This is a genomic window from Plantactinospora sp. ZYX-F-223, from assembly GCF_039649625.1.
Taxonomy (GTDB): Bacteria; Actinomycetota; Actinomycetes; order Mycobacteriales; family Micromonosporaceae; genus Plantactinospora.
Genome location: NZ_JBDJAV010000018.1, coordinates 57,672 through 115,342, shown reverse-complemented (window position 1 = coordinate 115,342; position 57,671 = coordinate 57,672). Strand labels below are relative to the sequence as shown.

Genomic DNA, 57,671 nt, shown 5'->3' with positions numbered 1-57,671 from the left:
ACGCCACCCGGTACACGTACACCAGGCTGGGCCAGTTGCAGACGATCACCGACCCGGCGGGCAACGTGCGGCGCAACACCTACGACAGCCGGGGGCGGCAGATCAGGGCCGAGGCGCCGACCACCGGCACCGTCGTGCTGGGCTACGACGACGCCGACCGGCTCATCTCCCGCACCGACGCGCGCGGCCGGACCCTGACCTACGGCTACGACGACCTGGACCGGCGCACCGCCCTGCGCGAGGGTGCCAGCACGCTCGCCGAGTGGGCGTACGACACCGCACCGGGCGGCAAGGGGCTGCTCGCGTCATCGACGCGGCACTCCGGCGGCGCGGCGTACGTCTCGGCGGTCACCGGCTACGACGAGCGGGGCCGGCGCAAGGGCACGGCGGTGACCGTCCCGGCGGCCGAGACCGGGCTGGCCGGCACGTACACCACGACGTTCACCTACCACGAGGACGACCAGCCCGCCACGACGACGCTACCGGCGGTCGGTGGCCTGGCGCAGGAGACGCTGACCCACGGCTACGACGCGCTGGGTAACCCGGACACGCTGACCGGGCTCGCAGCCTACGTCGCCGACACGACGTACGACGAACTCGGGGCGTTGGACTCGCGCTCGTCCGGCCCTGCGGGACGGCAGGTTCACCGCAACTACGACTGGGACCAGGCCACCCGCTGGCTGGCGTACCTGTCGGCGTATCGCGACGTGGAGGCCGGGCCGACGCTGGCCGACCGCGCCTATGGCTACGACGCCACGGGCAACGTGACCTCCATCGTCGACAACCTGGACGACACCGCCGACCGGCAGTGCTTCCGCTACGACCAGCTGCAACGGCTCGTGCAGGCATGGACGCCGGCCGGTGAGTGCAGCGGGTCGCCGACGACCGGCAACCTGAGCGGCCCCGCGCCGTACTGGCACGACTACAGCTACGACAAGATCGGCAACCGGCTCGCCGAGGTGTGGCACGCGGCGGCCGGCAACACCACCCGGACCTACGCCTACCAGGCCGCGCAGCCGCATCTGGTGCGGTCGGTGACCACCAACGGGTCCACGACCGCGAGCTACGGCTACGACGCCTCCGGCAACACCACCTCACGGCTGGGGCAGGCCGTCAGCTGGGACGCCGAGGGACGGGTGGCCACCAGCGGAGCCGAATCCACCGTGTACGACGCCGACGGCAACCAGCTCGTCCGGCGCGATTCGGCGGGTACCACCGTCTATCTCGGGCACACCGAGGTGCGCCGGGCCACCTCCGGGTCGGTGACCGCGACGCGCTACTACGGCCAGGCCGACAGCGTTGTCGCGGTACGCACGCCGGCCCGGCTGAGCTGGCTGGTCGACGACCACCAGGGCACGGCCACCGTCGCGGTCGCCGACCAGGCCGGCCAGCCCACCGCCCGCCGTTACCAGTTGCCGTTCGGCGCCACCCGTGGCGCCACGCCCACGTGGTGGGACGGCGAACGGCGGTTCGTCGGCGGCACCGTTGGACCGGCCGGGCTGATTCACCTGGGCGCGCGCGACTACGACCCGGCGATCGGCCGGTTCCTCTCCGCCGACCCGATCGTCGACACCGACGATCCGCAGCAGATGCACGGCTACTCCTACGCCAACGGCAGCCCGGTGACGCTGTCGGACCCGGACGGGCTCAAGGCCAAGAAGTCGTCGCCGCGGTTCCCCGCCAAGAAGGACTCCGACCGGCTGCGCGGAATCGTGATCGACCGCCTTCTGAGCCAGCCGTACGACGACTACTTCGTGTGCGAGGGCTGCGGTTGGGAGTACTACGGCGACACCATCTGGGACATCGGCGGGTACTACGACGACAGCTACGGCTACGACACCTACGACGAGCCGCAGGTCCGGTACACCTACCAGCAGACCGAGTGTGGGGGTTGGGGCGGCCAGTGCGTGACGCCGCGCCCGTACGAGTGGGTGGCCGACTACGATGCGGCGCCGGTCTCGCCGTACTCGCCTGCGGTCCCGCCGTCCTCGTGGACGGGCGGCGGGGGCACTGTCATCGGCTACGATCTGATGCTTCCGTCCTGGTACTCGATATCGCTCCCGGCCTCGGCGCGGTCCTCGTCCTCCTCCGGATCGGGCTGGGGCAGCTTCGGCTCCACCGGCTCACTCGACCGGTGGCCGTCGATGACCTGGGACCCGCCACGGCAGACCGGCCCGTGGACGGGCATCGGATCGGGCGGCGTATGGCTGCCCGGCCTCGGGTCGTCGCTGGTTCGTCACCGGTAGGCGGTGCGCCATGAGACGTGGTGTGCTGACGGCGCTAATGGGTCTGGCCATCTCGGGCACCCTCGCCATCCCTGGATCCGGCGGGACCGTGTCCGCCGAATCCCCTCCGGCCCGCGAATCGGTCGCGGGCCAGGAGGCGGGTCCGGTCGCCGGGCCGGAGCCGGGTCCGGTCGGGGAGGCGGCGGGTCTGGCCGCCGCCCGCCGCACCGGCCGCCCGGTGGAGGTCACCGCGCTGACCACCCCGACCCGGCAGGTCTTCGCCCGCCCCGACGGCACGATGTACGCCGAGGTGAAGTCGAGCCCTGTGCGGGTCAGACGGGGCAACGGCTGGACGCCCATCGACACCACCCTGGTGCGCCAGCCGGGCGGGTTCATCGCACCGAAGGCGTCCACTGCGGACGTACGCTTCTCCACCGGTGGGGACGGGCCGTTCGCCAGCCTCATCGACGGTGGCCGGCGGGTCGAGCTGAGCTGGCCCGGCCGGCTGCCTGAGCCGCACCTGGCCGGGGACTCCGCGACGTACCCGGCCGTGCTGCCCGGTGTCGACCTCGTCGTGACCGCCACGCCCACCGGGTTCACGGAGAAGCTGGTGGTGCACACGCCGGAAGCCGCCCGGCACCCGGCCGTTTCGCGGATCCGGTTCGGGTTGCGTACCGAGAACTGGACGCTGACCGCCGACGGGCTGCCCGCCTTCATGTGGGACTCGTCGTCGCGGGCCCGCAGGCACCCCATGAAGGTGGAGGTCGGCCGGGACAGCCTGACGGTCGTCCCGGATCCGGCGGTGCTGTCCGACCCGAACCTGGTCTACCCGCTGCACCTGGATCCGGAGGTGCAGACGCCCCGGCCGCACTGGGCGATGGTGTGGTCGGCGATGCCCAGTCAGAGCTACTACGACACATCATGGGACGCGCAGGTCGGTATCGACCCGGCCGACCAGCCAGCAGGTGGCCGGTGGCGCTCCTACTTCGAACTCGACACGTCGTTCGCCGCCGGCAGGTACATCATCAGTGCGACCTTCCGAGCCACGCTGGTGTACTCCTACAGTTGCGCAGCCGAACCGGTGTACCTGTGGCACACCGGCACGATCAACTCCGGCACCACCTGGAGCAATGCGCCCGGCAAGATCTCCCAGGTGGGTGCCCCGGTCACCACCATCAAGGCCGGCCATGAGGCGTGCCCCGGTACGCCGGTCGCCGAGTTCGACGCCACCTCCCTGATCACCGATGCCGCCGCGCGGTCGTGGCAGCACGTCACCGTGGCGCTAGTGGCCGACGAGAGTCCCACCGGTGTGGGCGGCAAGCGTTTCGAGAACGACGCCCGGTACGCCCACAGGGTCCCCGGCATCGGGGTGGTGTACAACTCCGCCCCAGGGGCACCCGTCGTGGAGCCGACCACGACCATGCCCGGCTGCGCCGGCTCGCCGGCGATGTGGGTCACCACGTTGACCCCCCAGCTATCGGTGACCGTTGCCGACGCCGACACCAGCGACCGCCACGGCATCGATTTCGAGATCCGGGCGGCCGGCACCGAGCCGGCGCTGCACACCCCGCCCAGGACCGGGCCGGGGACCCACCGGTACGACGTGCCCGAGGGGGTCCTCGCCGACGGCGGCCGGTACGAGTGGCGTGCGCGGGCAAGCGACAGCGTCGACACCAGCCCGTACAGCCCGTGGTGCCCGTTCACCGTGGATGTCACCGCCCCGGCCCGGACCCCGACCATTACCTCGCAGCACTTCCTCCCGGTCAAACCCGGGCAGGCACAGTACGGCCTCCGTGTCGACCAACTCGGCCAGTTCACCTTCGGCGCGGGCGGCGATCCGGACGTCGCCGGGTACGACTACGAGATCCGGGTACCCGATCGGTCACCGGTACGTGGGCGCGTCATGGCGCCTGCTCCGGGTGCGGCCGCCTCGCTGGAGTACCGGCCACTGGTCGGCGGAATACGGCCGATGTACGAGATATGGGTGTGGTGCGTGGACGCCGCGGGCAATCGTGGCCCACGGAACCCGCGTTACCAGTTCCGCGTCAAGGAACTGCGCGCCGTCGTCGACCTGCACTTCGACGAGGGAGCGGGAAACATCGCGGACGACGCCAGCGACGCCGGCGCGAGTGGCACGCTGACGCTCAACCCGGGGGTGTCCTGGGTGGACGGATATGCGGGTTCGGGCGTACGCCTGAACGGGGCGTCCGGGGCCGGTGGCGTGGCCGCGCAGAGCGCGGTCGACACGGCGCAGAGCTTTACGGTGATGGCCTGGGCGCGGCTGCTGTCAGACGACATCGACAACTCTCGGGCCCTGAACATCGTGGGCCACGCCGGCAACGGGTTCGCGCTGCGGTATCAGAAGGTCAACAAGCGCTGGCAGTTCGCCACGCGGCTGAGCGGGGCCGCCGACGCGCCGGAAGCCGTCGCGGCTTCCGACACTCTGGCGCAGGTTGGCGTCTGGACCCACCTCGCGGGCGTGCACGACGCGGCCGCCGGCCAGATTCGGCTGTACGTCAACGGACGGCTCGCCGGCACCGCACCGTTCAGCACGCCGTGGACGGCCGCCGGCCCGCTGCGGATCGGGCCGTTGCAGGACAGTCCGGTGTGGACCGGCGACCTGGACGAGGTCAGCGTCATCGACACGGCCGTGTCCGAGACGATGATCCGCGACGACATGGGCTGGTTGGGCCAGTTCGGCGGTGAAGGGCACTGGCGATTCGACGAGGGCAGCGGCATCGTCGCGCCCGACGACTCCGGAAACCGTCACACCGCGGTGCTGTACTCCCAGGCGTCCTGGACGAGCGCGCGGCACGGTGCCGGGGCGCGGTTCGACGGCGGCTGGGCGCACACCGACTACCCCGTGATCGAGCCCAACGCCAGCTACACGGTCGCCGCCTGGGTCAAGCTCGACCGGCTGCCCGGACAGGACCAGTACATCGCGGTGAGCCAGGACGGTCGCTGGGACAGCCGGTTCAGGCTCGGCGTTTCCCGTGGCATGGGCATGCCCAACGGCTGGATCTTCGCCGTGAACGCCGCCGACACCCCCGACGACGGGGTTGCCGGCAGCCAACCCAGCTGGGTCCAGGGCGACATCCTGGAGCAGGTCGGCGTCTGGACCCACCTGGCCGGAGTGTACGACCAGGCCGCGGGCCAGATCCGGCTCTATGTCAACGGGCGGCTCGCCGGTACCGCACCGTTCGTCAACGCCCCGCCCGCCGTCAGCTCCCTGGTATTCGGGCGTTGGCAGAACGAGGGTTTCCGGGTCGGCGCCTGGCCCGGGACGATCGACGACGTCCGCGTGGCACAGCGCGCCCTGTCCAGCTCGGAGATCGAGGCGTGGATGGACTGGCCCAAGCGGGCGGCCAGCGCCCGCTGGACCTTCGAAGAGGGCAGCGGCACGGTCGCGGTCGACGTGAGCGACAACGACCACACGCTGTCCCTGGTCGACCGCGTGAGCTGGGTCACCGTGCCGACGGGCAAGGCGTTGCGCCTGGACGGGCAGACCATTCCGGACTGGCCGTTCGACGGTGCACACGGTCGGACCGGCGGGCCGATCGTGCCTGCGGAAGGCGGCAGCTTCACCGTCGCGGGCTGGGCGCGGCTGGACAGCCTGAGCGGGTCCGCCGCACTGCTGAGTCAGGACGGGGTCAACGACAGCGGGTTCAGTCTGCGTTTCGACAGCGAGGGAACCAAGGCGTGGTCGTTCCGGATGGCCAAACAGGACAGCCTCGCCAGTGATGAGTACGCCGTGGCCCGGGGCGGCACCCCGCAAGCGGGTGTCTGGACCCACCTGGCCGGAGTGTACGACCATTCGGCCGGAACCCTGAGGCTCTACGTCAACGGGTCGCTGGTGGCGACGACCAGTTATCGAGCGACCTGGTTCGCCAACCGGGCGTTCATCGTCGGCCGCGAGTACGGCAGCGGCTACGGATGGCCGATGTCCTGGTGGAAGGGCGAGGTCGACGACATACACGTGCTGGATCATGCGGCGACCGCCGCCGAGATCGGGCAGATCAAAGGCACTCCGCCGGTGCTGCCACCGACGCCGGTGGTGAGCGCCTCCGGCTACTGCGAAGCGACCGGGTATCCCGGCGGTTGGGGCGTCCGCGTCAGCGGCAGCGTTGCCGACACGACGCTCAACATCAGCAGCGCGTACGTGTCGTACTACGCCGGCGGTGTCGACCCCAAGGGCGCGTCGCCGTCGGGCAGCGTGTCGCTGAGCACGAGCGGACGCTCCTTCAACGGTAACTTCCCGAGCATGTCCGGATGGGAGTTCATCGGCGGCAGCGGGGCCAGCTGGACCGTCACGGTCACGTTGAGCGATGGGAAGTCGTACAGCAGATCCGGCTACACCAGCAGGTGTGGATGAGCGGGGTAGCCGGCCCTCAGAGCGTCAGTTTCATCCCTTCGTGGCTGGCCTGGAAGCCCAGCGAGGCATAGAACCGGTGCGCGTCGGTACGCCGCTTGTCGGTGGTCAACTGGACCAGCCGGCAGCCGCGTTCGCGGGCCTGCTCCACCGCCCAGGTCATCATCCGCCGGCCGATTCCCTCGCCGCGCAGATCGCGGCGGACCCGGACCGCCTCGACCTGCATCCGTTCGGCGCCGCGCCGACTCACCCCGGGGATGAAGGTGAGCTGCATCGTGCCGACCGGTTCGCCGTCGACTTCGGCGACGATCAGCTCGTTGCGCGGGTCGGCGTCGACTGCCTCGAAGCCGGCCCAGTAGGCGGCGTCGACCTCCTCGCCGGTCGGCTCCGCCGGTTCCCGGCTCGCGGTCACCTCGTCGTCGAGCAGCATCGCGACGACCGCCGGTACGTCGTCCCGGCGGGCGGTCCGGAAGATCAGCTCACTCATGCCCTCAGCCTGGCACATCGCCCTGGCCACCCTGGCCACCCTGGTCGGCTCGGCGACCGGCTGCCCGGCTGCGCGCCGGATCGCCGCGCGAGGTGGCCGAGCCAGGGATGGTGGCCGAGCCAGGGATGGTGGCCGAGCCAGGGATGTTCGTTCCGCAGACTGTAGAGCTGCCCCGCTTGTGCACCCTCGGATAGCCGACTCGGTGCGGGCATCGAGCCGAAACTCGGCGAGGAATGCCAAGGCGCGAGGGCCCGAGCCTGGATCCCACTCGGGCGGCGACCCTTGACGTTCATGACCGATCGTCGTTCCCGGCCCTTCCGGACGTCTGCCCCGGCTGTGCACCCAGCTCGACAGTCGGCGACGGAGGTTGTGCCCGGCCGGCGCCGCCGGCCGGGCACAAAGCTTCACCGGGCCGGGCAGGTGGTGCCGGCACTCGGCGGCTTCAGGTCGATCAGGTAGTCGTCGACCGCGTCGCTGATGCAGCGGGTCTGCGGATAGGCGGTGTGCCCCTCGCCCTGCCAGGTCAGCACCACGCCGACGTCGAGCATCTTGGCCAACTTCGGCGTCTGCTCGTAGGGCGTGGCCGGGTCGCCGGTGGTGCCGACGACCACGATCGGCGGGGCACCGGTCGCCGGGCCGGTCGGGTACGGGTCCCGCTGACCGGGCCAGAACTCGCAGCTCAGCATGCCCACCGCCAGCGGGGCGCCGAACAGCGGGTATTTCTGGCGCCACTCCGACTGCAACGACCGGATCCGGTCGAGGCCGACCTTCTTCTCCTCGTCGGCGCAGTTCACCGAGAGGTTGGCGTCGAAGAGGTTCGTGTAGCTGCCGTCCTCGGCCCGCTCGGCGTACGAGTCGGCGAGTTCGAAGACCTCCTTCGGGTCCCCGTCGGCGAGCGAGTCGATCGCGGCGGCCAGCTTCTGCCAGCCGGCCTCGGTGTAGAGCGAGGAGATCACCGCGTAGAAGATCCAGCCGGCGGTCGCCTCCCGGCCGCCCTCGCCGCGTACCGGGGAGACCCGGGCCTTTTCCAACGCGTCCGTCACCGCGCCCCGGGCGTCCGGGGCGATCGGGCAGCGGCCCGGTGTCTCCCGACACCAGGTGGTGAAGTTGGTGAAGGCTCGCTCGAAGCCCTTGGCCTGGCTCTCCGAGCCGGCCACGATGTCCTGCTCCGGGTCGATCGCGCCGTCGAGCACCAGCGCCCGGACGTTACGCGGAAAGAGCTGGGCGTACGTCGCGCCGAGCAGGGTCCCGTAGGAGTAGCCGAGGTAGCTCAGCTTCTCGTCGCCGACGGCGGCCCGGATGGCGTCCATGTCGTGCGCGGCCTGCTCGGTGGAGTAGAGCCGCAGCCGCTCGCCGTACTTGCTGCCGCAGGTGTCACCGATCTTCCGGTTCAGCGCCACCAGCTCGTCGAACTCCGCCTGGCTCGCAGGATCCGGCTCGAAGCCGAAGGTGCTGTCCAGATCGGCGTCGGAGACGCACTTGACGGGGGAGGAGCGGGAGACGCCCCGGGGGTCGAAGCCGATGATGTCGAACCGCCGGGTCACCTCGTCGGGGAGCCCGCCGAAGCTGGCCCCGAACGACAGGTAGACCGCCGAGTCGACGCCGGAACCGCCCGGCCCGCCCGGGTTGATCAGCAGCGAACCGATCCGGTCCTGCTGCTTGGTGGAACGGATTCGCAGCAGCGAGATCTCCAGCTTGTCGCCGCCCGCGCCGGCACCGCCGGCGGTGCTCCAGTCCGCGGGTACGCCGATGGTGGCGCAGTCGTACCGCATGTTGGGCGCGCCCCGGCCGACGAGCTTGCGCGGCACCTCCGGACAGGGTTTCCAGTCCGCGGCGCCGACAGCGTTCGGCGCGGCTGCCGGGCCACCGCGCTCGCGCTCGTCGTCGGGCCGGAAAATCGGGATGGTGCAGCCGGCGACGAGCATCACGACGGCCAGGAGACCGGCCAGGGGCAGCCGGCGAAGATGCGAGCGGGCCAAGAGAAATCCTCCGTGATCGTATCGACCGTCAGGCTACGCGCCGGGGGCGAGCGGGTCGCCGCGGAGCACCTGGTCGACGTCGAACCGGATCGGGCGGTCGAGTTGGTCGTACCCGCAGGAGGCCGGCTCCCGGTCGGGCCGCCAGCGGACGAACTGGGCGGTGTGCCGGAACCTGTCCCCCTCCATCGCGTCGTAGCCGACCTCGGCCACCAGCTCCGGCCGGAGCGGCTCCCACTCCAGGCTCTTGGTGCCGGACCACCGGCTCGGCCCGCCCGGGATGCGCTGCCCGCTGGTGTGGTCGCCGTGCACCCACGGGTGCTCCTCGACGCCCTCGCGGTACGGCGCCAGCTCGTCCAGCAACTCGGCCCGGCGGGCGGCGCTGAACGACGCCGACACGCCGACGTGGTGCAGTGTCCCCGCCTCGTCGTAGAGGCCGAGCAGCAGCGAGCCGACCACCGGGCCGGACTTGTGCCAGCGGAAGCCGGCGACCACCACGTCGGCGGTGCGGGTGTGCTTGACCTTGAACATGAGCCGCTTACCCGGCTCGTACGGGATGTCGGCCGGCTTGGCGACCAGCCCGTCCAGCCCGGCCCCCTCGAAGATCTCGAACCACCGGGCCGCCGTCTCCGGGTCGGTGGTGGTCTGGGTGACGTGCACCGGGGGTACGACGCCGCGCAGCTCCTCGACGAGCCGGGCCCGGCGCCGCTCGTAGGGCTGGTCGAGCAGGGACTCGTCGCCGATGGCGAGCAGGTCGAAGGCGACCAGGTCGGCCGGGGTCGTCTCGGCCAGCATGTTGACCCGGGACGCGGCCGGGTGGATGCGCTGGCTGAGCAGGTCGAAGTCCAGCTTGGGCTCGCCGTCCGGGCCGTCCCGGCGGATCACGATCAGCTCGCCGTCGACCGCGCAGCGGGTCGGCAACTGCGCCCGGGCCTGCGCCACCACCTCGGGGAAGTAGCGGGTCATCGTCTTGCCGCCCCGGCTGGCCAGCTCGACCTCGTCACCGTCGCGGAAGACGATGCACCGGAAGCCGTCCCACTTCGGCTCGTAGCTCATCCCCGGCCCGGTGGGAATCTTCGGCACGCTCTTCGCCAGCATCGGCTCGACCGGCGGGTTGATCGGCAGCTCCACCCGGCCAAGTCAACCAGATGGGCGCCGGGCCGGGGTGCCCCGTGCCCGTACCGGCGGTCCCCGTGGTCACAACCGGCTCACCAGTCCCGCATCGGGCACCGGGAGTGAGGTGTTTTCGCAGGTCAGAGCTATCTTCACCGGATGCGGGGCTGGGTGTGCGTCTGCTGCGGCCGGTGGCAGGTGAGTGTCGAGCGGATCGCCGGGAGATACCTCTACCGGCTGGCGTACCGCTATCGCCCGGACGTCGGCGGGGTGGACGTACTCGGCGAGGTGGGCACGATCGCGGCGCTGGAGCGGTTGCTGCTGGCCCGTACCCCGGTGACCCTGGCCGACCTCCGCGAACGTCCGGCCGGCCGGGCCTCGTGAACCGATCTGCGTCTATCGGGGTCGTCGCGGTACTAGAGCGCCTTCGCGATCTCGACCAGTACGTCGGCCGGGACCTCGACCGCGGTCTCGTGCGCCGGAATGTCGAGCTGGGCCAGTGCCTCCGGGTCGGAGACCCGCCAGCCCTGCACGATGAAGGTGTCACGGTCGGTGCGGTACAGCGACGGGCAGTTGTTGACCTGGGACTGCGCGGTCTTACGAATGAAAGTGAGCTTCACGATCGGGCCTCTCGCTCCTTTTATGCCGCTTTGGGCCGGATGCCCCAGCGGTCTGTGTTGCATTATGCGGCTAATCGGGACGTTCGGGCACGGACCACAGCAACGCAGGGGCGTGAATGTAGGTGAATGGCCGATTCATCTCGCGCCCGGACGCGGGGCTTTTTCTGGTATTAGCCCCGCGACACCACAGCTCAGACGTGGGTCTCGGACGGGGGGGCGCCAGTCCGCGTACCGGGCCACCGAGCGCAGCGCGACCCGGGGTGGGGTGAGGACCGGGATCCGCCCGGCGGCGACGCGGCGGGCAGCTCGGCCCGGCCCCGCCCGCACCGGATCCACCGCCGGAAGGGGCAGTAGGGCCGGGTCAGCGACGGCGACCACGCCGGGACGTCGGAACGGCCCGCCTCCCGGCGAGGATGGCCGCCGCGCAGGTGCCGAGCACGATGCCGGCGAACGGCAGGAGTCTGGCCACGGCTCTCACGATCGGCGCTCCCGCCTGCCGGTGCGGGCCGCCAGCCGTTCCCGTTGCGGCTCCACGGTGTACTTCGGATCCCGGGCCGAGGCCATCCCGGCCTGGAAGATCCCGAACCGGAGGCAGACCGAGCCGGCCAGCATCGCCGCCGCGCCGGCCGCCGTCGCCGCCCGGCCACGCCCGGCGCCGGCCGCCACCGCCAGCGCACCGGCCGCGCTCAGCAGCTTGCCGGCCCGCAGCAACCCGCCGGCCAGGCCCTGCCGCATCGGCTCGGCCACCATGCCGAGCCGGCGTTCCATCCGGTACGCCGCCGCCAGTTCGGTGGCGGCGCCGAGCACTGCGGCGCGGCGGGCCGGTCCCGTCTCCCCACCGGGGGCGGCGAGCAGCCCCAGCGCACCGGCCGAGGCCGCCGCCGACCCCGCGAAGAGCACCGGGAGTTCCCGGTACCCGCCGTGCCAGACCGGCACGGCGGTGTCCGCGAAGAGCGTCGCGGTGTACGAGGCGACGGCTGGCCCGAGCGCGGCGGCGCCGAGCGTACCGAGCCGGCCGAGCCGGGGCAGCCGGCCGGTGACCGCGCTGCCGGCGGCGATCAGCGCCAACGGGCCGTACCCGGCGAGCAGCCAGGAGCCGACGCTCATCGGCGAGGTCACCTTGACCACCCGCAGCATGTGCAGGACCCGCTCCGGGCGGCCGAGGTCGTGCACCAGCGAGTAGAGCGAGCCGGCCAGCGCAACGGCGGCACCGGCCTTGAGCCCCCGGGCCAGTCCCGGCCGGCCGGTGAGTTCGGCGGTGGCGGCCAGGGTGGACGAGGCACCGGCCAGCCCGCCGAGGAAGAGGTAGCCGCCGATGTCCGCCGGCTCCCAGACCGGCGGCTTCAGCACCGGCCGGCCGTAGTACGACCGGAATTCGGCCCTCGGCACCATCAGCCGCTCGCCCCGCTGCCGCCGCCCCGGGCGGCCGGCGGAGCCGATCAGCGCGTCCCGCTCCACCGGCAGGTCGGGTGCGGTGTCGAGCCGTACGTCGGTGTGGGTCATCGGCGGGCTCCCGGAACTGACACGGCGACCAGGGCGGCCAGCAGCCCGGCGGCGACCAGTGCGGTCCGGCGCCACATTGCCGGCAGGTCCCGGGTGGTGACCACCGGGTCGGGCGGCAGCCCGTACACCTCGGGCTCGTCGAGCAGCAGGAAGAACGCGCCGGCTCCGCCGACCCCGTCGTACGGGTCGGCGCCGTAGAGCCGGGCGCTGTCCACCCCGGCGTCGTGCAGGTCCGACACCCGGGCGGCGGCCCTGGCCCGCAGCTCGGAGAGCTCGCCGAACTGGATCGAGTCGGTCGGGCAGCTCTTGGCGCAGGCCGGTTCCTGGCCGACCGAGAGCCGGTCGTAGCAGAGAGTGCACTTCCAGACCCGCCCGTCACCCTCGCGCACGTCGAGCACCCCGAACGGGCAGGCCGGTACGCAGTAGCCGCAGCCGTTGCAGATGTCCTGCTGCACCACCACGGTGCCGAACTCGGTGCGGAACAGCGAGCCGGTCGGGCAGACGTCCAGGCAGGCGGCGTGCGTGCAGTGCTTGCACACGTCGGAGGACATCAGCCAGCGGAAGTCCATCCCGGGTACGGCGTCGACGTGCCCGTCCGGCGGTGCCGAGCCGGGCATGCCGAGCGAGACCGCGGTGCGGCCACCGGCGGCCCGGCGCAGCGCGGCGGGAACCTCGGCCGGGGCGAGCTGGGCCTCCTGCCGGCCGAGCCGGCGCGGCTGCTCGACGAAGGCGACGTGCCGCCAGCTGTTCGCGTCGAGCTGGCCGGTGTTGTCGTACGACATGCCGGTGAAGGCCAGCCCGTCCTCGGGAATGGCGTTCCACTCCTTGCAGGCCACCTCGCACGCCTTGCAGCCGATGCAGACGCTGGTGTCGGTGAAGAAGCCGACCCGGTCCGGCGGTTCGGCGTACCCGCCGGCGGTAGCCGGGTCGCGCCGGTCCCCGGTCGCCTCGCGCAGGTCGGGAGCCATCCGCTCACACCTCCGTTCCGGTCGCGGTGGTGACCCCGGCCCGCCGCTGGTAGTCCCGGACCAGTGCCACCCGCTCCGGCCCGCGTGGCCGCCGCCCGGGGCGGATGTCGGCGGAGAACGCCTTGCTCTCCTGGATGTGCGAGTTCGGGTCCAGTGAGATCGAGGTGAGTTCGTTGGCCGCGTCGCCCCGGCTGTAACCGTTCGGTCCCCAGTGGAACGGCAGGCCGATCTGGTGCACCACCCGCCCGTCGACGCGCAGCGGCGCGACCCGCTCGGTCACCAGCACCCGGGCCTCGATGGCGTTGCGGGCGGTGACGATGGTGGCCCAGCCGCAGTGCACCAACCCGCGTTCGGCGGCCAGCTCGGGGGAGACCTCGCAGAAGAACTCCGGCTGCAACTCCGCCAGGTACGGGGTGTGCCGGCTCATCCCGCCCGCGGTGAAGTGCTCGGTGAGCCGGTAGGTGGTCACCACGTACGGGAAGGTCTGCGCGCCGCGCTGCGACCCGTTCGGGTGGTACTTGTTCTGCTCGTGCGGCCGGAGCAGCCGGGCCGGGTTGCGCTGCTGGCCGTAGAGCGGATTGTCCATGGGGGAGTCCTGCGGCTCGTAGTGGGCGGGCAGCGGGCCGTCCGAGACCCCGGTCGGCGCGAAGAGCCAGCCAAGCCCGTCGGCCTGCATGATGAACGGGTCGGTGCCGCGCAGCGCGGCGACGCCCCGGGCGCCCTCCGGCGGCAGGTAGTCCGGCGGCTTGGTCGGCTCGAAGTCCGGTACGTCGTAGCCGGTCCACCGGCCGGCGTCGGCATCCCACCAGACGTACTTCTTGCGCTCGCTCCACGGCCGCCCGTCCGGCCGGGCCGAGGCCCGGTTGTAGAGCAGCCGCCGGTTCGCCGGCCAGGCCCAGGCCCACTCCGGGGAGACCCAGTGCTGCTCCTCGGCCGGCTTGCGCCGGGCAGCCTGGTTGATCCCGTCGGCGTACACCCCGCAGTAGATCCAGCAGCCGCAGGCCGTCGACCCGTCGTCGGCGAGTTCGGTGTACGTCGACAGTGGCCGTCCGTCGGCGTTCCAGCCGTTGATCTCGGCGAGCACCGCCTCGGCGTCCGGTTCCGCGGTCCGGCCGAGCGTCGGGTAGTCCCAGGTCAGGTCGAGGATCGGCCGGTCTTTCGGATCGGTCGAGCCGGCCAGTTTCTGCCGGATGATCCGGCCCAGGTGGTACATGAACCACAGGTCGCTGCGCCGGTCGCCGGCCGGCTCGACCGCCTGGTGGTGCCACTGGAGCAGCCGGTTGGTGTTGGTGAAGCTGCCGTCCTTCTCGGTGTGCGCCGCCGCCGGCAGCACGAAGATCTCGGTGCCGATCCGTTCGGTGGCGAGTTCGCCGGAGGCGATCTCCGGCCCGTCCTTCCACCAGGTGGCGCTCTCGATCATGGTGAGGTCCCGGACGACCAGCCAGTCCAGCTTGGCCATGCCGAGCCGCTGCATCCGGGCGTTGGCCGAGCCGACGGCCGGGTTTTCGCCGAGCAGGAAGTAGCCCTTGCAGGTGCCGCCGAGCTGCTCCAGCACGGTGTCGTAGTGCGAGTGGCTGCCGGTCAGCCGGGGCAGGTAGTCGAAGCAGAAGTCGTTCTCCGGCCGGGCCGCCGCCCCCCACCACGCCTTGAGCAGGCTTACCGTGTAGGCCCGCATGTTCGCCCAGAACCCCTTGCGGGCGGCGTCGGCGATGATGAAGTCGGCCAGGGTCTGGGTCTTGTGCGCGTGCGGCATCGGGATGTAGCCGGGCAGCAGGTTGAACAGCGTCGGCACGTCGGTCGAGCCCTGGATGCTGGCGTGCCCGCGCAGCGCCTGGATGCCGCCGCCGGGCCGGCCGATGTTGCCGAGCAGCAGTTGCAGGATGCTGGCCGAGCGGATGAACTGGGAGCCGTCGCTGTGCTGGGTCCAGCCGACCGCGTAGACGAACTCGCTGGTCCGCTCGGGGCCGGAGTTGTCGACCAGGTGCCGGCACACCTGTGCGAAGACCTCCGGCGGGATGCCGCAGATCCGTTCCACCATCTCGGGGGTGTAGCGGGCGAAGTGCCGCTTGAGGATCTGGTAGACGCAGCGCGGGTCGGACAGGGTCGGGTCCTGGCGGGGCTGGCCGTCCAGGGCGGCGCTGCCGGAGCCGAACTTCTCGCCCCGGCCGGCGCCGTGCCCGTCGTGCTCCGCCGACCGCCTCGGGTCGTCCTGGAGGCTGCGCCCGGCCGCCACCCGTGCCTCGAACTGGCTGTCCCGCTCGCCGGTCGCCGAGACCAGTTGCACGCCCTCGTACTGCCAGCTCTCCTCGCGGTAGGTGTGGCTGTCCGGGTCGAAGCCGGAGAAGAGCCCGTCCAGGTCCTCGGTGTCCCGGAACCGCTCGTCGACGATGGTCGAGGCGTTCGTGTACGCCAGCACGTACTCCCGGAAGTCCTTCCCCTCGGTCAGGACGTGGTTGATGATCCCGCCGAGGAACGCGACGTCGGTGCCGGCCCGGATCGGCACGTACAGGTCGGCCAGCGCGCTGGTCCGGGTGAACCGGGGGTCGACGTGGATCACCGTGGCGCCCCGGGCCTTCGCCGCCAGCACCCACTGGAAGCCGACCGGGTGCGCCTCGGCGAAGTTGGAGCCCTCGATCACGATGCAGTCGGCGTGCTGGAGATCCTGCATGAAGGTGGTCGCACCGCCGCGCCCGAACGACGTGCCGAGGCCGATCACCGTGGAGCTGTGGCAGACCCGGGCCTGGTTCTCCACCTGGATCACCCCGAGCGCGGTGAACAGCTTTTTGATCAGGTAGTTCTCCTCGTTGTCCAGGGTGGCGCCGCCGAGGCTGGCGATGCCCATCGTCCGGGCCACCCTGACGCCCTCGTGCTCCTCCTGCCAGGTTTCCCGCCGGGTCCGGATCACCCGCTCGGCGATCATCTCCATCGCGGTGTCGAGGTCGAGATCCTGCCACTCGGTGGCGTACGGCGGCCGGTAGCGCACCTTGTCCAGCCGGCCCGAGTCGGTGGTCAGTTGCAGCGTGGCGGCGCCCTTCGGGCAGAGCCGTCCCCGGCTCACCGGCGAGTCGGGGTCCCCCTCGATCTGCACCACCCGGTCGTCCGAGACGTAGACGTTCTGCGCACAGCCGACCGCGCAGTACGGGCAGACCGACTTGACCACCCGGTCGGCGTCGGCGGTACGGGCGCGCAGGTCGGCGCTGTGCCGCGACTTCACCGACGCCGCCCGCCCGGCCCGGTCCGGACCGGTGAGCTGGCGCCAGACCGGCCACGAGCCGATCGGTAGACCGCGCACCTGCGCCTCCTGTCGTCGAGGGCCGCCCACCACCGGCACATCCCGCGGGTGGCGGCCGGTTCGTCACCGGTCCGGTCGAGCCAGCCCGTCGGCCCGGGCCCGGTCCCGCATCCAGTCGTGCACCTGCCGCGACGACATCGGGTTGACCTCGCGCGGATTCACCAGGACCTGGGTGCGGGACGGCAGGACGCCGGGGCGCTGCCGTTGCGCCCGGGTCACCGTGCTGCCGCCGTCGGCCGGGATCCCGGTGCCGACCAGGTACGCCTGCCCGGCCGGGATGCCCAGCTCCGCGCCGATCTCCTGGTAGCTCCGGCCCAGGCCGACCAGGTGCAGCACGCTTTCCTTGCTCGCCACGCCGCCCCCGCTCACCATGCCGACCGGTACCGACCGACCGGTCGACCGCCAACCACCGACAAGCCTCTCATTTCGCCCAGGTCGCCGGAGCCGGTTTGTGCTCCTCGCACCGCGACGGGTGGTGGCCGGACATGACGCAGGGCCGCTCCCCGGCACCGTCGGACGGGAAGCGGCCCTGCGTGCCCGGTCAGTCGGCCAGCGGGGTGTGCCCGGCCGGCACGGTCTCGTCGGCGCGCGGAGGTGGTGGCGGGGTGCCGTCGCCGAACGGGCGGCCGCCGAGCGCCTCCCGGCCGTGCGGGTCCAGCCAGTTGCGCAGGTCCGGCCCGAGCGGCACGATCCCGGTCGGGTTGATGTCCCGGTGCACCTCGTAGTAGTGCCGCTTGATGTGGTCGAAGTCGATGGTGTCGCCGAACCCGGGCGTGCTGAACAGATCCCGGGCGTACGCCCACAGCACCGGCTGCTCGGCCAGCTTCTGCCGGTTGCACTTGAAGTGCCCGTGGTAGACCGCGTCGAACCGGACCAGGGTGGTGAACAGCCGGATGTCGGCCTCGGTGATGGTGTCCCCGACCAGGTAGCGTTGCCCCTCCAGTCGGGCCGACAGCCAGTCCAGCCGGTCGAAGAGCCGCCGGTACGCCTTCTCGTACGCCTGCTGGCTGCCGGCGAAACCGCACCGGTACACCCCGTTGTTGACGTCGGCGAAGACGACCGCGTTCACCTCGTCGATCTCCTCCCGCAGCGCCTCCGGATAGAGGTCCGGCGCACCGGGCCGGTGGTACGCCCGCCACTGCGACGACAGGTCGAGGGTGATCTGGGCGAAGTCGTTCGTCACCACCTGCCCGGTCGGTACGTCCACGATCGCCGGCACGGTGATCCCGCGCTCGTACCCGGGGAACCGGGCGAAGAACGCCTCCTGGAGCCGCTCGATGCCGAGCACCGGGTCCCGGCCGCCGGGGTCGAGGTCGAAGGTCCAGCTCCGGGCGTCGTGGGTCGGCCCGGCGATGCCCATCGACAGCACGTCCTCCAGCCCGAGCAGCCGGCGGACGATGACCACCCGGTTGGCCCACGGGCAGGCCCGGCTCACCACCAGCCGGTACCGGCCGGGTTCCACCGGATAGCCGTCCCGCCCGTCGGCGGTGATCCGGGTGGCGATGTAGCGCTGGTCCCGGGTGAACTCCGCACCCTGCTTGACGTAGCTGCCCTGGGTGGTGCTGCTGCCCTCTGTGGTGTTCGACATTCCGCTATCGTTCCCCAAACTTGCCTCGGATCCACCGCCGGAGCGTCCCGAACCCGCCCCTGGAGGGAGTCAGCGGCGCATCAACTCGTTGACCGCCCCGTAGTCCAGGGCGCCGGCGAGGGTGTCGTAACCGCCCGACCCGTACGCCTCCTCGGCGGCCCGCCGGACCACCGCGTACGCGGCCTCGGCGACCGCCGAGCCGAGGCTGACCCGGGCCACCCCGAGCTTTGCGAGGTCGGGCACGGCCGGCGCACCGGGGCCGGCGAGGATGTTGACCGGTGCCGGGATGCCGGCGACCAGTGCCGCCACCGTCTCCGGGTCGACCACTCCGGGCACGAAGATCCCGTCGGCACCGGCCCGGAGGTAGGCGGCCGCCCGGTCGAGGGTCTCCGGCAGCCCGCCGGTACCGCGCAGGAAGGTGTCGATGCGGGCGTTGACGTACAGCGGCACCCCGACCTCGGCCGCGACGGCCCGCGCGGCGGCCAACCGGGCGGACTGGTCGGCGACCTCGCGCAACCCCGGGCCGCCGCCCGGCGCCGCGTCCTCCAGGTTGACCCCGACCGCACCGGCGGCCAGCACCGCGCGGACGGTCTCGGCGACCTGCTCGGGGGTGGTCCCGAAACCGGCCTCGATGTCGGCGGTGACCGGCACCGAGACCGCGCCGGCGACCCGCCCGACGAGCTCGGTGGCGAGGTCCCGGCCGAGGACGTCACCGTCCGGGGCGCCGAGGCTCCACGCCACCCCGGCGCTGGTGGTGGCGACGGCCCGGGCGCCGGCGGCCTCCACTATCCGGGCACTCGCCGCGTCCCACGCGTTGACCAGGACGATCGGGTCGGACGGGACGTGCAGGGAACGGAACAGTTCGGCGCGGCTGCGTTGATCACTCATGCCCGGTAGTCTCCGCCGCCCGGCCGGCGCCGCCGTATTCTTTCAGCTCTGGCTAAAACGACGGGCCTGTCGAACGAAGGGCCTGCCTGGAACGAAGGGTCGACGTGGTCTCCATCGGTCTGCCGGGCGGCGCGGTCGCCCGGATCCGGTTCGCGGTCTCCTGCCTCTGGGAGGTCGTGACCAGCGTCCGGGTGCTGCGCGACGCAGGCGACCACGCCGTGCACCTGCCCTGGGCGACCCGGGTACGCCCCCGGCTCGTCGACGCCGGCCTGATCCCCGCCGGCGGTGCTTTCCCCGGCCCGGTCGGCGGTGCCGGGGCGGCCCAGGGCGGACTGCTCTGGCAGTTGATCCCGGCCGGTCCGCACTACCTGCCCGACTTCCTCACCCCGGCGCCCGAGGGACTGGACCCGGAGCTGGACACCGAACTCGCGGCGCTCCGGGCCACCCCGGTCGAGGTGGTCCGGGCTGACCTCGACGGCTACGCCGGCCGGGACGCCCCGGCGGTGCGGCACCTGCACGCCGACCCGGCCGAGGGGCTGCGCCGGCTCGCCGACGAGATCGTCCGGTACTGGCGGATCGCGCTCGCCCCGGACTGGGCCCGGATCCGGCTGCTGCTCGACGCCGAGGTGCATCACCGGGCCCGACGGCTGGCCGCCGACGGCGCCGCCGGACTCCTCAACGACCTGCACCGGCAGGTCCGGTGGGAGGGGGAGACACTGGCGATCGCCCAGCAGCACTGCACCGCCGCCGACGTGCCGGACGGGGACGGGCTGGTGCTGATCCCGTCGGTCTTCGTCTGGCCGTCGGTGCTCAGCGTCGCGGCCGGCCCGGCGTCGCAGCTCGCGTACCCGGCCCGGGGCATCGCCACGCTGTGGGAGACACCCCGGCAGGCGCCCGACGGCCTGGTCGCGGTGCTCGGCCGGGGCCGGGCCCGGGTACTCGCCGAGATGCGGTCACCGGTCTCCACCACCGAACTGGCCCGGCGTACCGGGCTCTCGGCCGGGGGCGTGTCGCAGCACCTCGCCGTGCTCCGGGCCGCCGGGCTGGTGGCCACGCACCGGACCGGCCGCACCGTGCTGAACAGCCGTACCACGGTCGCCGAGGCGCTGCTCTCGGTGGCCGGCTGATCGCGGCTGTTCCCGGCACCACGTCCGGCAGGGCCCCGTGGTTGGGCTAACCACCCGGGGCACGGGCGGCACGGGACGTACCACCTCCATCGGGCGGGCCTTGCGGGACCGCTCAAGGCACCGCCTCCCTCGTTAATGAGCGGGCACCGACACGCAGACCATTGTGGTGTCCTCAAGGGCCTCGACGACCCCGGGCGCCTGCTCCGGAACGTGCACGAAGTCGCCTGCGCGCACCGTGACGGCGTCGCGCTCGGTGCCCACTCGCAGCGCTCCGCTGAGCACCACCCAGACCTCCGCGTAGGAGGCCGGCAGATCGGCACGCGCCCCCGCGTAGAAGAACGACGTGTAGGCGCTCATCGAGCTGCCGGCGTCTTTGCCGAGGGCGGGTGCGATGAGGATCCGGTCGCCGAATCGGATGGCGTCGTCGCCGATCGCCGAGCTGAACCTGCGGGCCCGCGAGGGCGTGACAGCCATGCCGAAACCTCTCTCCCCGCATAGTGAACCTTTTTCAACCTGGACCGCGCGGCGCTCACGCACCGCGTCCGACCTTGCGGTCCGCCGGACCGCAAGGGGAGGTTGAAAAAGGTTCAGTGGTCAGGCGTCGAGCTCGGTCGCGGCGACGGCGTGCACGGGCGGCGCCTGGATCCCGAGCTGTCGTGCGATGGCCGGGATCTCAGGGTCCGCGAGGAACTTGTCGTAGTCCTTCGCGTCCCAGTCGAAGACGGACCACACCCGGTGCGCGTCGTCGGGATCGAAATAGACCCGGGCGCCCCGGCAGCCGTGCTCCCGCCGCTTCTCCGCGCCGACTGTCTCGAAGACCTCCAGGAACCGATCGGGGTCGGTAATCCTGGCGATGGTGACGATCACTACCTGCTCCTAAGCGCCGTGGACGACTTCCCGCCAGTCGTTCAGAACCATAGAACCTCAACTATCATTGAGGTCAAGTGCTGGCGGCGGCGACCCGAAGAGGGGTCCTTGGACCCGACCATGCTCGACACGCTCAATGCCGTTGCAGTACTCCGGCCGTAGCTGGTTGGTTCGGTGTCTTCGCTGGTAGGGGGCTTGTTTGGCGCGGCACTCGTGTCGACGTCGCCTCGTGGCGTTCACCACCCGATCGCGTCTGCCCCGCCGATCAAGGGGCTCAACGACGCGCCTCCGCACGTCAGGGTGGTTGGTGGCCCTTGTTACGATCTTGGCCGTGCATCCCGATCCCGCACCACCGGGCCGGATCCCGCCCGCCCACGGACGGCCAGCCGACCAGCGATTCACCGGAGGGACTCCCGCCGCGTTCGGTCCGCACGGATTCGGCCCGGCCGGGGCGCCACCGACCGGTTCCGCCCCCTGGGCGGGAGCCTGGACGGCGGGCAAGTCGGCTAGAAGGACGGCGCTGGTGGTGCTGCTCGGCCTGGCTTTCATCGGGCTGAACACCGCCATCGCGTACGCCACTGTCGGGTCGAGGGTCATTTCGATCGTGACGGGACTCGCCTTCTGTCTGGTCTTCATGGTCGTCGTACGTGTCCTACACCGGGCGATGTGGCTGTCCCTGCTCTCGTTCCTTCCCGCCCTGTTCGTACTCGTGGGATCGGTGGGACTCGCCCCCGACCTGGCGCTGGAGAAGCGCGGCGTCCGCCAGGAGGTAACCATTGTCGACGCCGAGGTCGCCGGTAAGCGGCACACGTTCACGCTCCGGGGCGACGATGGTCCGCTCGACGAGCCACTGACCTATCAGGGCAGCAACCCCGGCTACCGCATCGGCGACACCCTGACCGTACTCACCGACCCGGACGGGGTGATCGCGCTCGAGGAGGCCGATCGGGTCGACTCCAGTGCCACCCTGGGGTCGCTGGTCCTCGGTGGCATCGGCTGGACTGTCATCACCCTGCTCGCGGGATGGCGTGGGCACGTCCGCCGTCGGGAAGGCCGGTTCGACACCCTGGTGATATAGCGCGCCGATCCAGCACGAGCGGACGAGCCGCTCCGCGCGTTCCGGAAGGGGCGAACCAGTTGCCAGGAAGGACCCGGAGTGGAAAGACGAGAGCTGAGGGTCGATGGGCGCAGGTGACAGGCGGAGGACCGTGTCGACGATGGCCGTCGCGGTCCTGCTGCTTGCGGCCTGCGGTTCGGCAGGATCGCAGGACATGCCGGCACTTCAGTTCGGCGAGGCGATAGACACGACGATTGCCGGGGTGGCGAAGAACGGCGAGCCGGTCCTGGTCCGCGACCTCACGAGCGTGGAGTGGGACGAGGTCGCGCTCTTCAGCGAGGGTGCAACAAAGCCGGAGATCGAGAACGTGGTCGGCGAGAGTGGCCTGAAGGGCAATCGATACCTGTCGTCGCCCAACCTTCTCGTGTTCCGTGACGCGGGCGAGGTGGTGTCGCTGATCGGGACAACCCCGGACCTGTTCACGGGAGAGTACGGCGTGCTGTTCGGCCCGGAGGCGTTCCTCACCCCTGATGAGGCCCGGGGCGGGTACGTCCGGTTGACTGGCGGTACCTGACGGCAATCGACGTCGCCGGCCGCGTCCTGTCCGAAACGGCACTCAGCCCGGTGCACAACATCGACGCCAATGGCTGGCTTATCGGCGCCGACACAGCACCGATCATGCCGTTCATCCGCGGAAATACCAATGCACGCGGGTACGGCTGGAGCGCTAGGCTGCCCGACGGAACCGACGCCGTACCCGTGGCCCACCGGCGGGTACCGCTGCGAGGAGGCGGCAGGCAATGCCCGGACTGACCTATCCGGAGGCCGGTGCCACCCGCACCGGGCGGCTGCCGGCCGGCTACCGGCACCTGCGCTACCGCGCCGCCCTGCCCCCGGGCGCGTTCGAGGTGGCCGGCGAGGCGGTGCTCTGCTGGCGGATGCACCGGGCCATGGGGGTGCGGATCGAGGCCAGCGCGCCCCGGGCCGAGCCGGGCTGCACGGTCACCACCGGGCTCGGGCTGGGCCGGCTCCGGCTGGCCGCGCCCTGCGAGGTGGTCTGGACGGTACGCGACGACCGGCGGGCCGGCTTCGGCTACGGCACCCTCCCCGGACACCCGGTACGGGGCGAGGAGGCCTTCCTGGTCGAGCGCGCCGACGACGGTGGGGCCTGGTTCACCGTCACCGCGTTCAGCCGACCGGCCAGCCCGCTGACCCGGGCCGCCGGCCCGCTGCTGCCGCTCTTCCAGCGCGGGTACGCCTGGCGCTGCGCGTCGGTGCTCCGCCGGCTGGCCGCCGGCTGAGCGCCGGGGCGGACGACGCGGGGCGGAGGTCGCCCTCGGGTGCGGTGCGGACCGACCCGGGAAGCGTCTGCGGTGCGGACCGACCCGGGAAGCATCTGCGGTGCGGACCGACCCCAGGACCGTTGGCGGTGCGGACGCCAGGACCGTCGGTGGATCAGAACCGGGCGAAGGAGCGGAGCGGCATCCGTGGGCCGAACCGGGGCGCGTGGTGACCGCCGGCCTCCAGCAGCACGCAGACCCGGCCGCGGTGGCCCCGGAACGGCTCCAGCAGGGCCAGCATCCGGGCGTCGTCGCCGCGTACCTCGCCGGCCAGGGCCCAGGCGACCGTGTTCGGGATGTGGTAGTCGCCGACGCTCACCGCGTCCGGGTCTCCGAAGGCGATCCGGACCACCTCGGCGGCGGTCCACGGGCCGATCCCGGCGATGGCGGTGAGCCGGCGGGTCGCCTCGACCGGGTCGGCGCAGCGCTCCAGCCGGTCCGCTTCGGCAGCCGCCCGGCGCAGCGTCTCCGCCCGCCGCTGCTCCACCCCGAACGGGTGGAACACCCAGTACGGCTGGCCGGCGATCACCGACGGCTCGGGCGGGGCCCAGAGCCGGGGCAGCGGGCCGGGGGCGGGTACGCCGAACCGGCGCACCGTCGCCGAGTACGCCCGGAACGCCTCCTTGCCGGTGACCTTCTGCTCCAGGATCGCCCGGAGCAGCCGGGGGAAGATCTGCCCGGTGGCCGGTAGCCGGAGCCCCCGGTGGGTGCTGGCCAGCCGGGCCACCAGCGGGTGACCGGCGGCGAGCCGGTCGAAGCCGGTCAGGTCGTCGCGCAGCCCGGCCACCGCGTCGGCCCGGTCGACCACCCAGCCGCCACCCGGCCCGTAGCCGTCGGCGAGCAGGTCATCCCCGACTCGGCGCAGCGCCAGCGTCCCCGGCCCGTCCGGGGTGCGGGTCGCCCACCAGAACGTGCCGTCGACGAATCGGGCGCAGGGGTCGTGTGCCCCCATCGCCAGCGACCGAACCGAGCCGTCGAGGTGGTAGCGCTCCGGTGGGCGCAACAGCCGGCTCGCGGTCGGCCCGGTTTCGGTCACCGGATCCTCCGGAGGATGCCCCGTCTTGCAAGGCGGGGAGGAATCCGGACTCCGCCAGGAGTGGCCCGGCGGAGCCGGGACGGTCCGAGGGCGAAGCCCGCTGGCCTGCGGCGTGTCGCGTTACTCAAACCTCTCCTCGTGTAAGCATTCGAACATGCGTACGGCGTACAAGTGTCGGGTCTACCCGACCCCCGAACAGGCGGCGGTGTTCAACCGCACCTTCGGCTGCGTACGCCTGGTCTGGAACCGCACCCTCGCCACCCGGCACGTCGCCTACCACCAGCGCGGCGAGCGCACCTCGTACCGACAGACCGACGCCGCGTTGACCGGCTGGAAACAGACGACCGAACTCGCCTTCCTGTCCGAGGTGTCCTCCGTGCCGTTGCAGCAAACGCTGCCGCCACCAGCACACCGCCTACGTTAGCTTCTTCGCCGGCCGCGCCCGCTACCCCCGCTTCAAGTCCCGGCACGGCCGCCAGTCGGCGCACTACACCCGGTCCGCGTTTCGGATCAGGGCCGGCGGGTTGCACATCGCGAAGACCGACGGGCCGCTCGCCCTGGTGTGGTCGTGGCCGGACGTCGACCTGGCCACCCTGGACCCGACGATGGTCGTGATCTCCCGCGACACCGACGGGCGCTGGTACGCCACCCTTGCCGTCGACGTCGACCAGCCCGCCCCGGCGGGTCCAGCCGGTGCCGAGATCGGCGTCGACCTGGGCGTGAAGGACTTCGCCGTCCTGTCGACCGGCGAGCGGATCGCCAACCCCCGACACCTGGAGCGCAAGGCGCGGAACCTGGCCCGTTACCAGCGGCGCATGGCCCGCTGTCAACGCGGGTCGGCGAACCGGCGCAAGGCCAGAGCGAAAGTCGCCGCCGCCCACCGCAAGGTTCGTAACGCCCGCGCCGACTTCCTGCACAAGACCGGCACCTGGCTGGTCCGCTCCGCCGACCTGATCGCCGTCGAAGACCTCGCCGTGAAGAACATGGTCCGCAACCGGTCCCTCGCGAAGGCGATCTCCGATTGCGGCTGGGGCGAGTTCCGCTGCCAGCTCGAATACAAGGCGCAGCGGGCGGGTCGCACCATGGTCGTCGTCGACCGCTGGCACCCCAGCTCGAAGACCTGCTCGGTGTGCGGGCACCTGCTCACCACGCTCTCCCGCGGGACGCGCCACTGGGCGTGTCCCGACTGCGGCACCCGGCACGACCGGGACATCAACGCCGCCAAGAACAACCGGACACTCTGCCACGCATGCGCGGGGGGCCGCAGAGCCCGGAACGGCTGGCCGGGCGCCGGGCTGGCCGGGCGCCGGGGTGGGCAGGCCCGAGCCCGGATACGGAGAACGGCACCGGAACGCCCGTGCGCGTTCCGGTGCCGCTCGGCCTGTAGCGGTGTCAGGTGCGGTCCGACCCGGTCTCCTCCTCTCGGGCTCTCCAGCCGGACTCACCTGGTGGGCGGCGGGGGTGGGGGACCAGTCACCGCCGGATGGTGCGGGTTGTGGCGGGAGCGTTCACACCGCTGCGGCCGCCGGCCGGCCGGAGCCGGCCGGGATCACCGGACGGTGATCCGCACCACGTCGAAGGCCGGCACCTGGTTGGCGCGGGTCATCATCGGGATCCGGTGCGAGCCGTCGCCGGCCCACACCGCGCACTGCGCGGTACCCCGCTGGGTCAGCCCCGGCACGGTCACCGTGACGGTGTCCGGCTGGGCGCCGCCCCGGCCGTCCTCGGTCGCCACGAAGAACGCCGGGACCGGCGCCGGGTCCGGTGCGGTACGGCTGCTGCTCAGCATCCGGCAGGCGGAGTGGAAGTGGCCGCGGACCAGGCCCTCCTCGGTGAGGAAGGAGCTCTCCTTGTAGTAGCCGCCCTGCCCGGCCGGCAGGAACCGGTCCCGGACCAGGTTGCGGGTGCTGACCTGGAGCGTGAACTGCTGGTTGACCCGGACCGAGTTCGGCGCCCGGGTGATCAGCAGGGTCGGGTTCTGCTCCGGGGCGCCGACCTCACCGAATGCGGTGCCGACGCAGCGGGGGCCGTTCTGGAAGCCGTCGTGCGCCGTGAGGTCGCTGTCCGAGCAGTCGGCGCCGAGCGGTTCGAGCGCGGCCGGGTTGCCCGGCGCGGGAGTGCCGCTGGTACCCGGGCTGGGGGTGCAGTTGGTGCCGCCGCTGCCGGGGCGACCGCGCTGGGCCAGGGTGCCCGGCTCCTGCCCGTCACCGGGGTGCTGGATGGCACCGTGGTCGTGGTACGACCGGGTCTGCGGCTTCGCCGCCGTGCCCGGGCCCTCCGCCGCCGCTGAGGAGGACGGGTTCGCCGTGCCCGGGGCGCCGGTCGGGGCGCTCGTCGACGGCGCGGTGGTCGCCGGAGCCGGAGCGGTCGGGCAGGGCTTGGCCGCCGGCGGCCGACCCCGGCCCCACGTGCCGGCGTTCGAGACCTGGGTCACCGTGATGATCGCGCCGAACACGCCCAGCGTGGCCAGTACGGCGATCAGGCGCTTGTTGCGTGGTGGTCGATTCGAGCGCCGCCGTGAGGAGCGGACGGGGGTGTTCTTCACGTGGTGCCACCTCTTCCTTAGAGGGCTCGGTCAGCGAGGTCGGATTTCAGCGGGACCAGGCTGGTGGTGCCGACGGCCAGGAGGTCGTCGGCCGGGGCGGGATGCTGAGCGGGCCATCGACTGCGCGGGCCCGGATGTCCGGCGATCGGCGCGCTGTCGACCCGGCGGGGGTCACCGGGCGCGGCGCTGGCCACGGAGATCGGCGAAGCGAAGGACGATCGTGATCGCCGCGTGGCAACCCGTATATCGTCTCCATCTTCCCGCCTTTCCGAATATTCAGCCGGTAACGGTGCGAAAAAAACCGTACGGAATGCGTTGGCTAAGAGTCAAACCGTGGTAGAGAAGATAGGGATCTCTTGAGGTCCACTTAAAAGGAAATTATGTTTCGGGTGGCGAACCATCGGCAGGGCCGTCGGGTCGGTCGCCGGAGGGTGTAGGTCACACCCCGCACAGCATCCACAGTGGCCGGACAGGCCGCGACGCCGACCCCGGAGCAGGGCCGGCGTCACAGCCGGACAGCGACCGTTGCCGCGCGCCGCGTCCGGGATCACGGCGACGACCGGCCGCGCCTACCCTGGCAACGGCCGGCCGCCGGGTCTGTGGGGCGGCACCGGGTGGTGGACGGTCAGTAGCTCAGCGGCCCCTGTTCCTCTTCCTCGGCGTCGGCCGGCGGCGGGGCGACCGGCTTCGGCGTACCGGTCGGCAGGCAGCTCAGGTTCTTGGTGCCGGTCGGGGTCACCACGAACCAGGTACCGCCGACCCCCTGGCCCTTCCACTCCCCGGGCTTTTTGTCACCGATGTAGCGGTACACCGGCCAGCCGCCGATGGTGATCTGCCGGGTGCCGTCGGGCCGGAGGACCGTGCCGACCTTGTCGGCGGCGACGCCCTTGAGACTCGGCTTGCTGTTCGTGAGCGCGGGTGGCCACACCCGGGCGCACTCGCCGGCACAGGTTGTCGTCGGTGGCTTTGCCGAGTCCCGGTCGAAGCGGTAGAGCACCCAGCCCTTGTCGTCGGTCACCACCTGACCCATCCGGGGGACCCGCTTGCCGACCAGGCCGGCGGTGACGTCCACATCGGCCACCTCGACCGGCTGCGTGGTCGGCTCGGCGGTCGGTTCGGCGGCCGCGTTCGCCGCCGGCTTCGCGTTGCCGGCGGCATTGGTCTCCGGGGTGGTTCCCGCTGGTGCGCAGGCCGTCAACGCGGCCAGCGCCGCGCCGGCCAGAACGACGCCGGTACGCTTCGTCGGTGCCACGTCCCCTCCTCTGCTGGACAGGTTGCCGGAAAGTACGGCCGCCTCGGCCGCCCGGATGAGCTATTTGCAGTGGACAATTTCACAGCGATACGTTGAACTCTTGCCCGGTGCGGGTACGTACAAATCAAGAGCCATCCTGGCCACGTGCTTTCCGGCCGCTCGGCAAACCCCTCGCGATCGGTCCGTGGCCCTATTCGGGCGCGCAATTATCCGAGGCGTGGCGGCGCCGGGACAATGCGTGTCCGGCGCCCCTGGATCGGGTCGGAAAACTCCGGGCCGCGCACCTGCGGTGCCGGCGCGGCCGACTCGGTCAGGCCCGTACGGTGACCAGGGGGTCCACCGAGCCGTCGTCGTCGATCACCTGCACCTGGAGTTGGCCGATGTCGTCCGAGTCGGTGGAGGTGGCGGTCTCCAGCATCAGCGGGTTGGGCTGGGCCGCCGTGCCGTAGCCGCCGGGCGGCACCTTCCAACTGGAGAGGGCCTCGGTCTCCCCGTTCTTGTGGATCAGCACCAGCCGGCACTTCTTGGGACCGGAGACGCCGCTCAGTGCGTACGAGATCCGGGTGCCCCAGGGCGTCGAGCCCAGGACGACCTCCATGCTTGCCCCGCTGTCCGGGTCGGTGGCGGTGAACCGCTCGCCGGTCGGCGCGGGCCGGCCGGTGGCTCCCGGGCTGCTGGTGACCGTGCCGGGACCGGGCGGCTGTGCGGTCGTACCGGGATCGGCGATCCGGGTCCCGGTGAACAGCGCCAGGCCGCTGAGCATCGCCACCAGGACCACTCCGGCCGCGAGGCTGTAGAGCCGGCGGCTGCGGGCCCGCCGCCGGTCCGCGCCGACCGCCGCCGCGACCCGCTCGAAGAGCTGGCCGTCGGCCTCGGCGCGCTCGGCCACCATCAGGTCGTGGCCGTCGACCTCGCCCAGCAGGTCCACCACCGGCAGCAGCGACTCCAGCTCCAGCCCGCACTGCGGGCAGCTCGCCAGGTGCTCCTCGAAGCGCAGCGTGTCCCGCTCGTCCAGGACGCCGAGCGCGTACGACGCGACGTCCCAGTGGATCTCGGCGCTCACTCGGTCACCCCCCGCTCCACCAGGGCCGCGCGGAGTGCCCGGAGCGCGTAGTAGACCCGGGACTTCGCGGTGCCGAGCGGCAGCCCCAACTCCTCGGCCGCCTCCGGCACGGTGCGCCCCCGGAAGTACGTCGCCACCAGCACCTCCCGGTGCGGCTGGCTCAGCGTGCGCAGCGCGTCCGTGATGGTCATCATCCGCAGCACCCGGTCCGTGTCGTCCGACTCGGAGAACGCCTCGAGATCGCGGTCGTACGTCTCGGCGGGGCGGGCCTGCTCGCTGCGGTGGTCGTCGATCACGATCCGCCGGGCGACGGTGACCAGCCAGGGGCGCAGCGACGACTGGCCGTGGGTGCCGAGCCGGTGCGCGTTGCGCCAGGCGCGTAACAGCGTCTCCTGCACGACGTCCTCGGCGCGCTGGCGGTCGCCGCCGGTCAGCCGCAGGACGAACATCAGCAGAGGTTTGGCATGTTCCTCGTAGAGCACGCGAACGAGCTCGTCGGAGTGCCGCGTCTCGGCGGGGGTCGAATTGTGGCGGCCGGCAGCCGGTCGCGATGTCACCGGCCCATCATTCCGTCCGTTTGGCCGCGCGTCGAGACTTTTCCGGTACCGAATTGCCCGGCGTTGCGTGGTGGCGCACATTCGCCCCGGCATGACCGTGTCGCCATACCATCCGCCGGCTACCGCCTGCATCCCACCCATACCTCCGCGTCGAAGGCGCGCGAGCCGGCCCCCCGCCTGGGGCCCGGTCCATCCCGCCGCCGAGAAGTACGGATTCCGGCCCGGGCCGGATCAACGCAGCTCGGAGAAGTTGTGCCGGGGCGTGCACTCCCAGCGATGTTCGTCCGATGTGTCCGGCTAGATGGCGATGTTGAAGCTGCCCGGCGGGGGTGGCGCGGAGGGCCGCGCGGCGGCGTCGGTGACCACCCGGGCGCCGTCGGCGAAGCGGTCCAGGTCGGCACCGGCCAGCACCCGGCCGGGAAACCAGTCTCCGGCGGTGCGCCGGACCAGTTCCGGCACCGGCAGTTCGGCCCGGCTGCCGGCCAGCACCAGGTTGCCGTACCGGCGGCCGCGCAGCACCGCCGAGTCCGCGATCAGGCAGACCTCGGGGAGTACGGCCCGGACGGTGGCGACCTGGGCGCGGGCGTACCGCAGCGGCGGGCCGTCCGCGACGTTGACCAGGTGCACGCCGCCGGGGCGCAGCACCCGGGCCGCCTCGGCCGCGAACTCCACTGAGGAGAGATGTGCCGGGGTGCGGGCACCGGCGAAGACGTCGGCCACCACCACGTCGTAGTCGCCGTCCCGGATCGTGCCGAGCACCTCGCGGGCGTCGCCGACCCGGACCCGCAGCCGGGGGTCGGTCGGCCAGGGCAGTTTCTCGCGGACCAGGTCGACCAGGGCCGCGTCGATCTCGACGACCCGCTGCGTCGAGCCGGGCCGGGTGGCCGAGAGATAGCGGGGCAGCGTCATCGCCCCGCCGCCCAGGTGCAGTACCCGGAGCGGCTCGCCGGCCGGCGCGACGAGGTCGAGCACGATGGCGATCCGGCGGACGTACTCGAATTCCAGGTGGGTCGGGTCGGCGAGATCGACGTGCGACTGCGGCGCCCCGTCGACCAGCAGGGTGTACGAGCCCGGCCGGTCCGGGTCCGGGCGCAGCTCCGCCAGACCGCTCGGCACCTTCACCGCGAACGCGTCGGCCCGCCGTTTCCGTCCCACGGGTGAAGTATGGCCGCCGGGCCCGCCGGTCCGGGCGGGGGTCGGCGGAAGGGGTCCTGCCACACACCGCCCGGTCAGCGGGTGTAGGCCGGCGGGGCGGCCCGGGTGGTGGCCAGGGTCAGGGCGCGGTGCAGCAGCCGGCCGTCGCCGAGCCGGGCCCGCAGCCGGCGCTCCAGCCCGGCGATCGGGATCAGGTTCTGCGGGGCCCGGGGGTCCTTGTAGGGCGTGGAGGCGAACCTCGGCAGCGTGACCAGGGAGAGGTTCGCCAGCTCGATCGCCTGCTGCTCGGCCAGTTCGGCCGAGCACTCCACCCGGACGATCCCGGCCCACGGGCCGCGCCCGGAGCCGGGTAACCGCAGATACCACGAGTAGCCGCCCCAGGCCGTACCGAGCCGGAAGACCGGGGAGCGTTCCCGGGCGGCCAGCCCGGTGACCAGCGCGGTGTGCCGGGCGTCCAGGTATTGGCTGTGCTGGGTCTTGATGTAGCCGAGGGTGCGCGGCAGTTGCCGCCGGCTGCGCAGCGGGCCATCCACCACCAGCAGGTCGCCGTCGTCCCGGACCGCGCCGGAGACCTTCACCTCCAGCGCGGTCAGCGGCCCCTGGACCGCCGCCGGCAGCTTGCTCAGCTCACCGGTCCCGCTGAGCCGGTGTACGGCGTACCGGATCTGCCCGGCGACCACGTCCTGCGCGGACGGGCTGGCGGTGAAGAGTCCCCGCTCCACCTCGGCACCGGCCAGCTCGGCGGCGCCCCGGCGCAGGTCGCACCGGACCACCCCGGCGGCGTACGAGGCGGCCAGGCCGGGAAACGAGCTGCCGTCCGGCTCCTCGGTCCAGACGCTGGCGTCGATCCGGCGCACCCCGTCGACCAGCAGCACCACGTCCGGCGGCTCGATCGAGTCCGGTGCGGTGAGCGGGCGCCACTCGTCGGCCGGCAGCTCGACGTCGGTCTGCACCTGGGCGCTGCTCGGCGCCGCCGGACCACCGGCCGCCTCGAACGAGGCACCGTAGGCCGGATCCCAGGCGTCGACGAAGAGCCGGGCGCTCACCGGCCCGTCCGTTCCACCCGGGAGCTGCGGGCGTCCTTGCGTACCTCGAAGCGGACCGGAATCCGTTCGGCCAGCGCCGGTACGTGGGTGACCACCCCGACCATCCGGTCGCCCCGGGCGGCGAGGTTTTCCAGAGTCGCGGCGACGGTGTCCAGGGTGGCCGCGTCCAGCGTGCCGAAGCCCTCGTCGAGCACGATCGACTCCAGGCTGGCGGTGGTGGTCGACAGCCCGGCGAGCTGTTCGGAGAGCGCCAGCGCCAGCGCCAGGGAGGCCTGGAAGGTCTCGCCGCCCGACAGCGTCCGGACCGCCCGGCGCAGCCCGGCGTCGTGGTGGTCGAGCACGAAGAACTCGCCCTTGTCGTGCGCCAGATCGTATTGCCCGTCGGTGAGTTCGCGCAGGATCCGGGAGGCGCCGTCGACCAGCATGTCCAGCGCCTCGGCCAGCAGCCAGCGCTCGAAGTTGTTGGCCCGCAGGTGCCCGGCGAGCGCCTTGGCGACCCGGGACTCCCGCTCGTGCCCGGCCCGCTGTTCGGTCAGTTTCCGGGCCTGCTCCCGGCGCTCGACCAGGCGGCGCTGCTCGGCCTCGGCCCGCTCGACGGCGACCACCGCCAGCCGGACCGGGTCGGCGTCGGCGGCCGGCCGGTCCAGCCCGACGGCGGTGAAGAGCGCGGCGATCCGTCCGGCCGCCGCCTCGACGCCGCCGTGCGCCTCGGTCACCGCCGAGGCGGCGTCGGCCCGCCGCGCGCGCCGCTCCTCGGTGGCCCGGGCCGCCCAGCCGGCGAGCCCGGCCCAGGCGGCGGTCACGTCGGCCCGGTCGGCGGCCGGCGGGCCGAGCCGGGCCACCCCGTCCCGGACGGTGTCGAAGGCGTGCCAGGCGCCGCGCAGCCGCTCCTCGGCCGCCTCCACGCCGGCCCGGGCCCGCCGCGCGGCCTCCCGGGCCGCCCGTACCGCGCCGCCGGCCGCCTCCAGGTCGCGCCGGAGCCCGGCGAGCAGTTCGAGCTGTTCGCGCAGTGCGGCCGGGCCGGGGGAGTCGGCCAGCCGGGCGTCCAGGTCGGCCAGCCGGGCGGTGAGCTGTTCGTGCCGGGCCCGGGCCTGGTCGAGGGTGCGTTCCAGGTCCCGGGCGGCCCGGTCCCGCTCGGCGACCAGCCGGCTGGCGGCGTCGGCGGCGGCCCGGGCGGCCTCGCCGGCCTGCTTCGCGGCGGCCACCGCCGAGCCCGCCGGCAGCGGCGGCACCTCGGTCACCGGCTGGGTGCAGACCGGGCAGGGCGCGCCGGCGTGCAGGTGGGCCCGGAGTGCCGCCGCGCGGTCGGCGGTCTGCGCCTCCTGGTAGGCGGCCCGGGCCGCGTCCAGCTCCGCACCGGCCCGCTCCGCGTCGGCCCGGGCCGACGCCAGCGCGGCCACCGCCGCGTCGTGGTCGGCACCGGCCGAGTCCAGTGCGCCGGCCAGCGTCGCCGCCTCGCCGGCCACCTGCTGGCGTTCGGTGTGCGCCTGTTGCAGCAGCCGCAGCGCCGCCGGGTCGCCGGCACCGGCCAGCTCGCCCCGGAGCTTCTCCTCGCGTTCCTCGGCCACGGTCACCGCCGTCGCCGCCTCGGTCGCCGCCTCCCGGGCGGCCGTGACCGCGTCGGCGACCACCGCCAGGTCCCGGGGCGGCCGGACCCGGGCCAGCTCGGCGAGTTCGGCGTCGAGCGCGGCCAGGGCGCGTTCCGCCTCGGTCGCGGCGGTCCGGGCGGCCCGCAGCTCGGGTACGGCGGCGTCGACCCCGTCGGCCAGCTCGCGCATCGCGTCGACCCGGGTGGCGGCGGCCGCCAGCGCCTCGTCGTCGATCCCGGTGAGCCCGTCGAGTACCCGGTCGACGGCCTCCAGTGCGGCGTCGGCCCGGCCGGCCCGGGCGGTCGCCCGCTTCTGCACCTCCTCGTAGACGCCGAGGCCGAGCAGGTTGACCAGGATCTGCTGCCGGGTCGCCGGCTTGGCGTGCAGGAAGTCGGCGAACTGTCCCTGTGGCAGCAGCACGCAACTGGTGAACTGCTCGTACGGCAGCCCGACCGCCTCCAGCACCGCCTCGTCCATCTCGGCCGGGGTGCCGGCGACCACCTCGCCGAGGTCTTCCGGGCTCAGCCCGGTGTCCAGCTTCGTCACGTCGAAGCCGGGCGGCATCAGTTGCAGCCCCGCGTTGCCGGTCTTCACGTTGCCCCGGCTGTCCCGCCGGACCACCCGGGTCGCCACGTAGCGTGCGCCGGCCGACTCGAAGACCAGCCGGACCCGGGCCTCGTTGGCCGACGGTGCCAGCGCGTTGGCGATGCCCCGGGCGCCGCCCCAGCGCGGCACCGTGCCGTAGAGGGCGAAGCAGATCGCGTCGAGCACGCTGGACTTGCCCGAACCGGTCGGCCCGACCAGGGCGAAGAAGTCCGCGTCGGTGAAGTCGACGGTGGTGGCGTCCCGGAAGGCGGTGAAGCCGGCCAGGTCGAGCCGGAGCGGACGCACTATTTGGTCGCCTCCTCGTAGAGCTCGTCGAACAGTTCGCGTACCCCGTCGTCGGCCTGGCCCCGGCTGGTCAGGTAGTCGCCGAACAGCTCCCGGGGGGAGCGCCCGGCCCGCTGTGCGGCCCGGCCCGCACCGGCGGCCGGCAACATCTCCGGGTCGATCCGTACCTCTAGGGCCCGGGGCAGCAGCTCCTGCACCTCCTCGCGCAGCCCGGCCCGGGGCGCCTCCCGGACGTAGACCCGCAGCCAGGCCGTGCGGTCGTCGACCTTCGCGAGTTCGGCCAGGGTGCCGCGTACGGTGCGCAGCGGCGCCGCCGCCGTGATGGGCACCTCCCGGACCCGGGCGGCCGTCCGGGTGCCCACCTCGACGATGCTGACCGAGGGGCGGTTCTCCTCCTCGCCGAAGTCGACCGCGAGCGGGCTGCCGCTGTAGCGGATGTGGCACGGCCCGAGCACCTGCTGCGCCCGGTGCAGGTGCCCCAGCGCCACGTAGTGCGCCCCGCTCGGAAAGACCGAGGCCGGTACGGCGTAGTTGAGCACGGTGTGCGCCTCCCGCTCACCGCCGCCGGTCCGGGCGCCCACCACGGTCAGGTGCCCGGTGACCAGGTGCACCCGGTCGGGGGAGTCGAAGCTCTCGGTCAGCCGCCCGAGCACCCGCCCGACGTGGTCCGCGTACGTCTGCACCGCCTCGGCGGCGGTCAGCTCGTACATCTCGACGGCCCGGACCGCGTACCGCTGGGAGAGGAACGGCAGCGCGACCAGCCGCCACGCCTCGCCGTCGGCGGTGCTGCCGTCGATGACGTGCTCGGCCGGGTTGTCCCGGACGCTGCCCCGCAGCGCCACCCCGGCGGCCTCGGCCCACGGGCGCAGCGCGTCCAGGGCCGGCCCGTTGTCGTGGTTGCCGCCGATCGCCACGACCTGGGCGCCGGTGCGGCGCAGCGCGGAGAGCGCCCGGGTGACCAGCCGGGTCGCCTCCGGGGTCGGCGCGGCGGTGTCGTAGAGGTCACCGGCGACGATCACCAGATCGGGGGACTCGGCCTGGGCGACCTCGACCACCTGGGCGAGGGCGTCCCGGTGCTCGCCGATCCGGGACTGTCCCTTGAGGACCTTGCCGACGTGCCAGTCGGAGGTGTGCAGGATCTTCACGGCTCGCCCGCCCGTAACTAGAAGGGGATGTCGTCGTCGGAGAGCACGCCCGACCGGGTGCCGACCACCGCGAACGGGTCGGCGGCCTGGGTGATCGAGCGGAGCGTCCCGGTCGGCGCGGCGCCGGCCTCGGAGACCCGGGTCGCCCAGGCCGGGAAGGGGAAGTCCAGGCAGAGCGGTACCGGGATGTCCGGCTGGTTGACGAACATCGTCCCCGGCTTCGCCAGCAGCGCCCGCTGCCGCTGCGCGGCGGGGAGGAAGCCGTACTCCGGGCGGGACGCCTCGGCCGGGTCGAGCCGGCCGACCACCCGGATCGCCGAGTTGGTGACGATCCGCCGTTCCACCTCGCTGGCGGTCTGCTGCGCCCCGATCAGGATCACCCCGAGCGAGCGGCCCCGCTCGGCGATGTCCAGCAGCACCTCCTTGATCGGCGAGGAGCCCTCCCGGGGGGCGTACTTGTTCAGTTCGTCGAGGACGACGAAGAGCAGCGGCTTCGCGGTGCCGGCCTTCTCCTTGCGCTCGAACTCGGTCTTCAGGGTCACCCCGACCACGAACCGCTGCGCCCGGTCCGGCAGGTTGTGCAGGTCGACCACGGTCACCTGGGCGCTCTCGGCGGTGTTCACGCTGTGCGGCCGGCGGGTGGCGAGATCACCTCGGATCAACCTCGCCAGGTCCTTCTTGCTGCCGATCAGCCGCCGGGCGAAGGCGTTGACCGTGCCCATGTTGACCGCGCTGCCAGCCCACTCCGAGCGGGTCTCGTCGTCGGTGAGCTGCTCGACGATGTGGTCGACCAGGTCGGGGTAGGAGTTGATCCGTACCCCGTCGATGCTGACCCCGCCGTCGGCGGGCTGGGCGTACCGGGCCAGGTGGGCGGCGACCGAGTGCACCACCATGGTGTATTGCTGGCGCTCGTCGTCGGCGTCGGCGAAGACGTACGGCAGCAGGCGGTCGGCGCAGAACTCGGTCAGCGTCCAGTAGAAGCTGTCGACTCCGGCGAGCCGGCTGCTCACGTCCGGAGTGCCGGAGGAGTCGCCGGGCCGGGGCGGGGCGTAGACCCGGACGTCCGGGAACGCCCCGGCGGAGAGCCCGAGCTTGGCGTACGTCTCGGTGGTCGCCGCGTCCAGCCGGCTGTTCGGGTGGTCGAGGAAGAGCAGGTCCTCGCCCTTGACGTTGAAGATCAGTGCCTTCGCGTTCACCGCGTCGCCGCCGAGCACCCCGGAGCGGAACACCGAGTAGAGCAGGAAGGTGGCGAAGCTGGTCTTGGTGGCCACCCCGGAGATACCGGAGATCGAGACGTGCGCGCCCCGGCTGCCGTCCAGGAAGTCGGCGTTGAGGAAGACCGGTACGCCGTCCCGGCCGATCCCCATCGGCACCCGGCGCTCCATCCGGTCGAAGTGCAGCGCCGCCGACCGGGCCTCGCCCTCGGCCCGGTAGACCACCGCGCCGGGGGAGGGCGGCACGTAGAACTCCGGGTCCACCCGGGTGGTGGTGATCTCGGCCGCTTCCTGCACCATCGCCGGCAGGGTGCCGTCGGCGATGGCGAAGACGTCGGAGTCGAACTGCGCCCCCTCGTGCCGGGCCCGGACCTGGGTGACCACCCCGGCGATGGTGACCGGCTCCCGGTCGGGCAGCTCGCGCCGGGTCACCACCACGTCGTCGAGCTGGAGGTAGCTGCCCGGGGTGACCGCCGTCCAGAACTGCAACGGGGTGGCGTCGGCGGTGCCCAGCACCCGGCCGACGGCCGCGCCCGGATCCTCCGGTGGGCTGTCGGTCACCGCGCCACTCCGGTCGGTGCCGCCCCGGTCGGTGTCGCGCCGGTCAAGGTGAGAATCTGGTCAAGACACACGAGTCGCATCCTGCCTCACTAGTACGACACCGTGCCACGCGGCGCGGCGGTAACCCGGACAGCCGCCGGGTTCGTCCCGCACTCGGCCGTACACGGCTGCTTTGCGGCAGATTAACCAGATCTTGGCGGTCCGCTCCCGGTGCCCGACTAGCCTTCTGCGCCATGATGACCCTCAATCCGCCGCCGGACCGGGGCAACACGCCGGCACCGGCGGGACACGACAGCCGCCGGCCCCGGCGTACTTCGGCGCTCGTGGCCGCCCTGCTGCTGGCCGCCACCGCTGGCGCCGGAGCCGCCGCCACCGCCCACCCCGCGCCGGCCGCCGCCGAGCCGGGCCGGGTGCACGTGTCGGAGAACTTCGACGGCGGCACCCTGCCGGCCGGCTGGCGCGCGGTCGACGGCACCTGGCGGGTGCAGAACGGCCGACTCTACGGCACCTCGGCCAGCGCCAGCCAGAACAACAAGGTCACCTTTGGGGCGTACCTGACGCACTTCCGGTTCGAGGCGACCGTACGCTTCGAGTCCGTGACCGCGAGCACCCGCTGGGCCGCGCTCGGCCTGGACGTACCGGCGACCGGGGCGACCCCGTGGTGGATCGCCACCATGCGCAGCGGCACCACCGCGGCCAACGGGCTGGAGTTCGCCGAACGCACCACCGGCAACGCCTGGAACGTGACCGACACCGCCGCCGCGCCGACCGCCGCCGGCACCGGCCGGGACGTCCGGGTCGCCGTCGAGGTGCACGGCAGCCAGGCCCGGTGGTCCTTCGACGGCCGGGAGATGCTGCGCACCGGCAGCCTGCGCCGCTCCGGTACGGCCGGCCAGGCGCTCTTCGTCAACGGCGCCACCGTCTCCTTCGACGACGTCCGGATCACCGAGCTGGCCCCGAGTGCCCTGCTCCGGCCGCCGGGCAGTCCGGTCGCGGTGATCGCCCACCGGGGCGCCTCGGCGGCCGCTCCGGAGAACACCCTGGTCGCCCAGGAGATCGCCCGGCGCGGCGGCGCGGACTGGATCGAGAACGACGTGCAGCCGAGCAGCGACGGCGTGCCGTTCGTGCTGCACGACGCGACCGTGGACCGCACCACCGACGGCACCGGCGCGATCCGCTCGCTGACCAGTACCCGGCTCAAGGCGCTGGACGCCGGCTCCTGGTTCGCCCCGCACTACGCCGGGGTACGGATGCCGACCCTGGCCGAGCAGTTGGCGGACCTGCGTACCCGGGGCGGCCGGCTGGTGCTGGAGATCAAGGGCGCGCACAGCCGGACCGAGGTCGCCCGGATCGTCGCGGTGGTCCGCGAGCAGCAGATGACCGACCGGGTGCTCGTGCAGAGCTTCGAGGTCGACGTGCTGCGGTACACCCGCGAGCTGGCTCCGGAGTTGCCGCTCGGGCTGCTCCGCAGCACCCTGGACGCCGATCCGGTGGCGATCTCCGCCGAGCTCGGCCTGGCCACCTACAACCCCTCCTCGGCGGCGCTGCTCACCCGCCCCGGGATCGTCGGCGACCTGCACCGGGCCGGGATCGCGCTGATGGTCTGGACGGTGGACACCCCGGCCGGCTGGCGGCAGCTCGACGACCTGGGCGTGGACGGGATCATCACCAACCGCCCGGCCGAACTCGTCGGCTGGAACGCCGCCCAGGGGTAGCGGCCGCGCGGCGGTGCCCCGGGAGCCGGGGCGCCGCCGGCGGGCTCAGCCGCGGACGTACCGGAGCAGCAGCTCGTCCCCGGCGGCGAGGACGTGCCGCAGCGACATCCCGTGCGGGGTGGTGGTCGGCCCGGCGGTGATCCGCCCGGCGCCCGGGCCGGTCAGCATCGGCGCCACCGTGAGGCAGACCTCGTCGACCAGGGCGGCGGCGGTCAGCGAGCCGAACAGGTGCGGCCCGCCCTCGCTGAGCAGTTGGCCGAGCCCACGGCGGTGCAGCTCGGCCAGGCCGGCGGCGAGGTCGACCTGCTCCTCGCCGCGGCGCAGCAACTCGGCGACGTCGGCGAGCCCGGCCGGCGCCTCGGCCCGCTCGGAGGTGAGCACCACCGGCCGGACCGGGGCGTCCGCGAAGGCCGCCGACTCCGGGTCGAGGTTCAGCGCCCGGGAGACCACGACCATCCTCGGGTACTCGGCCAGCCCGTGCTCCCGGCGCCAGGCCCGGCGCCGCTCGTCCAGCCGGAGCGCCCGGTACGCCTCGTGCCGCAGCGTGCCGGCGCCGACCAGCAGCGCGTCGCAGACCATCCGCAGCAGGCCGAAGACCCGCTTGTCCGGTGCGCTGGACAGCCCGGCGGAGTGGCCGTCCAACTCCACCGCCCCGTCGATGCTGGCGACGAAGTTCATCCGCAGGTGGGGGCGGTCGAGGCGCGGATAGAGTGCGATCAGCGCCGGGTCGTCCAGGGCCGTCGCCGCCGGGGCAGGCCACAGCCGGGTTATTCCGACATTCCCGGTCATTCGCTGGCCGGACCGGTGACCGGAGGGACGGGTGCGGGGGTACGGTGCTGGCAGTCGCACCAGTTGCGGCCCCGGCAGTCGTCGTGCCTGTTGTCCCGGCAGGCTCGGCAGATCATGCCGGTAGCCTATGCCGAGAGGGTGGGAGACGATGCGCCGTCAGATCTTCCAGCTCAAGGTGTCGCTCGCCGACGTCACACCGCCGGTCTGGCGGCGGGTGCTGGTGCCGGGCGGCTACACCCTGGACCGGGTGCACCGGGTGTTCCAGTCCGTACTGGGCTGGCAGAACTGTCACCTGCACTCGTTCGACATCGACGGTGTGCAGTACGGGGTGCCGGACGCCGAGGGGGAGTTGACGCTCCGCGACGAGCTGGATACCCGGCTGGACGCCGTGGCGACCAAGGGCGGTCGCTTCCTCTACACCTACGACTTCGGCGACTGGTGGGAGCACGACGTGATCGTCGAGGACGTCTTCGGCGCCGATCCCGACGAGCGCTACCCGGTCTGCTCCGCCGGTGCGGGGGCCTGCCCGCCGGAGGATGTCGGCGGCCCGTACGGCTACCGGCAGTTCCTCGCCGCGATGGCCGACCCGGCTCATCCGGAGCACGATTCGCTGCGCGCCTGGCTCGGCCGGCCCTTCGATCCGTCGACTTTCGACCCGGCCCGGGCGAGCACCCTGGCCCGCTGGCTCAGCTGACCCCGGGTACGCCCGGCCGTGGCCGGGAACGCCGGGGCGTACCGGGCCGCCGGCCGGCCGCCGGCCACTGTGGAGCGTTGCCGGGTGGGCCCGGTACCGCTTGATCCGCCGCCGGCCGCGTGGCGTCGGGCCGTCACCTCCGCTGCCAGCGTGCCGCCGGCTGTCGCGCGCCCCGTGCGGACCCCTCAGGTGTCGAGATCGCTTGCCGGGACGGAGCTGGCTACCCGCCGGTTGGCCCGGACGTCGGCCTGCCCGTTACCTCGGGGATAACGCCCCGCTTTGCGGGTGAGTGACCCAGCGCCGACGGTAACGAAATGGGAACGCTCCCAGATGTCCATTGACACCCCCGAAACGCCCCGGCAATCTCATGGGAGCGCTCCCGGCGGTTTGTGGCCGAGGCCACACGATCGCTGACGCGGCGTCAAACCGAATCCCCATCGCACGGCGCCGGGCCCTGCGCCCGGCGCCGTCGGCGGGCGGACACACGCACCTGAGCGCCACCGGAACAAGCCAGCACCAGCAGCACCGCTGGACACACACGAATCTCCGCCACCACCACAACTCGAATTACCCACCTGAGAGGGGTCAGGGATGAGCGTCATCAGGCGCCGGCTCCGCACCGTCGCGGTCGCCGCGCTCGCCGCGGGCGTGGCTCTCGGCAGCACGGCGTGCAGCAAGAGCGACAACGAGGGGTCCACCGGCGAAGGGGGACAGGTCAAGCTGGTCCTGCAGACCTTCCAGAACTTCGGTTACGACCAGGCGATCAAGGACTTCGAGGCCGCCAACCCCAACATCAAGGTCGAGCACCAGAAGATGGGCGAGCTGCGGGACTTCCAGCCGAAGCTGGTGCAGTGGCTCGCCGCGGGCAGCGGTGCCGGCGACGTGGTCGGGCTCGAAGAGGGCGTGCTGCTGGGGTACGTGCAGAACCACGACAAGTTCGCCAACCTGCTGGAACTCGGGGCGGACGAGCTGAAGGCCAACTTCCCGGAGTGGAAGTGGAACAACGCCATGACCCCGGACGGCAAGAAGCTGATCGGGCTCGGCACCGACGTGGGTGGCCTGGCCATGTGCTACCGCAAGGACCTCTTCCAGCAGGCCGGCCTGCCGACCGACCGCGAAGAGGTGTCCAAGCGGATCAGCACCTGGCAGGACTACATCGCGCTGGGCAAGGAGTTCAAGGCCAGCGGCAAGGCCAAGGCCGCCTGGCTGGACAGCGCGACCAGCCTGATGCAGCCGCACGTCATGCAGAACTCCGAGACGTTCTTCTTCGACAAGGACAACAAGTTCATCGGTGACACCAACCCGGTCGTCAAGCAGACCTGGGACATGGGCCTGCAGATGGCCGCCGACGGGCTGACCGCCAAGGCACAGCGCTGGAGCGCCGACTGGGACGCCGCCTTCAAGAACTCGGCGTTCGCCACCATCCCGTGCCCGGCGTGGATGACCGAGGGCGTCATCGCCCCGAAGTCCGGCCCGGCGAACTCCGGCAAGTGGGACATCGCCAAGATCCCCGGCGGTGGCGGCAACTGGGGTGGCTCCTACCTCGCGGTGCCGGCGCAGACCAAGCACCCGAAGGAGGCGTACCTGCTGGCCAAGTACCTGACCAGCAAGGAAGGCCACCTGGCGGCGTTCAAGGAGGCCGGTGCGATGCCGTCCGACATCGCCGGCATCGAGGACCCGGCGTTCAAGGACAAGAAGAGCGAGTACTTCAGCGGCGCCCCGACCGGCGAGATCTTCGGCGAGAGCGTCAAGAACATGAAGCCGGTCTTCCTCGGCGCCAAGCACCAGCAGATCTGGGAGACGGTGGTCGAGCCGCAGATGCAGGCGGCCGAGCGCGGCCAGCTCAGCTCGGACGCCGCCTGGAAGAAGGCGATGGCCGAGGCCAAGAAGCTGACCAGCTAGGTCGACCGGTGACCTGCCGCGCCCACGGGTGAGGAGTGCCCGTGGGCCGGCGGCGGTGCCCACACCCGGGAAGGGTGTGGGCACCGCCGCGAGGTCACCGGCCGGTCCACCTCCCCGGAAGGACCCCGCAATGAGCTCTGTCGTCGGCGCGGCACCACCACGGCACGCTGCCACGCCACCCACCCCGGAACCGACGCACCGCCGGCGGTCGTACCGCCTCGGGCGCTGGGACATCAAGTACTCGCCGTACCTCTACGTCGCCCCGTTCTTCATCCTCTTCGGGGTCTTCGGCCTCTTCCCGGTCCTCTACACGGTCTACGTCTCGCTCTTCGAGTACGACCTGCTCAGCGGCACCAAGGAGTTCGTCGGGCTGGAGAACTACCGGGTCCTGCTGGACGACGCGCAGTTCTGGAACGCCGCCTACAACACGTTCGGCATGTTCGTGCTCAGCACCGTGCCGCAGCTCGTGGTGGCGCTGATGATCGCCAACCTGCTGAACCGGCAGATGCGGGGCCGCACCCTGTTCCGGATGGGGATCCTGATCCCCAACATCACCTCGGTGGCCGCGGTCGGCATCATCTTCGCGCTGATCTTCGCCGACCGGTACGGCCTGGTGAACTGGCTGCTCGGCACCGTCGGCATCGACCCGGTCGCCTGGCGGGACAACCGCTACGCCTCCTGGTTCGCGATCGCCTTCATGGTCGACTGGCGGTGGACCGGCTACAACGCGCTGATCTACCTGGGTGCGATGCAGGCCATCCCCAAGGACCTCTACGAGTCGGCGTCCCTGGACGGCGCCTCCACCTGGCGGCAGTTCTGGAAGATCACAGTGCCGCTGATCCGGCCGACCATCCTCTTCACGATCATCATCTCCACCATCGGCGGGCTGCAGATCTTCACCGAGCCCCTGATGTACGGCTTCGGGCTGATCCGCGGCGGCGCCTCGAACGAGTTCCAGACCCTGGCGATGTACATCTACGAGCGGACCTTCACCGGCAACTTCGAGTACGGGTCCGGCGCCGCGATGTCCTGGCTGCTCTTCCTGATGATCGTCATCTTCGCGTTGATCAACTTTGCGATGGTCCGCCGCTCGGTCAAGGGGGAGCAGAAGTGACCACCATCCAGACCCTGCCCCGCACGGTGAGCCCGACGCCGCAGCCGTCCCGCCGACGCCGCGGCCGGGGCGCGCCCGGAGCCCGGCTCTGGCAGGCCAGCCCGCTGACCTACCTCGCGCTGGTGATCGGCTCGGTGCTCTCGGTCTTCCCGATCGTCTGGTCGTTCATCATCGCCTCCCGGGACAACAGCGCGGTCTACGAGATGCCGCCGACCCCGGGCGGCAAGCTGTTCAGCAACATCGACCGGATGCTGGCCAACGAGGACGCCGCGTTCCTCTACGGCCTGGTCAACTCGGCCGTGGTCTCCTCCGTGGTGACCATCTCGGTGATCTTCTTCTCCACCCTGGCCGGTTTCGCCTTCGCCAAGCTCAAGTTCCGGGGCAGCAACGCGCTGCTGCTGGTGATCATCCTGACCATGATGGTCCCGACCCAGCTCGGCATCATCCCGCTCTACCTGATGATGGTGGAGCTGGGCTGGACCGGCACCCTCCAGGCGGTGATCGTGCCGTTCCTGGTCCAGGGCTTCGGAGTCTTCATGATGCGCCAGTACGCGATGTCGGCGATCAGCGACGAGCTGATCGAGGCCGCCCGGCTCGACGGCTGCTCCACCTGGCGGGTCTACTGGAACGTCGTACTGCCGGCGCTGCGTCCGGCGGCGGCCGTACTCGGCCTGCTGACCTTCATGCAGACCTGGAACGAGTTCCTCTGGCCGTTCGTCGTGCTCACCCCCGACACGCCGACGGTGCAGTACTCGTTGAAGATCCTTTCGTCCGGCCTGTACCAGACGGATTATGTAGCTCTGTTCGCCGGTACCGCGCTGGCGACCCTGCCGCTGCTGATCGTGTTCATCATCTTCGGCCGCCAGATCATCGGCGGCATCATGGAAGGCGCCGTCAAGTCGTGAGCAACTCCGCGAGCCCACTGTCCACGCAACTGCTCGAGGAGGGTGAGGGCGCCACCTTTCCCCCCGACTTCGTCTGGGGCGCGGCCACCGCGGCGTACCAGATCGAGGGTGCGGTGCATGAGGGCGGTCGAAGCGCATCGATCTGGGACACGTTCAGCCACACCCCGGGGCGGGTGGTGCAGGGGCACACCGGTGACGTCGCCTGCGACCACTACCACCGGTACCGCGACGACGTGAAGTTGATGGCCGAGCTGGGGCTGAAGGCGTACCGGCTCTCGGTGGCCTGGCCCCGGATCCAGCCGGACGGGCACGGCCCGGGCAACCAGGCCGGGTTGGACTTCTACCGGCGCCTGACCGACGAGTTGCTGGAGCACGGCATCGAGCCGTGGATCACGCTCTACCACTGGGACCTGCCGCAGGCGATCGAGGACGCCGGGGGCTGGCCGAACCGGGACACCGCCGCCCGGTTCGCCGAGTACGCCGAGCTGACCGTCGCGGCCCTCGGTGACCGGGTCCGGCACTGGATCACCCTCAACGAGCCGTGGTGCTCGGCCTTCCTCGGCTACGGCTCCGGGGCGCACGCGCCCGGGCGTACCAATCCGGGCGAGGCGGTCCGGGCGGCGCACCACCTGATGCTCGGGCACGGCCTGGCCACCCGGGCGATCCGGGCGGCCCGGCCGGACGCCGAGGTCGGGGTGACCCTCAACCTGTACGCGGTCTCCCCGCAGACCTCCTCGGACGCCGACGCCGACGCGGCCCGCCGGATCGACGGGCTGGCCAACCGGATCTTCCTGGACCCGGTGCTGCGCGGCAGCTACCCGGCGGACGTCGTCGCCGACCTGACCCCGGTGACCGACTTCGGCCACGTCCAGGACGGTGACCTGGAGACCATCTCCACCCCGATGTCGTTCCTCGGCATCAACTACTACAGCCGGCACGTGGTCGCGGCCCCGGTCGAGGGAGTCGAGCCGGAGCCGTACTGGCGGGCCCAGTCGAGTTGGCCCGGCAGCGAGCAGGTCCGGTTCGTCACCCGGGGCATGCCGGTGACCGACATGAACTGGGAGATCGACGCCCCGGGGCTGGTCGAGACCCTGGAGCGGGTGCACCGGGAATACCCGGAACTGCCGGTCTACATCACCGAGAACGGCTCCGCCTTCGTCGACGAGGTGGTGGACGGCCGGATCGACGACGCCGACCGGCTCGGCTACTTCGACACGCACCTGCGGGCCTGCCACGCGGCGATCGCCGCCGGAGTGCCGCTGCGGGGCTACTTCGCCTGGTCACTGCTTGACAACTACGAGTGGGCGTGGGGCTACACCAAGCGATTCGGCATGGTCTACGTCGACTACGACAGCCAGCGCCGGATTCCCAAGTCGAGCGCCAGGTGGTACGCCGACGTCATCCGACGTAACGGTTTGGCCGCACAATGAACCTTCGACCTCTGTTCGCGGTTCGTCGTGCCCCCGACTGAACATCGGGACGCAGGCGAGGCGCTGCCCAGGTCGAGGAAGGTTCAATAGGCGTGGTCAGCCAGTATTGGGGGTGCCCGGCACCGGCCCGCACGGGTTCGGTGCCGGACATCCGACGTCGGAGGGACAGACGATGACAACCCAGCGCACCCGCTCGCTCGGGCGGCCCACCCTGGATGCGGTCGCCGCCCGCGCCGGAGTGGGGCGGGGCACCGTGTCCCGCGTCGTCAACGGTTCACCCCAGGTGAGCCCGGAGGCCCGGGCGGCGGTGCAGCGGGCCATCGCCGAGTTGGGCTATGTGCCCAACCGGGCGGCCCGGGCCCTCGTCACCCAGCGGACCGACTCGGTGGCCCTGGTGGTCTCCGAGTCGGAGGAGCGGGTCTTCGGCGAGCCGTTCTTCGCCGGTATCGTGCGCGGGATCAGCTCCGCACTGCTGGAGACCCCGATGCAGCTCTGGCTGGCGATGGCACAGTCACCGGCCGAGCGGGAGCGGGTCGAGCACCACCTGACCAACCAGCATGTGGATGGCGTACTCCTGCTCTCGCTGCACGATGCCGACCCGCTGCCCACCCTGCTGGAGCAGCGCGGGCTGCCGACCGTGCTCGGCGGCCGGCCGGCCAGGATGCTCGGCGACCCGTCCGGGGCGTACTTCGTCGACGTGGACAACGCCGGTGGCGCCCGGCAGGCGGTCGAGCACCTGGTCGGGCAGGGCCGCAAGCGGGTCGCGACCATCGCCGGCCCGCAGGACATGGGGGTCGGCGTGGCCCGGCTGGCCGGCTACCAGGAGGCGGTACGGGAAAGCGGCGGGCTGGTCAGCGAGGCCATGATCGCGTACGGCGACTTCAGCGAGACCAGCGGCGCGGCGGCGATGCGCCGGCTGCTGGACAGTTGCCCCGACCTCGACGCGGTCTTCGTCGCCTCCGACCTGATGGCCTGCGGTGCACTGCGGGCGCTACGCGAGTCCGGCCGGCGGGTCCCCGAGGACGTGGCGGTGGTGGGCTTCGAGGACGCCCCGATCGCCCGGCAGACCGAGCCGCCGCTGACCACCGTCTTCCAGCCGATGGAGGAGATGGGGCGACAGATGGCCAGGCTGCTCGTCTCGCGGATCCGGCGGGAGGAGCGCGAGGTGCCGTACGTGCTGCTCGACACCCACCTGGTGCACCGCACCTCCGCCTGACCGGCCGGGGGCCGGGCTGTCTGCCTGACCGGCCGGGGGCCGGCCTGTCTGCCTGACCGGCCGGGGGCCGGGCTGTCTGCCTGACCGGCCGGGGGCCGGCCTGTCTGCCTGACCGGCCGGGGGCCGGGCTGTCTGCCTGACCGGCCGGGCGGCCGGGCTGCCGGCCCGGCGGCGCGCGCCGCAGGCGGATGTCTCAGTCGCCCGTCCAGCGCCGCAGTTCGCGGCGGGCCAGCGCGGCCCGGTGCACCTCGTCCGGGCCGTCGGCGAGCCGGAGGGTACGGGCACCGGCCCAGAGTGCGGCCAGCGGGGTGTCCTGGCTGACCCCGGCCCCGCCGTGCGCCTGGATCGCCTTGTCGATCACCCACTCCGCCATCGCCGGAGTCACGATCTTGATCGCCTGGATCTCGGTGTGCGCGCCCTTGTTGCCGACCGTGTCCATCAGCCAGGCGGTCTTCAGCACCAGCAGCCGGGCCTGCTCGATCCGCACCCGCGACTCGGCGATCCACTCCTGCACCACGCCCTGCTCGGCCAGGGGCCGGCCGAACGCCACCCGCGCGGCGGCCCGCCGGCAGAGCAGTTCCAGGGCGCGTTCGGCCATCCCGACCAGGCGCATGCAGTGGTGGATCCGGCCCGGACCGAGCCGCGCCTGGGCGATCGCGAAGCCGTCACCGGGCCCGCCGATCAGATGGTCCACCGGCACGCGTACGCCGTCGAAGCTCACCTCGGCGTGCCCGCCGTGCGCGCCGTCGGAGTAGCCGAAGACGGTCAGGCCACGCCGCACCGTCACGCCCGGGGCGTCCCGCGGCACCAGCACCATGCTCTGCTGCCGGTGCCGGGGCGCCTCCGGATCGGTCTTGCCCATCACGATGAAGATCCCGCAACGCGGGTCCATCGCCCCGGTCGACCACCACTTCCGCCCGGTGACGACGTATTCGTCGCCGTCCCGCTCGATCCGGGTGGCGATGTTGGTGGCGTCCGAGGAGGCCACCTCCGGCTCGGTCATGCAGAACGCCGAGCGCAGCTCGCCGTCGAGCAGCGGGCGCAGCCAGCGCTCCCGCTGCGCCGGGCTGCCGAAGTCGGCCAGCAGCTCCATGTTGCCGGTGTCCGGGGCGGCGCAGTTGAGCGCCTCCGGGGCCAGGTGCGGGCTGCGGCCGGTCAGTTCGGCGAGCGGGGCGTACTGGAGGTTGCTGAGCCCGGCGCCGTACTCGGGATGCGGCAGGAAGAGGTTCCACAGTCCCCGGCGCCGGGCCTCGGCCTTGAGTTCGGCCATGATCGGTGGCCGGCTCCACTGTCCGGCCCCGGTCGTCGGGTCGGTCGCGGCGGCGACCTGCTCGGCGTGGACCGGCTCGGCCGGCAGGATCCGGTCGGTCAGGAAGTCGTGCAGCGCCTCGTGCAGCTCGGCGGTGCGCGCGTCGAACCCGAAGTCCATCGGTGCTCCTCGGCAGTTCAGCTCGGCGGGTTTTCCGGTGTGTGCCTCTCGGGCCGGTGCGGGCGCCGGTGCGGCGGTCCCGGGTGGGTCCGGCGGTTGCCCGGCTCGGCCGCGACTTCCGGCAGCAGGCTGGTCAGTTTCGGTGAAACGCGGTCAGGCCGTACGCGACCAGCGGGGCGACGAGGGCGCCGATCCGGTCGAACCCCTCGCCGACGGTCTGCCCCAGGGTGTGCCGGTAGTGGATGCCCTCGCAGATCACGGCGAGCTTGAAGCAGCCCAGCGCGACGTGCCAGTCCAGCGGGCCGACGTCGACGTCGCTGCGGGCCGCGTACCGGTCGATCAGCTCGGCGCCGGAGGGGAAGCCGGCGCGCGGACCGAGCCCGTCGGCGACCGGGTTGCCGTCGGCCGCGTCGGAGTCGCCGAGCACCTCCCAGTAGGTCAGCAGCAGGCCGAGGTCGGCGAGCGGGTCGCCGAGGGTGGCCATCTCCCAGTCGAGTACCGCCCGGATCGTCACCGCCGGGCTCTCCGACGTGGCGCCCGGGGCGGGCCCGCATTCGGCGATCAGGTTGTCCAGGCGGTAGTCGCCGTGCACGATCCGCCCGGCGTTGCAGCCGTCCGGCGCGGTCGCGGCCAGCCGTCGGCGCAGCTCGTCGATGCCGGGCAGCGGCCGGCTGCGGGACCGGTCGAGCTGCCCGCCCCAGCGGCGTACCTGCCGGGCCAGGAAGCCCTCCGGCCGGCCGAAGTCGGCCAGTCCGACGGCGGCCGGGTCGACGGTGTGCAGCGTCGCCAGCACGTCCATCATGACCAGTGCGAGCGCCCGGCGCTGGGCCGGGGTCAGCGGGTCGGTCTGGCTCCGGCTCCGGTAGACCACCCCGGGGACCCGGGCCATCAGGTAGAACGGCGCACCGAGCACCGCCTCGTCGGCGCAGTGCAGCAGGGCGGCCGGCACCGGTACCCCCGTCGGGGCGAGTGCCGAGATCACCCGGAACTCCCGGGCCATGTCGTGCGCGGTGGCCAGCACGTGCCCGAGCGGGGGCCGGCGGAGCACGAACTCCTGGTCGCCGGCCCGGACCAGGTAGGTGAGGTTGGACCGGCCGCCGGCAATGAGTTCCGCCCGGAGCGGGCCGGTCAGCAGGTCGGGGCGGTGCGCCGCGAGATGCCCGGCCAGCCGGTCGAGGTCGAGCCCGGACGGCGACCCGGCGGGTGGCTCCGGCCGGACGGCGGTGGCCGGCGGATCGGTCATCCCGACAGTTGATGGCATCTGGCGGTCGGAGTCAAGCCCGGGCCGCCGGGCGCAGCATCCGCTCCGCTGCGGGGATGGGACCGGGGCCTCGCCGAGCTGGCCCGCCCGGGGCGGCACCGTACGTCTTCGGGGCGAACACGGGTTGTTGCTGCCGGGACATGCCGCTGCAACAGGGGCGAAATGGTCATCGGGCAGCCTGGTTGACAGCTCGCCGGCGGAACGCGCGCCGGTCCGCCGACGGAGGGGACGGACATGTTGCTGAGGGTTCGGGTGACCCTGCCGGATCGACCCGGAACGCTCGGTCAGGTCGCTCGCACGCTGGGCGTCGCGGGTGCCGACATCGTTGCGGTGGTGGTGTTGGAGCGGCTGGGCGGTCGAGCCGTCGACGACTTCACGGTGGTCTGGCCCGGTGCCTCCCGGGTCGACCGGCTCTGTGCCGGGCTCGGCGCGATTCCGGGGGTACGGGTCAACGGCATGTGGCGGGCGATCGGCGCGCCGACCGGCGGGGGACAGGACGCCGAGCTGCTCGCCCAGATCGCTGCGAACCCGGCCGACGGGCTGGCCACGCTGGTCGACGCGGTACCCGGCCTGCTGGCCGCCGACTGGGCCGCCGCGGCGGTGGTGCCCGCGGACTGGGCGGCGCGGACCGGGATGGGCGCGGGGACGGTCCGGGGCAGCGGCGCGCCCGCGGTGGCGTACGCGAGCTGGCGGGCGCCGAGCCCGCTCCAGTTGCCCGAGGTGACCCCGTTGCGGGCCCGCTCGGTGAACGGACCGGCCGGCACCCACTACGCGGTCGCCCCGTTCGGCCGGGCGGGGCTGGTGCTGATGCTGGCCCGGGTGGACGGCGACGGGCTGGCGGCGGCCGGTTTCCACGTCACCGAGGTCGACCGGATCGCCCAACTGGTGCGGGCCGCCGCGACGATCCTCGGCGACCGGCTCGACCTGGTCAGCGCGCCACCGGCGGCGACCGAGCCGGCCCCGCCATCGGAGGTGGACGGGTCGGCTCCGGCGCTGGCGATGCCGCCGGTGGCGGTACCGGCGACGGCTGCGGCAGCGGCGCAGCGCGCCTTCCCCGGGCCGCAGACGCTGGCCGGGCCGGCGGCACCGGCGAAGCCCGGTCCGGCCGGTGGACCGGAGATGACCGCGGCGCTGGCCTCCGGCTCCGCCGTGGCGCCGGTAGGTCCGGCCGCCTTCGCCCCGGCGAGCGGGCGACTGCCGGCGATCATGACCCGTCACGGCTGGGCAATCGACGGGTAACAGCAGGCGGGCAGGCTGGCACCGGAAAGGAGTTGCGATGACACTGTGGCGGATCAGGGCGACGGTGGCCGACCGGCCGGGATTCCTCTCCGTACTCACCGCCAGCCTGGCGTTGCGCGGGGTGAACATCCTCACCGTTCAGGTGCACACCACCGAGGCGGGGGCGGTCGACGACTTCCTGGTGGACGCGCCGGCCGAGTTGACCGCGGACGACCTGGTGGCGGCGGTGGAGCGCGGCCGCGGGCGGAACTGCTGGGTGGCCCGCAGCGAGGCGCAGGGCCTGGCCGACCAGCCGACCCGGGCACTCGGCCTGGCCAGCCGGCTGGTACGCGATCCGGACGGGCTCGGCGAGTCGCTGCGCAGCCTGCTCAACGCCGACTCGGTCACCTGGCGGCCGGTGGCCTCCGGCCCGGCGGGTCCGGGACACGGCGCCGGGACGATGCGGCTGCCCGACCCGTGCGGCGGCTCCTTCGAGGTGCTCCGGACAGCCCCGAGCTTCACCCCGGCCGAGTACGCCCGCGCCCAGGCGCTGGTGGACCTGGCCGGTGCGGTGGCGCGGCAGGCCGCCGACCGGGTGACCCTGGTGCTGCCGGACGGCGCCGAGCTGACCGTACGTCCCGCCGTCCCCGACGACCTGCCGGCGGTGCTGGCGATGCACCACCGCTGCGCGGCGCGGAGCCTGCTCCGGCGCTATCCGGGGCGGGGTGCGGCGCCGCCGGAGCGGCTGCGCCGGCTGCTCTCCCCGGCGCACGGGGTAACGCTGCTGGCGCTGGCCGGTGGCGCGGACGGTCAGCCCGAGCGGGTGGTGGCGATGGCGAACCTGGCGCCCGAGGGGGTGCTCGCCGAACTCGCCCTGCTGGTCGAGGAGGGCTGGCAGCGCCGCGGCCTCGGTGCCGCGCTGCTGCGCCGCCTGGTCGGGTACGGCACCCGGGCCGGCTACGCCGCGCTGCTCGCGCACACCCCGGCCGACAACGTGGGGATGCTGCGCCTCCTGGACCGGCTCTGCCGGCCGGGCGCGGTCGACCGGGACGGCGAGCTGCTGACCGTCACGGTCCCGCTGCACGACCCGCGGGCCGTGCCGGTCTCCGCTGCCGAGACTCCCGCCGCTGCCGAGACTCCCGCCGCTGCCGAGACTCCCGCCGCCGCCGAGGCGTAGCGGCGCGGCACAGACCCGGCGGTCCGGTCCTGGTTCGGGACCGGACCGGCGGAACCGCCTGACTGGGGCGAGACGGAAGGGGCCCCTCCGGTAGGACGGCCGGAGGGGCCCCTTCCCGGGTGCCCGGCCGGTGGCCGGGCGTCCGGGCTCTCAGGTGGCCGGGCTCTCAGGTGGCCGAGCTGTCGGGTGGCCGGGCTGTCAGGTGGCCGGGTAGCTGCTGTAGTCCGGGAAGTTGCCGTACAGCCGCTGGGCCGAGGAGCTGACGGTGACGGCCTGCACCAGCAGGTCGCCGCCGACGAAGGCGCCCTTCCAGGAGGCGCCCCGGCCGCCGAACGGCTCGTCCCGGTCGCCCCGGGACCGGGGCTTGTTGATACCCACCTTGAACGCCTGGAGGTCGACCGCGAGCTTCGCCGCCTTCTCCTCGTCGTCGCAGGCGAGGCTGGCCACCAGGGCGCCGTTGCTGGCGTTCATCGCGGCCAGCAGCTCGTCCGGGGTGTCCACCACCACGATGGTGTCGACCGGGCCGAACGGCTCCGCGTGCATCAGCCGGGACCGGCCGGGCGGGGCCAGCAGCACCGACGGGGCCACGTACGCCGAGGTGTCCTGGCCGGCCAGGAACGGGGCCCCGTCCAGCCGTCCCCGGTAGAGCGGCACCGCGCCGCCCCGGACCGCCTCGTCCACCCTGCGGCGCAGCTCGTCCGCCTTGGCGGCGCTGATCAACGGGCCGAAGTCGAGCTCCGGCAGCGGGTCGCCCTCGGCCCAGCTCTCCTCCACGGCCAGCGGGTGGCCGAACCGGACCGAGCGGACCACCGGCAGGTACATGTCGAGGAACTGGTCGACCAGCTCCCGCTGCACCACGAAGCGCGGGTACGCCGTGCAGCGCTGCTTGCCGTACTCGAAACCCTTCTTCAGGTGCTTGGCGAGGCTGTCCCACTGCGAGAACTCCCAGATGCCCCAGGCGTTCAGCCCCTCCTGCTCGATCATGTGCCGCTTGTCGGTGTCGAGCAGCGCGGCGGCGACCTTGCCGCCGTTGGACCGGCCGCCGACGAAGGCCACCGCGCCGATCTCGGGGGCCCGGACCAGCACCTCGGAGAGTTCCTCGCCACCGCCGCTGAGCAGGGTGGCGGGCAGTCCGGCCCGGCGCATCAGCGCGTGCGCCACGGTGAGGCAGACCGCCCCGCCCTGGGACGGCGTCTTGGCGATGACCGCGTTGCCGGCGAGCAACTGCACCAGCTCGGCGTGCACCAGAACGCTCATCGGGTAGTTCCAGCTCGCGATGTTGCTGACCGGCCCGGCCAGCGGTTCCCGGCCGTCGGCCAGCATCCGGTCGATCTCCTCGACGTACCACCGCACGCCGTCCAGCGCCCGGCCCACGTCCGCGCAGGCCAGCCGCCACGGCTTGCCGATCTCCCAGACCAGCAGCAGAGCCAGCAGATCCCGGTGCACGGTCAGCTCGTCGAGCGCCTCGACCACCCGGGCCTTGCGGTCGGCCAGCGGAGTCTCGGCCCAGTCGCGGTGCTCGGCCGAGGCGAACGCGACGGCGGCCCGGGCCGACTCCGCGTCCAGCCGGGACAGGTTGGCCAGTACGGTGCTGTCCACCGGGGTACGCACCGGGCTGGGCGTACCGACCGACTGCCAGCTGCCCTCGATCAGGTTGCGCAGCGTGACGGTGCCGTCGGGTCGGCCGGCGTCGAGGTCGAACGCTTCGGGGGTCGTCCGCACCGCCCGGGCCAGGGTCTCCGGCCAGGCGGTGCCGTCGGCAAGGCGCAGTGCCATCGCTGTCTCCTCAGGGTCGTCGGCCGGCTGAGCCGTCGGTGTGCAGGGCTCGCCGGGGCCGGAACGATCAGCGTGCGGCGGCGTCGATGGCACCGCTGATCTGGGGTTTTGTCTCCCTGATCTGGGCGTACTGTCTCCCGGGGCGTGCGGCGGCGGCAACCGTACGCCCGTATCCCAGGACGGGAGTCCCGCCGGTTGGCCCGGGCATCCGGCTAGCTGAGTCGCCGATCAGCCCACTGAGCTGGGGAAACGATGTCTCGTCATCGAGGATGTTGGATGCTGTGAGGATCGTCAACGAAGAGGAAAGGGCTTTCCTCTGGACGTCCCGGTGGTCCTCCGCTGCCCGGCGGCCGGAGGTGTCGCCGGTTTGGGTCCTTCACAAACCGGCAATGGCGCGGTTACATTGTCTGCTATCCATGGGAGCGCTCCCGGGCTCCGGTGGACCGAGATCCAAACCCCTCGCCCGGCACCACCGCAGCACAGTTTTCCCAGGCCCCAGCACCCGCGTCGTGCACCGCGCAGGGAGAGGGGCGGATGCGCCCACATCCGCCCCTCGTGTCCTCCGCTACGCGTCGCCGCGCGCGGCTCCACGGACAGGAGCGATTCTAGTGCGCGACCGCATTGCCCCGGCCCGGCCGAACGGGCAACGTCCCCGGCCCGGTCCCCGGCCCAAGCCAGGCGCCCGGCAACGCCTCGACGGTCGGCAGCGACCGGACGGCCGGCAGCGGCCCGACCGCGGCCAGCGGCCGGGCCGCTGGTACCTCCGCGCGGTGGCCGCCGGCGCCACGGCACTGGCCGCCGCCGCGGCGGCGGTGCTGACCGGGGTCGCGCCGGCCGCCGCCGACGTGCCGACGACGGCCGGCGCGCCGGCCGCGACCGGATCGGCGCCGGCCCTGGCCGCCGCGCCGGCCTTCAACTACGCCGAGGCGCTACAGAAGTCGCTCTACTTCTACGAGGCGCAGCAGTCCGGCGCGCTGCCCGACTGGAACCGGGTCTCCTGGCGCGGCGACTCGGCGCTGACCGACGGCTCCGACGTCCGGCTGGACCTCACCGGTGGCTGGTACGACGCCGGTGACCACGTCAAGTTCGGCTTCCCGATGGCGTTCAGCGCCACCATGCTGGCCTGGGGCGCCGTCGAGTACCGCAGCGGGTACCAGTCCTCCGGCCAGCTCCCGCACCTGCTCAACAACCTGCGCTTCGTCAACGACTACTTCATCAGGGCGCACCCGGAGGCCAACGTCCTCTACGGACAGGTCGGCAAGGGCGACGACGACCACAAGTGGTGGGGGCCGGCCGAGGTGCTGCCGATGGCGCGGCCGGCGTACAAGATCGACGCGAGCTGCGGCGGCTCGGACCTGGCCGGCGAGACGGCGGCGGCGATGGCCGCCTCCTCGATGGTGTTCCGGCCCACCGACCCGGCCTACGCGGACCGGCTGGTCACGCACGCCCGCCAGCTCTACAGCTTCGCCGACAGCGTGCGCCGGGCCTACCACGAGTGCATCACCGACGTGACGAACTTCTACCGGTCCTGGAGCGGCTATCAGGACGAACTGGTCTGGGGCGCGATCTGGCTCTACCGGGCCACCGGGGACGCCAGCTACCTGACCAAGGCGGAGACCGAGTACGACCGGCTCGGCACCGAGCCGCAGCAGAGCACCCGGCTCTACAAGTGGACGGTGGCCTGGGACAACAAGCAGTTCGGCGCGTACGTGCTGCTGGCCAACCTGACCGGGAAGCAGAAGTACGTCGACGACGCGAACCGCTGGCTCGACTACTGGACCGTCGGGGTGAACGGGGAGAAGGTGCGCACCTCCCCGGGCGGGATGGCGGTGCTGGACACCTGGGGCGCGCTGCGGTACGCCGCCAACACCGCGTTCGCGGCCCTGGTGTACAGCGACAAGACCACCGACGCGACCCGGAAGATCCGCTACCACGACTTCGCGGTCCGGCAGATCAACTACGCCCTCGGCGACAACCCGCGCAACTCCAGTTACATGATCGGATTCGGTGCCAACCCGCCGCGCAACCCGCACCACCGCACCGCGCACGGCTCCTGGTGGGACAGCATGCAGGTGCCGGAGGCGACCCGGCACACCCTGTACGGCGCGCTGGTCGGCGGGCCGTCCTCGCCGAACGACGCGTACACCGACAGCCGGTCGGACTACGTGATGAACGAGGTCGCCACCGACTACAACGCCGGGCTCACCTCCGCGCTGGCCCGGCTGATCTCCGAGTACGGCGGCACGCCGCTGGCGAACTTCCCGCCGGCCGAGACGCCGGACATCGACGAGATCACCGTGGAGACCACGGTGATGCAGGCCGAGCCGAGGGCGACCGGGATCAAGGCGATCGTCTACAACAAGTCTGCCTACCCGGCCCGGGCGCTGACCGACTCCTCGTTCCGGTACTACTTCCGGCCCGAGGGGAGCAGCGCGATCCAGGTGACCAGCGGCTACACCCAGGGCTGCCCGGCACCGACCAGCGCCCGGCAACTCTCCGGCGACATCTGGTACGTCGAGGTCGACTGCTCCGGCTACACCATCGCCCCGGCCGGCCAGTCGGCGCACCGGATGGAGGTGCAGTTCAAGATCGGGGTGCCCGAGGGGGGCACCTGGGATCCGAGCAACGACCCGTCGTACCAGGCCGCCGCCGGGCCGAACCCGAAGCTGGCGCTCTATGAGGGCGGCGCGCTGATCTGGGGCGCCGAACCGGCACCGTCGGCTCCGGACAACACCGCGCCGAGCACGCCGGGTACCCCCACCGCCGCCGCCGTGACCGCTGGCGGAGCCACCCTGAGCTGGACCGCCGCCACCGACGACGTCGGGGTCACCGGCTACGACGTGTACCGGGAGAACGGCGCCAGCGACGTCCTGCTCGGCTCGGCGGCCACGCCGACGTTCGCGGTGACCGGGCTGGCGGCCGGGACGGCGTACCAGTTCTACGTGGTGGCCAGGGACGCCGCCGGCAACCGCTCGACGGCGTCGGCGCCGGTCTCGGTGACCACCCCGAGCGGCCCGGCCGGCGGCTGCCGGATCGGCTGGACCGGCAACGAGTGGAGCACCGGGTTCAGCGGCACGATCACGATCACCAACACCGGGACGAGCACGGTGCAGGGCTGGACGCTGGAGTTCGCCCTCACCGCCGGACAGCGGATCACCCAGGCGTGGTCGGCGACCGTGACCCAGTCCGGTACGGCGGTCACCGCCACCAACCTCGGCTACAACGGCACGCTCGCCCCGGGCGCCTCGACCAGCTTCGGATTCAACGGCACCTCCACCGGCAGCAACCCCCGGCCGACGTCGTTCACGCTCAACGGCGCGGCCTGCGCGACCGGCTGATCCGTCCCTTGGCCGGTCCCCGCCGGGGCCGTCGGGCGGTAACCAGCAGGCTGCCCGACGGCCCCGGTCCGGTGGATCGGGCTAATGCAGCGGCTCGGCGGCCTTGGCGGTCGCCTCGTCGAGCCAGTCGAGATACCACCGGGCGAAGCCGACCCGCTCGCCGTGCGGGCCGGCCAGCGGAGTGAAGCCGCCGTCGTCGGCGCTGTCGTCGGCCCACATCGCGCCCCGTTCCG

Annotated in this window: 44 protein-coding genes and 1 pseudogene (2 of these 45 cut by a window edge); 18 read left to right on the top strand and 27 right to left on the bottom strand. The window is 72.5% G+C overall.

Features of this window, described 5'->3' with window-relative positions; all coding sequences use genetic code 11:
- Together AAH979_RS19655 and AAH979_RS19650 are read left to right on the top strand one after the other, a co-directional pair.
- Window positions 1-2,246 carry the final stretch of an RHS repeat-associated core domain-containing protein gene (locus AAH979_RS19655; protein WP_346259579.1) on the top strand. 3,376 nt of this gene lie to the left of the window's left edge, so the window shows 2,246 of its 5,622 coding nt (coding positions 3,377-5,622); its start codon lies beyond the left edge, outside the window; the stop codon is at window positions 2,244-2,246.
- Window positions 2,247-2,256: 10 nt separating this feature from the next.
- Window positions 2,257-6,597 carry a LamG-like jellyroll fold domain-containing protein gene (locus AAH979_RS19650; RefSeq protein ID WP_346259578.1) on the top strand — a complete coding sequence of 1,447 codons (4,341 nt, stop codon included), beginning with the start codon at window positions 2,257-2,259 and terminating at the stop codon, window positions 6,595-6,597.
- Window positions 6,598-6,613: 16 nt separating this feature from the next.
- Here AAH979_RS19650 and AAH979_RS19645 read toward each other — a convergent pair whose 3' ends face one another.
- The 3 genes from AAH979_RS19645 to AAH979_RS19635 all read right to left on the bottom strand — a co-directional run bounded on the left by AAH979_RS19645 (window position 6,614) and on the right by AAH979_RS19635 (window position 10,188).
- On the bottom strand, window positions 6,614-7,081 hold the full coding sequence (locus AAH979_RS19645) for a GNAT family N-acetyltransferase (protein WP_346259577.1): 468 nt from the start codon (window positions 7,079-7,081) through the stop codon (window positions 6,614-6,616).
- A 404-nt stretch (window positions 7,082-7,485) separates the two neighbouring features.
- Window positions 7,486-9,006 carry an alpha/beta hydrolase gene (locus tag AAH979_RS19640; protein WP_346259622.1) on the bottom strand — a complete coding sequence of 507 codons (1,521 nt, stop codon included), beginning with the start codon at window positions 9,004-9,006 and terminating at the stop codon, window positions 7,486-7,488.
- 87 nt (window positions 9,007-9,093) lie between these two features.
- Complete coding sequence (locus tag AAH979_RS19635) at window positions 9,094-10,188, bottom strand: ATP-dependent DNA ligase (RefSeq protein WP_346259576.1); 1,095 nt, start codon at window positions 10,186-10,188, stop codon at window positions 9,094-9,096.
- 141 nt (window positions 10,189-10,329) lie between these two features.
- Here AAH979_RS19635 and AAH979_RS19630 point away from each other — a divergent pair, with 141 nt between their 5' ends.
- Window positions 10,330-10,554: a hypothetical protein gene (locus AAH979_RS19630; RefSeq protein WP_318395108.1), complete on the top strand. Its 225-nt coding sequence runs from the start codon at window positions 10,330-10,332 to the stop codon at window positions 10,552-10,554.
- Window positions 10,555-10,586: 32 nt separating this feature from the next.
- Here AAH979_RS19630 and AAH979_RS19625 read toward each other — a convergent pair whose 3' ends face one another.
- The 7 genes from AAH979_RS19625 to AAH979_RS19595 all read right to left on the bottom strand — a co-directional run bounded on the left by AAH979_RS19625 (window position 10,587) and on the right by AAH979_RS19595 (window position 19,029).
- Window positions 10,587-10,790 carry a hypothetical protein gene (locus AAH979_RS19625; RefSeq protein ID WP_346259575.1) on the bottom strand — a complete coding sequence of 68 codons (204 nt, stop codon included), beginning with the start codon at window positions 10,788-10,790 and terminating at the stop codon, window positions 10,587-10,589.
- A gap of 474 nt (window positions 10,791-11,264) precedes the next feature.
- On the bottom strand, window positions 11,265-12,293 hold the full coding sequence (gene nrfD / locus AAH979_RS19620) for an NrfD/PsrC family molybdoenzyme membrane anchor subunit (protein WP_346259574.1): 1,029 nt from the start codon (window positions 12,291-12,293) through the stop codon (window positions 11,265-11,267).
- The gene (locus AAH979_RS19615; RefSeq protein ID WP_346259573.1) at window positions 12,290-13,261 is read right to left on the bottom strand and encodes a 4Fe-4S dicluster domain-containing protein; all 972 of its coding nucleotides are present in this window, start codon (window positions 13,259-13,261) and stop codon (window positions 12,290-12,292) included. Before AAH979_RS19615 ends, nrfD begins: the two co-directional genes overlap by 4 nt.
- Before the next feature lie 4 nt (window positions 13,262-13,265).
- The gene (fdh, locus tag AAH979_RS19610; protein WP_346259572.1) at window positions 13,266-16,553 is read right to left on the bottom strand and encodes a formate dehydrogenase; all 3,288 of its coding nucleotides are present in this window, start codon (window positions 16,551-16,553) and stop codon (window positions 13,266-13,268) included.
- A gap of 63 nt (window positions 16,554-16,616) precedes the next feature.
- On the bottom strand, window positions 16,617-16,907 hold the full coding sequence (locus tag AAH979_RS19605) for a hypothetical protein (protein ID WP_346259571.1): 291 nt from the start codon (window positions 16,905-16,907) through the stop codon (window positions 16,617-16,619).
- A 187-nt stretch (window positions 16,908-17,094) separates the two neighbouring features.
- Window positions 17,095-18,141 carry a glutathione S-transferase C-terminal domain-containing protein gene (locus AAH979_RS19600; protein WP_346259570.1) on the bottom strand — a complete coding sequence of 349 codons (1,047 nt, stop codon included), beginning with the start codon at window positions 18,139-18,141 and terminating at the stop codon, window positions 17,095-17,097.
- 69 nt (window positions 18,142-18,210) lie between these two features.
- Window positions 18,211-19,029 (bottom strand): isocitrate lyase/phosphoenolpyruvate mutase family protein, encoded by an 819-nt coding sequence (locus AAH979_RS19595; RefSeq protein WP_346259569.1) that lies wholly within the window; start codon window positions 19,027-19,029, stop codon window positions 18,211-18,213.
- A gap of 104 nt (window positions 19,030-19,133) precedes the next feature.
- Here AAH979_RS19595 and AAH979_RS19590 point away from each other — a divergent pair, with 104 nt between their 5' ends.
- Window positions 19,134-20,156, top strand: a complete 1,023-nt coding sequence (locus AAH979_RS19590; RefSeq protein ID WP_346259568.1) for a winged helix-turn-helix domain-containing protein — start codon at window positions 19,134-19,136, stop codon at window positions 20,154-20,156.
- A gap of 132 nt (window positions 20,157-20,288) precedes the next feature.
- Here AAH979_RS19590 and AAH979_RS19585 read toward each other — a convergent pair whose 3' ends face one another.
- Both AAH979_RS19585 and AAH979_RS19580 read right to left on the bottom strand, forming a co-directional pair.
- Window positions 20,289-20,630, bottom strand: coding sequence for a hypothetical protein (locus AAH979_RS19585; RefSeq protein ID WP_346259567.1), 342 nt, complete (start codon window positions 20,628-20,630; stop codon window positions 20,289-20,291).
- A gap of 120 nt (window positions 20,631-20,750) precedes the next feature.
- Entirely contained in the window at window positions 20,751-21,023 is a 273-nt protein-coding gene (locus AAH979_RS19580) for a hypothetical protein (protein ID WP_346259566.1), read from the bottom strand.
- 523 nt (window positions 21,024-21,546) lie between these two features.
- Between AAH979_RS19580 and AAH979_RS19575 the strand changes: the two genes are divergently transcribed.
- The 3 genes from AAH979_RS19575 (at window position 21,547) to AAH979_RS19565 (ending at window position 23,381) form a co-directional block, all read left to right on the top strand.
- The gene (locus tag AAH979_RS19575; protein ID WP_346259565.1) at window positions 21,547-22,101 is read left to right on the top strand and encodes a hypothetical protein; all 555 of its coding nucleotides are present in this window, start codon (window positions 21,547-21,549) and stop codon (window positions 22,099-22,101) included.
- 139 nt (window positions 22,102-22,240) lie between these two features.
- A complete protein-coding gene (locus tag AAH979_RS19570; protein WP_346259564.1) occupies window positions 22,241-22,654 on the top strand; it encodes a hypothetical protein in 414 nt (137 codons plus the stop codon).
- Window positions 22,655-22,880: 226 nt separating this feature from the next.
- Entirely contained in the window at window positions 22,881-23,381 is a 501-nt protein-coding gene (locus AAH979_RS19565; protein ID WP_346259563.1) for a DUF1990 domain-containing protein, read from the top strand.
- Window positions 23,382-23,535: 154 nt separating this feature from the next.
- On the opposite strand, the gene AAH979_RS19560 is transcribed toward AAH979_RS19565, so the two are convergent.
- Window positions 23,536-24,456 carry a DNA-3-methyladenine glycosylase 2 family protein gene (locus AAH979_RS19560; RefSeq protein ID WP_346259562.1) on the bottom strand — a complete coding sequence of 307 codons (921 nt, stop codon included), beginning with the start codon at window positions 24,454-24,456 and terminating at the stop codon, window positions 23,536-23,538.
- 154 nt (window positions 24,457-24,610) lie between these two features.
- Here AAH979_RS19560 and AAH979_RS19555 point away from each other — a divergent pair, with 154 nt between their 5' ends.
- Window positions 24,611-24,880 carry a helix-turn-helix domain-containing protein gene (locus tag AAH979_RS19555; protein WP_346259561.1) on the top strand — a complete coding sequence of 90 codons (270 nt, stop codon included), beginning with the start codon at window positions 24,611-24,613 and terminating at the stop codon, window positions 24,878-24,880.
- Between the two features lie 1,125 nt (window positions 24,881-26,005).
- Here the strand turns inward: AAH979_RS19555 and AAH979_RS19550 are convergent.
- The 9 genes from AAH979_RS19550 to AAH979_RS19510 form a co-directional block, all read right to left on the bottom strand.
- The gene (locus AAH979_RS19550) at window positions 26,006-27,001 is read right to left on the bottom strand and encodes a Pecanex-like protein 1 (RefSeq protein ID WP_346259560.1); all 996 of its coding nucleotides are present in this window, start codon (window positions 26,999-27,001) and stop codon (window positions 26,006-26,008) included.
- A 625-nt stretch (window positions 27,002-27,626) separates the two neighbouring features.
- Window positions 27,627-28,253, bottom strand: a complete 627-nt coding sequence (locus tag AAH979_RS19545) for a hypothetical protein (protein WP_346259559.1) — start codon at window positions 28,251-28,253, stop codon at window positions 27,627-27,629.
- A gap of 310 nt (window positions 28,254-28,563) precedes the next feature.
- Complete coding sequence (locus AAH979_RS19540) at window positions 28,564-29,316, bottom strand: zf-HC2 domain-containing protein (RefSeq protein WP_346259558.1); 753 nt, start codon at window positions 29,314-29,316, stop codon at window positions 28,564-28,566.
- Window positions 29,313-30,005 (bottom strand): sigma-70 family RNA polymerase sigma factor, encoded by a 693-nt coding sequence (locus AAH979_RS19535; protein ID WP_346259557.1) that lies wholly within the window; start codon window positions 30,003-30,005, stop codon window positions 29,313-29,315. The genes AAH979_RS19540 and AAH979_RS19535 overlap by 4 nt, the downstream gene beginning before the upstream one ends.
- Window positions 30,006-30,170: 165 nt before the next feature.
- A complete protein-coding gene (locus AAH979_RS19530; RefSeq protein ID WP_346259556.1) occupies window positions 30,171-31,028 on the bottom strand; it encodes a fused MFS/spermidine synthase in 858 nt (285 codons plus the stop codon).
- A 74-nt stretch (window positions 31,029-31,102) separates the two neighbouring features.
- Window positions 31,103-32,074 (bottom strand): hypothetical protein, encoded by a 972-nt coding sequence (locus AAH979_RS19525; RefSeq protein WP_346259555.1) that lies wholly within the window; start codon window positions 32,072-32,074, stop codon window positions 31,103-31,105.
- Entirely contained in the window at window positions 32,071-34,554 is a 2,484-nt protein-coding gene (locus tag AAH979_RS19520; RefSeq protein WP_346259554.1) for an SMC family ATPase, read from the bottom strand. Before AAH979_RS19520 ends, AAH979_RS19525 begins: the two co-directional genes overlap by 4 nt.
- Window positions 34,554-35,699, bottom strand: coding sequence for an exonuclease SbcCD subunit D (locus tag AAH979_RS19515; protein WP_346259553.1), 1,146 nt, complete (start codon window positions 35,697-35,699; stop codon window positions 34,554-34,556). The genes AAH979_RS19520 and AAH979_RS19515 overlap by 1 nt, the downstream gene beginning before the upstream one ends.
- Window positions 35,700-35,716: 17 nt before the next feature.
- On the bottom strand, window positions 35,717-37,474 hold the full coding sequence (locus AAH979_RS19510) for an ATP-binding protein (RefSeq protein WP_346259552.1): 1,758 nt from the start codon (window positions 37,472-37,474) through the stop codon (window positions 35,717-35,719).
- Window positions 37,475-37,707: 233 nt separating this feature from the next.
- On the opposite strand from AAH979_RS19510, the gene AAH979_RS19505 reads away from it, so the two are divergent.
- Entirely contained in the window at window positions 37,708-39,189 is a 1,482-nt protein-coding gene (locus tag AAH979_RS19505) for a glycerophosphodiester phosphodiesterase family protein (RefSeq protein ID WP_346259551.1), read from the top strand.
- Window positions 39,190-39,234: 45 nt separating this feature from the next.
- Here AAH979_RS19505 and AAH979_RS19500 read toward each other — a convergent pair whose 3' ends face one another.
- Window positions 39,235-39,978, bottom strand: coding sequence for a pyrimidine reductase family protein (locus AAH979_RS19500; RefSeq protein WP_346259550.1), 744 nt, complete (start codon window positions 39,976-39,978; stop codon window positions 39,235-39,237).
- A 148-nt stretch (window positions 39,979-40,126) separates the two neighbouring features.
- Between AAH979_RS19500 and AAH979_RS19495 the strand changes: the two genes are divergently transcribed.
- The 6 genes from AAH979_RS19495 to AAH979_RS19470 all read left to right on the top strand — a co-directional run bounded on the left by AAH979_RS19495 (window position 40,127) and on the right by AAH979_RS19470 (window position 47,239).
- Entirely contained in the window at window positions 40,127-40,672 is a 546-nt protein-coding gene (locus AAH979_RS19495) for a plasmid pRiA4b ORF-3 family protein (protein ID WP_346259549.1), read from the top strand.
- 591 nt (window positions 40,673-41,263) lie between these two features.
- A complete protein-coding gene (locus AAH979_RS19490) occupies window positions 41,264-42,574 on the top strand; it encodes an extracellular solute-binding protein (protein WP_346259548.1) in 1,311 nt (436 codons plus the stop codon).
- Window positions 42,575-42,704: 130 nt separating this feature from the next.
- Entirely contained in the window at window positions 42,705-43,688 is a 984-nt protein-coding gene (locus tag AAH979_RS19485; RefSeq protein WP_346259547.1) for a sugar ABC transporter permease, read from the top strand.
- A 26-nt stretch (window positions 43,689-43,714) separates the two neighbouring features.
- Window positions 43,715-44,593 (top strand): carbohydrate ABC transporter permease, encoded by an 879-nt coding sequence (locus tag AAH979_RS19480; protein WP_346259621.1) that lies wholly within the window; start codon window positions 43,715-43,717, stop codon window positions 44,591-44,593.
- Window positions 44,590-46,023, top strand: a complete 1,434-nt coding sequence (locus AAH979_RS19475; RefSeq protein ID WP_346259546.1) for a GH1 family beta-glucosidase — start codon at window positions 44,590-44,592, stop codon at window positions 46,021-46,023. Before AAH979_RS19480 ends, AAH979_RS19475 begins: the two co-directional genes overlap by 4 nt.
- 172 nt (window positions 46,024-46,195) lie before the next feature.
- Window positions 46,196-47,239, top strand: a complete 1,044-nt coding sequence (locus AAH979_RS19470) for a LacI family DNA-binding transcriptional regulator (RefSeq protein ID WP_346259545.1) — start codon at window positions 46,196-46,198, stop codon at window positions 47,237-47,239.
- 193 nt (window positions 47,240-47,432) lie between these two features.
- Here the strand turns inward: AAH979_RS19470 and AAH979_RS19465 are convergent, their stop codons facing one another.
- Together AAH979_RS19465 and AAH979_RS19460 are read right to left on the bottom strand one after the other, a co-directional pair.
- Entirely contained in the window at window positions 47,433-48,668 is a 1,236-nt protein-coding gene (locus AAH979_RS19465; RefSeq protein ID WP_346259544.1) for an acyl-CoA dehydrogenase family protein, read from the bottom strand.
- Between the two features lie 133 nt (window positions 48,669-48,801).
- A complete protein-coding gene (locus tag AAH979_RS19460; RefSeq protein ID WP_346259543.1) occupies window positions 48,802-49,911 on the bottom strand; it encodes a phosphotransferase family protein in 1,110 nt (369 codons plus the stop codon).
- A 252-nt stretch (window positions 49,912-50,163) separates the two neighbouring features.
- On the opposite strand from AAH979_RS19460, the pseudogene AAH979_RS19455 reads away from it, so the two are divergent.
- Both AAH979_RS19455 and AAH979_RS19450 read left to right on the top strand, forming a co-directional pair.
- A pseudogene (locus AAH979_RS19455) lies at window positions 50,164-50,865 on the top strand (amino acid-binding protein); the annotation flags it as partial.
- A 340-nt stretch (window positions 50,866-51,205) separates the two neighbouring features.
- Entirely contained in the window at window positions 51,206-52,324 is a 1,119-nt protein-coding gene (locus tag AAH979_RS19450) for a GNAT family N-acetyltransferase (protein WP_346259542.1), read from the top strand.
- Between the two features lie 198 nt (window positions 52,325-52,522).
- On the opposite strand, the gene AAH979_RS19445 is transcribed toward AAH979_RS19450, so the two are convergent.
- Complete coding sequence (locus AAH979_RS19445; protein WP_346259541.1) at window positions 52,523-54,100, bottom strand: aldehyde dehydrogenase family protein; 1,578 nt, start codon at window positions 54,098-54,100, stop codon at window positions 52,523-52,525.
- A gap of 845 nt (window positions 54,101-54,945) precedes the next feature.
- Here AAH979_RS19445 and AAH979_RS19440 point away from each other — a divergent pair.
- Entirely contained in the window at window positions 54,946-57,438 is a 2,493-nt protein-coding gene (locus tag AAH979_RS19440) for a glycoside hydrolase family 9 protein (RefSeq protein ID WP_346259620.1), read from the top strand.
- A gap of 81 nt (window positions 57,439-57,519) precedes the next feature.
- On the opposite strand, the gene AAH979_RS19435 is transcribed toward AAH979_RS19440, so the two are convergent.
- Window positions 57,520-57,671 carry the 3' end of an SMI1/KNR4 family protein gene (locus tag AAH979_RS19435; RefSeq protein WP_346259540.1) on the bottom strand. 523 nt of this gene lie beyond the right edge of the window, so the window shows 152 of its 675 coding nt (coding positions 524-675); its start codon lies beyond the right edge, outside the window; the stop codon is at window positions 57,520-57,522.

What these genes read in the sequence shown, in the direction of transcription:
- AAH979_RS19650 (WP_346259578.1), top strand. Translation starts at nt 2,257, where the DNA reads ATGAGACGTGGTGTGCTGACGGCGCTAATGGGTCTGGCCATCTCGGGC.
- AAH979_RS19645 (WP_346259577.1), bottom strand. Translation starts at nt 7,081, where the DNA reads ATGAGTGAGCTGATCTTCCGGACCGCCCGCCGGGACGACGTACCGGCG.
- AAH979_RS19640 (WP_346259622.1), bottom strand. Translation starts at nt 9,006, where the DNA reads ATGCTCGTCGCCGGCTGCACCATCCCGATTTTCCGGCCCGACGACGAG.
- AAH979_RS19630 (WP_318395108.1), top strand. Translation starts at nt 10,330, where the DNA reads ATGCGGGGCTGGGTGTGCGTCTGCTGCGGCCGGTGGCAGGTGAGTGTC.
- nrfD (WP_346259574.1), bottom strand. Translation starts at nt 12,293, where the DNA reads ATGACCCACACCGACGTACGGCTCGACACCGCACCCGACCTGCCGGTG.
- AAH979_RS19615 (WP_346259573.1), bottom strand. Translation starts at nt 13,261, where the DNA reads ATGGCTCCCGACCTGCGCGAGGCGACCGGGGACCGGCGCGACCCGGCT.
- AAH979_RS19600 (WP_346259570.1), bottom strand. Translation starts at nt 18,141, where the DNA reads ATGTCGAACACCACAGAGGGCAGCAGCACCACCCAGGGCAGCTACGTC.
- AAH979_RS19595 (WP_346259569.1), bottom strand. Translation starts at nt 19,029, where the DNA reads ATGAGTGATCAACGCAGCCGCGCCGAACTGTTCCGTTCCCTGCACGTC.
- AAH979_RS19585 (WP_346259567.1), bottom strand. Translation starts at nt 20,630, where the DNA reads ATGGCTGTCACGCCCTCGCGGGCCCGCAGGTTCAGCTCGGCGATCGGC.
- AAH979_RS19570 (WP_346259564.1), top strand. Translation starts at nt 22,241, where the DNA reads ATGGCCGTCGCGGTCCTGCTGCTTGCGGCCTGCGGTTCGGCAGGATCG.
- AAH979_RS19565 (WP_346259563.1), top strand. Translation starts at nt 22,881, where the DNA reads ATGCCCGGACTGACCTATCCGGAGGCCGGTGCCACCCGCACCGGGCGG.
- AAH979_RS19555 (WP_346259561.1), top strand. Translation starts at nt 24,611, where the DNA reads ATGCGTACGGCGTACAAGTGTCGGGTCTACCCGACCCCCGAACAGGCG.
- AAH979_RS19535 (WP_346259557.1), bottom strand. Translation starts at nt 30,005, where the DNA reads ATGCAGGCGGTAGCCGGCGGATGGTATGGCGACACGGTCATGCCGGGG.
- AAH979_RS19505 (WP_346259551.1), top strand. Translation starts at nt 37,708, where the DNA reads ATGATGACCCTCAATCCGCCGCCGGACCGGGGCAACACGCCGGCACCG.
- AAH979_RS19500 (WP_346259550.1), bottom strand. Translation starts at nt 39,978, where the DNA reads ATGACCGGGAATGTCGGAATAACCCGGCTGTGGCCTGCCCCGGCGGCG.
- AAH979_RS19495 (WP_346259549.1), top strand. Translation starts at nt 40,127, where the DNA reads ATGCGCCGTCAGATCTTCCAGCTCAAGGTGTCGCTCGCCGACGTCACA.
- AAH979_RS19490 (WP_346259548.1), top strand. Translation starts at nt 41,264, where the DNA reads ATGAGCGTCATCAGGCGCCGGCTCCGCACCGTCGCGGTCGCCGCGCTC.
- AAH979_RS19485 (WP_346259547.1), top strand. Translation starts at nt 42,705, where the DNA reads ATGAGCTCTGTCGTCGGCGCGGCACCACCACGGCACGCTGCCACGCCA.
- AAH979_RS19470 (WP_346259545.1), top strand. Translation starts at nt 46,196, where the DNA reads ATGACAACCCAGCGCACCCGCTCGCTCGGGCGGCCCACCCTGGATGCG.
- AAH979_RS19465 (WP_346259544.1), bottom strand. Translation starts at nt 48,668, where the DNA reads ATGGACTTCGGGTTCGACGCGCGCACCGCCGAGCTGCACGAGGCGCTG.
- AAH979_RS19460 (WP_346259543.1), bottom strand. Translation starts at nt 49,911, where the DNA reads ATGACCGATCCGCCGGCCACCGCCGTCCGGCCGGAGCCACCCGCCGGG.
- AAH979_RS19450 (WP_346259542.1), top strand. Translation starts at nt 51,206, where the DNA reads ATGACACTGTGGCGGATCAGGGCGACGGTGGCCGACCGGCCGGGATTC.
- AAH979_RS19445 (WP_346259541.1), bottom strand. Translation starts at nt 54,100, where the DNA reads ATGGCACTGCGCCTTGCCGACGGCACCGCCTGGCCGGAGACCCTGGCC.